Source organism: Lacticaseibacillus sp. 22 (assembly GCF_055413445.1).
This window is the reverse complement of the sequence record NZ_JBVAYD010000002.1, coordinates 1-57,671: the sequence shown is the minus strand read 5'-3', so window position 1 is coordinate 57,671 and position 57,671 is coordinate 1. Positions and strand designations below refer to the sequence as shown.

The following is a 57,671-nucleotide window of genomic DNA, read 5'->3' as shown; positions in this document are numbered from 1 at the left end:
AGCAGTTAAATATCGTCTCATTCATCAAGATAAGCATAGTGGTGCCCGGTTAGGTGAATTGATCACACCGCATGGAACTTTTCCAACGCCGATGTTTATGCCGGTGGGAACCCAAGCCAGTGTCAAAACAATGGCGCCAGAGGAATTGGACACAATGGGAGCAACGGTTATTTTAGCCAACACCTATCATTTGTGGTTGCGTCCCGGTCCGGATTTAATTGAAGAAGCCGGTGGATTGCACCGTTTCATGAATTGGCACAAGGGAATTTTGACGGACTCAGGCGGGTTTCAGGTCTTTTCGCTAGCAGATACCCGGCATATTACGGAAGACGGGGTCACCTTCAAGAATCATCTGAATGGCGCGAAAATGTTCCTATCACCAGAAAAGGCGATTGCGATCGAAAACGCGTTAGGGCCGGATATTATGATGAGTTTGGATGAGTGTCCGCCGTTTTTTGAGAGTTATGATTATGTCAAAAAAAGTGTTGCGCGAACCAGTCGCTGGGCTGAGCGGGGGTTAAAAGCGCATAAAAATCCGGATTGGCAAGCGCTGTTTGGTATTGTTCAAGGAGCCGGCTTCAAAGATCTTCGTGAACAAAGTGCCAAAGACTTGGTAAGCATGGATTTTCCGGGATATTCAATTGGCGGCCTGTCAGTTGGTGAGTCCAAAGATGAAATGAACCATGTTTTGGACTTCACCACACCTTTGCTGCCAGAGGATAAACCGCGGTATTTAATGGGTGTTGGTTCTGCTGATGCGCTGATTGACGGGGCATTGCGCGGGATTGATATGTTTGATTGCGTCTTGCCAACCCGAATCGCACGAAATGGGACGTGTATGACCAGTCGCGGGCGTCTTGTCATCAAGAATGCCAAGTATGCCCACGACTTTGGCCCGCTTGATCCTAATTGCGATTGCTATGCTTGCCGCAATTACAGTCGCGCCTACATTCGTCACTTGATCCATGTTGGCGAGGCATTCGGTATTCGGCTAACAACCTACCACAATCTTTATTTCCTTTTACACCTCATGCAGCAAGTACGTGAAGCCATTGCCAACGATGATCTGCTTGCCTTCCGCGAAGATTTTTTCGAAGCTTATGGTTATAACAAGGAAAAGGCGAAGAATTTCTAGATTGTTTGGAGCATGGTCCGAAATTCTGTTACACTGTTGAATGACAAACTAAAAAAACAAGAGGTGCCTAAATTGGGAAATGGTAATGTTTCAATGATCGTTCTGCTGGTGATCTTTGTAGCGTTCATGTACTTTGGCATGATTCGCCCACAAAAAAAGCAGCAACAAAAGCGTCAGGAAATGCTAAGTCAGTTAAAAAAAGGTGATCCGATCGTTACAATTGGCGGCCTGCATGGTGTGATTGATTCAATTGATCAGCAAGCAGGGACCGTTGTGATTGACTCAGACGGTATTTATCTGACATTCAATCTAAATGCGGTTCGCGGCGTTGCTTCACGTCCGGCAACCCCAACCCCGGCTCCAGCAGCAAAAGCCGAAGCCTCCAACACAGATGAACAGCGTGTGGCTAAGGAAGCATCTGATACTGCGGCCAAGTCCGATGATCAACCGGCTGCTGCTGACAGCGATGCCAAAGCAGACGATGACAAGCAGGCTTAAGGTTAAAGGTTAATGATGTTAACAGAGAGACCGGTTCTTGACTGGTCTTTTTTTTACGGCCATAAGTTCAAAAAAATACAAAGTGAAAAACGTTGAATTCCCCTGACAAATCAGCATTGACAGTGAACAAGCAAAATTTTCGTGAAAAAGTTCACTAAAATTGTTTACAAAATCACAATAGCAAGGTATGATGTTCTTGTGAAATGGTTAACAAAAATTCTGCGAATTGCTTGGAGGTAAGCTCATGCTTAAGAATACTGCGAAGGCTGCTACTGAAGTTGATGTGAAAGGCATGATTGATGAACTGGTTGCCAATGCGCACTCGGCTTTGAAGATCATGAAGACTTTTGATCAAGAAAAAATTGATCATATTGTTCATCGGATGGCAATTGCCGGGTTAGATCATCATATGGAATTAGCGAAACTCGCTGTTGACGAAACCGGCCGTGGTGTTTGGGAAGATAAAGCCATTAAAAATATGTTTGCCACTGAAGAAATCTGGCATTCGATTAAGAACAACAAGACCGTTGGCGTTATCAATGAAGATAAACAACGCGGCTTGGTATCCATCGCCGAACCAATCGGGGTTATTGCCGGGGTAACGCCGGTGACCAACCCGACATCAACCACGATCTTTAAATCCGAAATTTCCATCAAGACCCGTAATCCGATTATCTTTGCTTTCCACCCGGGTGCACAAAAGTCTTCAGCGCGTGCGTTGGAGGTCATTCGGGAGGAAGCTGAAAAGGCCGGATTGCCAAAAGGGGCCTTGCAGTATATTCCGGTTCCAAGCATGGAAGCAACTAAGACACTGATGGATCATCCCGGCATTGCCACGATCTTGGCAACCGGTGGCCCTGGCATGGTTAAGTCAGCTTATTCATCCGGCAAACCGGCCTTGGGTGTTGGCGCAGGGAATGCACCGGCATACATCGAAGCAAGTGCCAATATTAAGCAAGCCGTTAATGATTTGGTCTTGTCCAAGAGTTTTGATAACGGTATGATCTGTGCTTCCGAACAAGGGGCCATCGTTGATTCCAGCATTTACGATGCCGTGAAGAAAGAATTTGAAGCCCAAGGTGCCTATTTTGTCAAACCTAAGGACATGAAGAAGTTCGAGAGCACGGTTATTAACCTTGAGAAGCAAAGTGTTAATCCTCGAATTGTTGGCCAAAGTCCTAAGCAAATTGCTGAATGGGCAGGGATTCGAATTCCTGATGACACGACCATCCTGATTGCCGAACTAAAAGACGTTGGCAAGAAATATCCGCTTTCTCGGGAAAAACTGAGCCCGGTTTTGGCGATGGTTAAAGCCGATGGTCATGAAGATGCCTTCAAGAAATGTGAAACCATGTTGGATATCGGCGGCTTGGGACACACCGCGGTGATTCACACAGCTGACGACGAATTGGCATTGAAATTTGCTGATACCATGCAGGCTTGCCGAATCCTGATCAATACACCTTCTTCTGTTGGCGGTATCGGGGATCTCTACAACGAAATGATTCCTAGTTTGACGCTGGGCTGCGGCTCCTATGGCGGCAACTCGATTTCGCACAATGTGGGGACGGTTGACTTGTTGAATATCAAGACCATGGCAAAACGGCGCAACAACATGCAATGGATGAAATTGCCGCCAAAGATTTATTTCGAAAAAAACTCGGTTCGCTATCTGGAACACATGGAAGGCATCAAGCGCGCCTTCATCGTTGCTGATCGTTCAATGGAAAAGCTGGGTTTCGTCAAGATCATTGAAGACGTTTTGGCTCGGCGCGAGAATCCGGTACAGGTTCAGACGTTCGTGGATGTTGAACCTGATCCATCAACTGATACGGTCTTCAAGGGAACCGATATCATGCGGTCGTTTGGTCCGGATACCGTGATCGCGATTGGCGGTGGTTCTGTAATGGATGCAGCCAAGGGTATGTGCTTGTTCAACGATGCTGGCGATGCGGACTTCTTCGGTGCCAAACAGAAATTCCTGGATATTCGGAAACGGACCTACACTTTCCCGAAGCTGAATAAGACCAAACTGGTTTGCATTCCGACGACTTCCGGGACCGGTTCTGAAGTGACACCATTTGCGGTTATCACCGATTCCAAAGCAGGGATCAAATATCCGTTAGCTGATTATGCTTTGACGCCAGATATTGCGATTGTGGATAGTCAGTTTATTGAATCAGTACCGCCAGTAGTTGTGGCTGATTCCGGGATCGATGTTTTGTGCCATGCAACCGAAAGTTATGTATCAACCATGGCAACCCACTATACGAAGGGCCTGAGCCTTGAGGCAATCAAGCTAGTGTTTGAAAACCTCGAAAAGAGTTATCATGGCGACATTGCGGCTAAGTCAAAGATGCATGATGCTTCTACCATTGCAGGGATGGCGTTTGCCAATGCCTTGCTGGGAATTAACCACAGTATTGCCCATAAATTAGGTCAGGCGTTCCACTTGCCTCATGGTCGCTGCATCGCCATCACCATGCCACATGTTATCCGGTTCAATGCTAGTCAACCAAAGAAACGTGCAATCTGGGCCAAGTACAGTTACTTCCGTGCTAACGAAGACTATGCAGAAATTGCCCGCTATCTTGGGCTGCCAGGAAAGACCACCGATGAATTAGTGGAAAGCTATGTTCAAGCCTTCATTAAATTGGCACATAGCGTCGGGATCAAGTTAAGTCTGAAGGATCAGGGAGTTCAGAAAGCAGATCTGGACAAGCAAGTTGATCGCCTTGCTGAACTTGCTTATGAAGATAACTGCACGGTTACCAACCCGCAGGAACCATTGATCAGCGATTTGAAGCACATTATTCTCGATGAATATGAAGGAACGGATTCAACATTCTAAGTACGCACATGCTAATCATTTCACGATGATCGGCAATTGTTCATCAGATAAACCGTTTGCGTCGGTCGTCATTAAACACGTCAAGAAATTGACGTGTTTTTTTGTGCAAGTCATGGCATAATGTAGTACAGTGACTGCAAATTAAAAGTAAGGATGTAAAATGACACCGAATAAAGAGGATTATCTTAAGTTGATTTTTGAGATCGGCGGCGATACCGAACTGGTCTCTAATAAGCAAATTGTTGCGGGGATGCATGTCTCTGCTGCCTCGGTCAGTGAGATGATCAATAAACTGGGCGAAGAGAAGCTAGTAGCACACACGCCTTATCAAGGCATCCAGTTGACATCGGCTGGGCGAAAAAAGGCGGCTATCTTAGTGCGCAATCATCGTCTCTGGGAAGTCTTTTTAGTTAAGTGCTTGAAGTATCCTGCCGATGCAGTTCATCAGGAAGCTGAGAAATTGGAACACGCCTTGACGCCAGAAATGGCAAAACGTTTGGCGGCCATGTTAGGCAATCCTCAATATTGCCCTCATGGCGGTGTGATCCCTGATGCTGACGGCCACTATATTCAGCAGAGTCGCGTCACTTTGGGAGCGATGGAAGTCGGCCAAAAGGGTCATATTGAACGGTTGATCGATGAGGTTTCATTGATTGATTACACTGTCAAACTTGATTTACGCCTTGATGACGTCTTTACGGTAACCGCCAAAACGTTGGATGCAGTCGTCATCAAACTAGATCGAACTGGAAAAGAATTGGCAGTCGATGCTGATCGCGCTGCTCACATATTTGTTGAATTGTAATCAAGACTTGGGAAAGCAGGGTCATATACATGCCAGAAGAATCGCGCGCTGTGATCATTATTTTCGGTGGGTCAGGAGATTTAGCTTCACGAAAGCTTTATCCTGCATTGTTCAATCTTTATCGCCGCGGAGTGCTTGCTGAACACTTTGCAGTTATCGGAACTGCCCGCCGACCATGGAGCGACGAACATTATCACGAAGTCGTAGCAAATGCTGTTGCAGGTGCACACGCGGATGCTGAACAGGTGCACGCCTTTGCCCAGCACTTTTTCTATCAAAGTCATGATGTAACCGATGCAGATCATTACATCACCTTGAAAAATCTTGCGGCAAAGCTGGATGATCAGTTTGCAGTCGGCGGTAATCGCGTCTTTTATATGGCTATGGCACCGGACTTTTTCGAAACCATTGCCAGTCATCTTAAGTCAGAACATCTGTTGACGGATGCTGGATTCAATCGTTTGATTATTGAAAAACCGTTTGGACATGATTATGCTAGCGCCAAAGCATTGAACGATTCATTGACCGCAACGTTTGACGATGATCAGATTTTTCGAATTGACCATTATCTTGGCAAGGAAATGATCCAGAACCTACTGGCGTTTCGGTTTGATAATGCCATTTTTGAGGGCGTCTGGAACAAAGACTTTATCGACAACATTCAGATCACGTTATCTGAAGCTGTCGGAGTAGAGGAACGTGCCGGCTATTATGAAAAGGCGGGTGCGTTGCGCGACATGGTTCAAAATCACGTGATGCAAGTATTGTCTTACCTGACTATGCCCAAGCCTAAGTCGTTTACGGCAACCGATATTTTAACGGAAAAAGATAAGGTGTTTGCTGCGTTAAGGCCTTATGATCTGGCAGCAGCAAAGGCTAACTTTGTGCAGGCACAATATGTGGCGGCGCAAATAGATGGCAAAACGGTTCCGGGTTATCGCCAAGAGGAAGGGGTCGCACCGGATTCGCAAACGCCAACTTTTGTCGCAGGCAAGATTTTGTTGGATATGCCACAATGGCAAGGCGTACCGATTTATATTCGAACAGGCAAGCGGCTGACGCGTAAATCGACCCAAATCACATTAACGTTCAAACCGGTGACCGCGCCGTTATTTAGTCAAGCAGAAGCAAGCCGCCCGGATAGCCTGACGATTTACATTGAACCGAGCGAAGGCTATTCCCTGCAGCTTAACGGTAAAGCATTGGGAACGGGTTTTGACGTTGAACCGGATGAGTTGCGCTATCGCCACGACCCGACAGCGGCTGCAGCAGCTCCGGAGGCCTATGAACGTTTAATCAGCAATGTGCTGGAAGGCGATCAGACAAACTTCACGCATTGGTCTGAATTATCCGCTTCATGGCGATTTATTGATGCCATTCAAGCGGCATGGTCCCAGGAAACAACAATGCCAACTTATCCGGCGGCAACAATGGGACCAAAGGCGGCATTTGATTTACTTGAACGCGATGGCCGCGAATGGTTCTGGCAACCACGGCGCGTTCAGCTAGCCGATTGATGATGATACTGAACAAAGGGACGGAGACCAATAAAAGGTCAAAGCCTCTTTTTTAAGTGAGCGCGAGCCAGCGCGGTTAGGAGCCGGAGTGTAAGGACCTTGGGCGTGATGGCCGGGCTTTGGCCATTGCGACCAAGGTCCTTACACGCAGGCTCCTGCGCTGGCGAGCGCGTTATGGAGCGGAAAAGCCGACTTCTGCGCAGGAAAGCGTGTTATGGAGCGCAAGTCCGACTTCAAGAGTTGTTGAAACGTGTCAAGGTCCCGGGGAGGTGAGCAAACACATGGCGTTATTCGAATTACCCTTACAAAACGATACGTCACGTAAAATTATTCATCTAGACATGGATGCGTTCTACGCTTCGATTGAAATGCGGGATAATCCGCGACTACGCCATAAAGCATTGGTGATTGCTCGGGATCCGCGGACGACCGGGGGCAAAGGCGTGGTCACCACCGCAAATTATGTTGCCAGACGTTACGGTGTCCACTCCGCAATGCCAGCCAATGAGGCACTACAGTTAGTACCACGTAAGGAGCTCGTTTTTAAAACTCCGGACTTTCCCAAGTACAAAGCGGTGTCGGCACAGATTCACACTTTATTTCATCAGGTGACCGATTTAATCGAGCCGGTTGCGTTTGATGAAGCTTATCTTGATGTTTCGGCTAACCATGCTTTTCCCAGTACGATTGCGCTCGCATTGTGGCTACAGGATCAGATTAAACAAGCCACCCAGCTAACGAGTTCAATTGGCATTTCATATAATAAATTTATTGCTAAACAGGCGTCTGATTATAATAAGCCGGTGGGGCGGACCCTAGTGTTACCCGAACAGGCATTGCTGTTTTTGGATCGTTTGCCTATCAAGCAGTTTCGGGGCGTCGGCAAGAAGACACTACCAAAACTGACTGATCTTGGCGTCACAAACGGCAAAACGTTACGAGCATTGTCGCAGGATCAGTTATTAACCATGTTTGGAAAAATGGGGTTTATTTTATATCAACATGCGCGTGGTGTTGATAATCGACCAGTTGCCGTACACACCGCTAAATCGATTGGTAAGGAACGAACATATGGCACGCCATTAACGGATGCCACGGCAGTTGAGACCCAATTGCGGAAGCTGGCGGCGATGGTGGTAACTGCTTTGAATCAGAAGGGAATGCATGGCAAAACGTTGGTATTGAAAGTCAGAGACGTTGACTTTGTGACCCAGACGAAACGATTGACTCAGGACCATTATTTTGAGGGTGAACAAGCCATTTATACGGCAGCGTGGCAACTTTGGCAGGAAGTTAAACTGACCAAGCTAGCCATTCGACTTTTAGGGATTACGGTCACCGGACTTGACCCTAAGCAGTATGAAAATATTGATTTGCCGTTGTAGTAAAGCATGTGATATCTAAAAGTGGTTTCTAACCGGGCTGGCTCACGCTCTGCTGAAACGCGTTCGCCGGCGCAGGAGTCTGCGTGTAAGGACCTCGAACGCAATGGCCAAAGCCCGGCCATCACGCCCGAGGCCACTTACACTCCGACTCCTAAGCACGCCGGTTCACGCTCTGTATTAGTACACTCTCACCCTATGGTATACTAACGATAGATTGCAATGAGGTGATGGTATGGCGACAAAGCATGAGCAGATTTTGGATTATATTGCAAATTTGGCGGTTGGTAAGAAAATATCGGTGCGTTCAATTGCCAAGCATTTGAAGGTGAGTGAAGGTACTGCTTATCGTGCGATTAAGGAAGCGGAAAATACTGGTTTTGTTTCGACGATTGCACGGGTTGGTACCATTCGAATTGAGCAAAAACCATTAAATCCAATTGAATCCGTGACGTTTAAAACCTTGGTTGATTTGATTGACGCTAAAGTTTTAGGCGGGCAGGCTGGTATGGACAAAAAACTCGACAAGTTTGTGATCGGGGCCATGACACCGGCTGCTATGCGTCCATACATCACGCGTAATTCGTTATTAATCGTTGGTAACCGTGAAGACGCTCAGCGATTAGCACTTGAAGACGGAGCAGCGGTTCTGATTACCGGGGGCTTTGAAACAAGTTCCGCGATTATTGCGCTTGCTGATGATCAGCAATTGCCGGTTTTACAGACGGCTTATGATACATTTACAGTTGCAACCATGATTAACCGTGCGTTGTCTGATCAGGCGATTAAGCAAGACATCTTAACCGTTGCCGCTATTTATACGCCCCTTTCACAAATCGAAACGATTGGCGTGGAGGCAACCGTTGGCGATTATCTGGCAATGACAGATCCCCATTATCCGCTTCCGGTTGTAACGCGAAACGGACGCTTGGTCGGCTTAATGCGTCCGGCACTGGCAGCTGGCAAGAAACCGACTGTGCCAATCGAACGGCTAATGCAAAAAGATCCGCAAACTGTCAAACCATATTTAAGCGTGACGACTGTGGGCCACACAATGCAGGATAATGGCATGAACGCAATGCCGGTTGTTGATGACAGTTGGAATCTTTTAGGCATCGTCACGCGCAATGCTGTCTTTTCCAGCTTAACCGGGATTGCCCATAGTCGTGAACTGACCAATACGATTGCTGACCAGGTGAGTGCACAGTTAACGGCTATTACCCCGCAAAAGCCATATGGTGGTGGGTTTGAGCTCAAAACAGTGCCGGCGATGACCAATACGCTGGGGACGATGAGTTTTGGCGTCCTTGCTGAAGCCATTAATAGTTGCACGACTCGCTACTTGCATGATACCGGGCGCCGGAATGTTTTGGTTGAGGGCGTTAACCTGACCACTTTTCGACCGGTTCAGTTGGAGAGTATTGTGACTGTTTTATTGCGGGTGCTTGAGCTAACGAGACACGATGCAACTTTGGATGTGGACGTTCTCAGTGATGGCGTTCAGGTTGCTAAGGCAGTTGTGACTTGTCAGCTATTAGAAAGGAATTGATCAAAAATGATCCAGACCGATATTATTAACGCTATTAAAGCCAATAATCCAATTATTATTCATCGCCACATCAATCCTGATCCTGATGCGCTAGGGTCACAGGTGGGGCTGGCAGAAACCATTCGTGCCAGTTTTCCGGATAAACAGGTTTATCAAGTCGGCAGCGATACTGGCAATTTAAGTTGGTTGGCTGAAGAGCAAACAATTAAGGATGATGTTTATCAAAATGCGTTGGTGATTGTCACCGATACTGCTGATACGCCGCGCATTTCGGATAGTCGGTTTAATCAAGGTAAAATGCTCATTAAAATCGACCATCACCCCAACGATGATGCTTACGGCGATCTCGTCTGGGTCGACAATCAGGCGAGTTCAGCTTCTGAATTGATTTATGATCTCATTGCTGCCAGTGACGGAGCTTTAACGTTGTCCGACAAAGCAGCGCGGTTGCTTTATGCCGGAATTGTTGGCGATACCGGCAGATTTTTATTCAACAATACTACCCCGCATACACTGCAGGTTGCTGCTGAATTAATTAAAAAAGACTTCGATCCGACTGCCATTAACAATCGGATGAATACCGTGACGCTGGGGCAGGCGCGTTTACAGGGCTATGTCATTGATCATTTGAAAATCAGTCCGGCTGGTGCGGCTAGTGTGACGGTACCGCGCACGGCAATTAATGACCTGCATTTAGCCGATGATCAGGTAAGCGCGGTTGTCGGAACTCCCGGTCGGTTAGATACGGTGGTTGCGTGGGCTGAGTTCATTGAACAGGCAGAAGGCGGTTATCGGGTTCACTTACGGTCTAAGGGTCCGATTATTAACGGCCTAGCCAAGGAACATAATGGTGGCGGCCATCCACTGGCAAGCGGAGCCAAAGCGGCCAATTTTGACGAAATCATTCAAATCGAAACGCAACTTGATCAATTAGTTAAAGACTTTTCAACAACAAGAAAGTAGGCATTATGGACAATCAATTCAAACAATACCAACTCAAGCCTTTTGTGATTGCCGGCCTTGACGCCATGGGGATTACCCAGCCGACGCCGATTCAAAAAAAGGTGATCCCGGCGTTGCTGCGTGGCGAGAACCTGGTAGGTCAAAGCCAGACTGGTAGTGGTAAAACCCATGCCTTTTTGGTTCCATTGCTTAGCCTGGTAGATCCAAATGAAGACGCGACCCAAGTTGTGATTACGGCGCCATCGCGGGAACTTGCCAATCAGATTTACGCAGTTGCCCAACAGTTGACGCAAACCGAACCGGCCATTCGAATTAGTCGTTTAGTGGGCGGGATGGACAAGCAAAAGCAGATTGACAAATTGCAGGCCCATCAACCGCACGTTGCGATTGGCACGCCTGGCCGAATTCTGGATATGATCAAGCGCTATGATCTTGTTCCGGCATCGGTTCGTCATTTTGTCGTGGATGAAGCCGATATGACTTTAGACATGGGCTTTTTGGAAACCGTCGATGCCATTGCTTCAAGTTTTCCCGAACATTTGCAGATGGCCGTTTTTTCCGCGACGATTCCGCAAAAGCTCGAACCGTTTTTGCGCAAATATATGGATCATCCGACCGTGATTGAACTCAAGCCGCAATCGGTAATTGCCGATACCGTTGAGAATATTTTAATCGCAGTTAAGGGGCGCGACAAAAACGAGCTGATTTATCAGTTAGTGACGATGGGCCATCCGTTTTTGGTGTTGATTTTTGCTAATACGAAAACCAGTGTGGATGCCATTCATGATTATTTGAAACATCAGGGACTCAAGGTTGCCAAGATTCATGGCGGGATCCAGCCTCGAGAACGGCGGCGAATTATGAAGGAAGTCGCTGACCTTAAGTATCAGTATGTGGTTGCCACTGATTTGGCGGCGCGGGGGATTGATATCAAAGGGGTATCGATGGTGATTAATGCCGAGATTCCGCGCGATCAGGAGTTCTTCATTCACCGGGTCGGACGTACTGGCCGCAATGGTTTGCCAGGGACAGCGATTACGTTATATGAGCCCGGCCAGGAAGATCAGATTGCTGAATTGGAACATATGGGCATCAAATTTAAGCCTAAGACCATTCAAAAAGGTGAGCTGGTTGACACGTACGATCGTAATCGCCGGGTTCAGCGCAAGCCTAAGCAAGAGGACACGAGCCTTGCCATTCGCGGCTTGGTGAAAAAAGCGAAACAAAAGCACATGCCGAACTATCGTAAGAAGATCCGGACAGCAGTGTTATTGGAACGCAAGCGCAATGCCAAAGTTGCACGGCGTCAAGCCTTGCTAGCCGAGAAACGCAAGCACCGTAAACGAGGGTGAGAACATGGCCGTAAACGAGTTGACGTTACCGACATGGAATAGCTTGGATGAAAAAAGACAACGATTTATTTTCCAACAGTTGACCCGCTACTTTTTGAGTCCGTTACTGACAGTTGATGAGATTCGACCGGTGACTGCTACTTTTTATGGGCAGACGTTGCATACTTTTGAAGCCATGATCGGCGGCGAATGGGTGCGGTTGATTCCGGGGATGGCCCAAGTGAGCTTGGGGTTTCATGCGCAGCAGCAAGAACAACTGGCTTCCTACTTGCAACAAAGCGGTTTGACCGTAACGGACTTAACGCAGGCCTTGTCGCCGCAACGGGAAGTCGCTATGCCGCCTATGCTGGTTGCGACTAAAGCCACGCCAGCAAACGAGGAGATCTTAGGGCGCATTAGTTTGACAACTCGCATTTTCAAGGGTAATCACATGCGCTATGCTGCGATTCGCGCGCAAGTGTTGCACCTGTTGGATCGGCAAGGCAGCCTTGATCCTTTTGCCCAAAGCGGTTGGGCGGCGAGCTTGACCAGTGGCAACATTAAATTACGACTTGCCAGCGCTCATCATTATCAAGTGAGCATCGTCAAGTCCTGGCAAAAAGCGGATTTGATCAAGTCGCTGAGTTTTTTTGGCTTTCGATTGCCGACTCAGGATCAGTATGAATATCTGCAAAGCGGCGGCCGGCAAAGTCTGTTTGCGTTTGGCAATACCTTGCCGCCGCAGTTACCGCGTTATTTGCCGAATCCATTCGGTTTGACGATTCCGGTTGAACGTGCGGGTAGTGAACTGATTGCGGAAGATATTCAAAAAAGTACAGCGTTGCCCGCACAGCCATCAGCTAAAGCAGCGTTAGCATTGTCGCCTTTTTATCAGGCAGAAGGTGCCGATGACCTGACCGTTGCCAGTTATCGGCGGGTTGCAACAGTTACGGTTAATTGAGAAGCCAGACGTCGGGTGTCTTGAACCATGACGAATAGTCGGTTGTTTTTCAATAACGAGTTGACCCGGTTTTTTAGAAAAGCTATAATTGGGACTCGTTAGGATATGTGTCGACCCCTGAGTGAGACAGAAACAGCCGCATACGTTGAGAGCGGCTGCACCGGGCTAAGATATGCTCCCTAATATCAGGTGAACGAATATTAATGAAGTGGTAATGACTCGCATCATTGCAACCAAGGTGGTACCGCGTGCAAGCGCCCTTGGCAGCAATGGTGCTTTTTATGTTGATAAGGGTGTGCGGCCCACGTTAACGCGTTTGTTGGCGCAGGGATCTGCGTGTAAGGACCTTAGTCGCGATGGCCAAGCCCAGGCCATCCCGCCCGAGGCCGCTTACACTCCGACTTCTAACCGCGCCGGCTCGCGCTCACTTTCCATAACGCGCTCCCCAGCGCAGGGATCTGCGTATAAGGACCTTGGTCGCAATGGCCAAAACCCGGCCATCACGCCCAAGGCCACTTATACTCCGATCCCTACCCGCGCTGGCTCGCGCTCACCATAACGCGCTCCCCGGCGCAGAAGTCTGCGTGTAAGGACCTCAGCCGCAATGGCCAAAGCCCGGCCATCACGTCTGAGGCCACTTACACTCCGACTTCTACCCGCGCCGGCTCGCGCTCACTTTCTTTTAGGAGGAAATTTCATGAAAAAAATGTCAAGTGGCGAGATTCGCCAAATGTTTTTGGATTTTTTCAAGAGTAAAGGTCATGCAGTTGAACCTAGTGCTTCGTTGATTCCGGTTGATGATCCCACTTTGTTGTGGATTAACTCAGGCGTTGCAACTTTAAAGAAGTATTTTGACGGGTCGGTTATTCCAGACAACCCGCGTATTACCAATGCTCAAAAGTCGATTCGGACCAATGATATTGAAAATGTCGGGAAGACGGCTCGCCATCTGACATTTTTTGAAATGCTGGGCAATTTCTCGGTTGGCGATTATTTCAAAAAAGAAGTCATTCCGTGGGCGTGGGAGTTATTGACGAGCCCTAAGTGGTTTGATTTTGATCCTAAGCGTTTGTATGTCACAGTTTATCCTAAAGATAAAGTTACCAAAGAACTTTGGCGCAAAGTTGGGGTTGCGGACGATCATATCGTTGAGGCTGAGGATAATTTCTGGGATATCGGTGAAGGTCCATCTGGTCCGGATTCCGAAATCTTTTATGATCGTGGCCAGTCCTTTAACAATGTGGCTGAGGATGATCCGGAAAACTATCCTGGTGGCGAGAATTCACGTTATGTTGAAATTTGGAACATCGTCTTTTCCGAACTGAATCACTTACCGGATGGCCGGTTTGTTGAGCAGCCGCATAAGAACATTGATACTGGCATGGGGCTTGAACGTTTAGTCGCGGTTATCCAAGGCACGCCAACTATTTTTGAAACTGATTTATTCATGCCAATTATCAAGGCAACCGAAAAAATGAGTGCAGGCAAGCGTTACGGGGCCAATGCGCAAGATGATGTGTCCTTTAAGATTATTGCCGATCATGCGCGGACGGTAACCTTTGCGATTGGTGACGGTGCACTGCCAAGCAATGAAGGCCGCGGCTATGTTTTACGGCGGTTGATTCGGCGGGCGGTTTTAAACGGCAAGAAGCTCGGCATCAATCATGACTTTTTGTATCAACTCGTGCCGGTTGTCGGCGAGATTATGAAGAGCTATTATCCACAGATTCTGGCCAACCAGCCGTTTATTCAAAAAGTCATTGAATCCGAAGAAGCCCGCTTCCGGCAAACGCTTGACGCCGGGGTTAATCTGTTGAATCAAATTATTGCTGAACTGAAGCAAGACGGGAAAAAAGAAATTTCCGGTGCGGATGCATTTAAATTGTTTGATACGTATGGCTTCCCGGTTGAAATGACGAATGAATATGCTGAAGATGAAGGCTTGAAAGTCGACATGGCCGGCTTCAAAAAGAACATGGCTGCACAGCGCGATCGGGCTCGCAAAGCACGGGGTGATCGGCAGTCGATGGGCAGTCAAGATACCGTTTTGATGGACATTACCACGCCAAGTAAGTTCACCGGATGGACCGAGTTGGATCATAAACATGCCACGTTACAGGCGATTGTTGTGGATGATCAGCTTCAGGATGAAGTCAGCACCGGGCAAGCCCAACTGATTTTTGACGAAACGCCTTTTTATGCCGAAATGGGTGGTCAGGTCGCTGATCACGGGGTTATTAAAGCTCAGGATGGCACCGTATTGGCCGAAGTGACGGATGTTCAGCATGCACCCAATGGTCAAAACCTGCATACCGTTACCGTTAAAAGCAAATTGACGAAGGGACAGCCATATTGGCTCAGCGTTGATCGTTTGCGGCGTCAGAAAGTTTCACTTAACCATACGGCCACTCATTTGCTGGATCAGGCGTTGCGGGATGTTTTAGGTGAGCATACCCATCAAGCCGGTTCGTTAGTCGAGCCTGATTATTTGCGGTTTGACTTCACTAATTTCGGTCAGGTAACGCCAAAACAACTGCGCGAAGTTGAAACGATTGTTAATCAGAAGATCTGGGATGCTTTGCCGATTACGTGGAAAGAGATGCCAATTGCTGAAGCCAAGAAACTTGGTGCGATTGCGATGTTTGGGGATAAATACGGTGATGTCGTGCGGATTGTTTCCATCGGCGATTATAACAAGGAATTTGACGGCGGCACCCACCCAACCAATACCAATGCGCTAGGTCTGTTCAAGATCACCAGCGAATCCGGCATTGGCGCAGGGGTTCGCCGGGTTGAAGCAGTCACGTCCAAGGAAGCTTATGAATATCTGACCCAACAGCAGGACTGGCTTAAGGAAACGGCTGATCATTTGAAAATAGATCAAGTGAAGAATGTGCCAAGCAAGGTCACCCAACTCCAAGCTGATCTGAAAACCGAACAGAAAACGGTGGCAGGATTGCAAGCTAAGTTGGCAGCCCAAGCAGCAGCCGGCATTTTTGACCGCGCTGAAACAGTAGGCGGATTTAAGCTGATTGCCAAGCAGGTTCAGGTAGCCGGAATGAATGAATTACGACAACTTGCCGATGAGTGGAAAACAAAGCAGGCTTCGGACATATTAGTGTTAGGTACCGAAGCAAATGGCAAGGCAAACTTGTTAGTAGCGGCCAATGCCAATGCTAATCAAGCCGGTTTGAAAGCAGGTGACCTGATCAAGGCCATTGCGCCAAAAGTAGGCGGCGGTGGCGGTGGTCGTCCGGATATGGCCCAAGCAGGCGGTAAGAAGCCAGCTGGCATTCCGTCAGCACTGGCAGAAGCTAAAAACGTGATTAGCCAGCATGCATAAGCATTGAATGCAGTTTTTCTTAAATCAAACAATGGACATCAGGAGTTAGGATGGCGTTTTGCTGACTGACTTCTGGTGTTTTTGTTTTTGCTGCCATGAATACGGGAAGTCATGGTAGAATTAAGAAAACGATTTCAGCGAGGTGAGGGAGATGAAAGCGTTGCGGTTGGGAATGACGGATTTTTTGGGGTCGCGTGAACTGTATCGCGTTGTCCGTCAAGCCGATAGCGTTAAACTGACATATACGGTTGATCCATCAAGTACCGAGGGGACAATCGAAAATGAATTGACTGGCACAGATGCGGAGGCGTTTTTCAGCCGGTTAGCAACGTTTGACTTTGCGTCTTGGCGAGTACTTGGTGAACCGCAGCCGCCACTGCTTGCTGATACACGGTGGAACCTTGCGATAACGGAAGATGATGAACGGGTTTTGCGATATGAAGGCGGACAGCCATTTCCGGATAGGTTTAATGAGCTACTGAGTTTATTAAAATATACCGTGACGGTTCCGGGCGGCCATTTTTTACCGCCGATCGCATGGCAACTGGATTATGTGCGATTTGGTACGTTACAGTTACCAAAGTTTGAAGGCCCAAGACGATTCTTAAGCCGGCAGTTACGCTATCGGCGGACGTATTTGATTGAAGCCAACGAGAACCGGGTTGTGTTGCGCACCCAGTATGCTGAACCGCTTAGTGATCATGATGTGGTCTATCATGATCCCAAATTAGTCGCGGCACTCGCTTCAAAAGTGGCAGCTGCAGTTGCTGAATTGGGTGAAGTCGCTGACCTGTCAATTGATTCAACGTGGCAACCACGGTCTGTACTGGCTTTGACGATTCAATATCCCCACGGTGAGCCAACGCGTATTCAGGTGGATGCCGAGTTGAATCGGACCATGAAAATGCTATGGCAGACCGTCACAGAAGCAATTCAGGCATTTCAGCGCAGCAGTGAACACCGAGATCAGCAAGATGCCATTCAGCTTGGGCCGCAATTGATGCACTATATCAAGGTGAATTTCCGCCACGGGGTCAAAGACTATCTGTACAAAACGGATATCCCCAGTTTGCAGGAAGGCGATCTAGTTCTCGTTCCGGTGGGCAATGAAGGTCGCACGTTACATGCTGAAGTTACGAATCCGTATGTGATGCCGCCAATTCACTTTCCGGTACCCCCTGATAAAATCAAACAGGTGATCGGATTGGCTGACTTGGATGATGATGAAGACGAAGACGATTGGTGTTAAAGCGCATCGTCCAAAAACATCACTTACTTTTGCTCAGGAATTGTACATTTGCATTGATTTCAAGTAAAATGGTCTGTGAAGCGGATAGAATAGAGGTGTAAGAATGAGCACATTAGATCAAACCGTTCACTTTGATTTTCGCGATAACAATCCTAAAAATGTTCACGAGACGTTGGAAACTGTTTATAAAGCACTAGAGGAAAAAGGATATAATCCGATTAATCAGATCGTGGGGTATCTGATTTCCGGGGATCCAGCGTATATTCCGCGTTATAACGACGCGCGTAACCTGATCCGGAAACATGAGCGAGACGAGATCATTGAAGAGCTTGTTCGAAACTATCTTGGCAAGGAGCAAGCTTAATGCGCTTGATGGGGTTGGACGTCGGTTCCCGAACTGTGGGGGTTGCGGTCAGTGATCCTTTGGGGTGGACTGCTCAAGGATTAGAGATCATCCGAATCAATGAGGATAAGCAGCAGTTTGGACTCAAACGGCTCAAAGAATTGGTGACCCAATATGAGGTGACGGCATTTGTCTTGGGATTACCCAAGAATATGAACAATTCAATTGGACCGCGCGCAGAGAAATCACAAGCATATGGTGATTTACTTAAAGAGACGTTTGGGCTGCCAGTTGATTTCATCGATGAGCGATTGACAACGGTTGAAGCTTCGCGAATGTTAATTGAAGAAGCAGATGCCAGCCGTAAGCGGCAAAAACAAGTGATCGACAAACTGGCAGCGCAAATGATTTTGCAGAATTATCTGGATGCAAAAGGTCCCTTGACCAGGCAATAACTCTGGCTGCGGCCGTGCGCCCCTGCCAGAATTGAAGGAGAACAAGATGGCAAATAATGAACATGTCAAACCCGGTGACGACAATCAGCAGATTACCCTGATTGACGAAAAGGGTAATGAAGAGTTATATCAGGTTTTGTTTACATTTGATTCTGAAGATTATGGTAAGAGCTACGTACTGTTGTATCCTGCCAGTGAAGATGATGATCAGGAAGTCGAAATTCAGGCTTTCTCGTTCACACCTGATGCAAACGGTGATGCCAGTTCGGGGGATCTTTTCCCAATCGAAGATGATAAGGAATGGGACATGGTCGAAGAAGTGTTGAATACTTTTTTGGCTGATGACGATTCGAATCTACAAGATTAATGACGTCATGAACCCATCAGGCCACCAGTATTTTGGTGGCCTTTTTGTGGCAATGCCAAAATGCCCCAGTATGGGTGGTCCAAAGAAGGAACGAATAGAGTAGAAACGAAGGAAAGTTGGCGCATACCGAAGCACTTCTGCTCGCACTTTACCAGTTATGGTAGAATACACTTTGAAAGAGTGGAGGCATTCACGCCATGAGTGAAGAGAAGCGTCGTTTTAAGGCCGTTATCGGTGATAAAGCGTATACGATTATCGGTCCCGGATCCGAACAGCACTTTTTGACGGTCACGAAGCTGTTGAATGAACGGCTTGATCAAGTCAAAAAACTTGCGCCGGATCTGACTGCCGAGGAACAGGCGATTTTAGTTGCCTTCAATGCTGTTTCTGATCAAGTTAAATTGCTGGCAGCCCAGCAGGATCATTCTGATCAGAAAGCATAATGGGGGAACGTTTTGATTTCAATTACGATTATTTTAGTTTTGGCCTATTTCTATTATAGCGGGGCTCGCCGTGGTGCAGCCTTACAGTGGTTGCATGTGGGTGGTTATGCCTTGAGTTTTTTAGCCGCAACGGCACTAGCCCGACCTTTGGGAGAACACTTTACGTTGTTGATCCCTTACCCCTCTGCGACGAATGCAGGACAGTTTGCCTTTTATTCCGATAAAATCGGCTTGACGCTGGATGATGCATTTTATCGCGGATTTGCTTTTTTAGTGGTGCTCACGATCGGCTGGTTGTTGACGCGGATTGCGGCCTTGTGGTTCCACGACTTGACGTATAAAGCAATGGCGCACAAAAAGAGTGCATTAATAGGCGGCTGGGCCAATTTAGCGATAGGGTATATTTTTTTATTTCTCATTTTGTCATTATTGGCATTGATTCCCATCACCGGCATTCAACATGGGCTTGATCACTCGCTTGTTGCCAAAATGATGATTAAATACTCACCTGGGCTGACACAGTTTGTGAATGCCCTTTGGTTATGAACATGATGACGCTCAAGGACGGATAACTGACGTCTTTGGGCGCTTCTTGATTATGGGAGCAATTTAAATGAACACGAAGATTTTAAGAACACTTGAGTACGACAAAATTCAACAGGCCTTACTGCGCCAAGTGGTAACGGCAAATGGACAGAAAATGGTCCAAAACATGACCCCGCAAACAGATCCCGAAAAGGTTCAGCGAGCATTAGACGAAACCGCAGATGGAGCTTCGGCATTGCGACTTAAGGGCGGCATTCCGGTTCCACAGTTGGAAAATATTGACCCAGCGCTAAAACGGGTTGATATTGGCGCCGTGCTAAATGGTCAGGAGTTGGCCAGTATCAGTCGGGTTCTGCAAACAGTCAGTGCAATTGATAAATTCTTAACGGATTTGCAAGACCAGATTGACTTTCGCCAGTTGTATTCACTGCAGGCCGAGCTGACCGTGCTGCCACAACTATCAAGGCGGTTAAAGACAGCTGTGGATCCTGAAGGGACGCTAACGGATGAAGCTAGTCCGGAGCTGCATGGTATTCGCGAACAGATTAAGCGAATCGAAGGAGATATTCGCGGCAAAATGTCCGAATATACTCGCGGAGCGCAGTCCAAATATTTAAGCGATCCGATTGTGACCATTCGTGATGATCGCTACGTTATTCCGGTAAAAGCAGCTTATCGTGCCAAGTTTGGCGGGGTCGTTCACGATCAGAGTGCCACCGGACAGACGCTTTTTGTTGAGCCTCAGGCAATCGTTGCGCTGAATAATCGCCTACGTGAGGCACAAATGGCCGAAACAGCCGAAATTAATCGCGTTTTGGCTGAACTGTCGAATGAATTGGCGCCGTATACCGGCCAAATTAAGGCTAATGCGGCGGTTTTGGGACATTTTGATTTTATTAACGCCAAAGCCAAGCTGGCAAAAGCCCAAAAGGCAACCGAGCCACTCGTATCAGCTGAAAATGATGTCCTGCTGCGCCATGCCCGCCATCCGCTCATCGATCCCCATCAGGTGGTTGGCAATGACATCCCGCTTGGCGCTGATTATCAAGCCATGGTGATTACCGGCCCCAACACCGGCGGGAAGACGATCACGTTAAAAACGCTGGGATTGCTGCAGTTAATGGGGCAATCGGGCCTATTCATCCCGGCTGACGATGAGAGTCGGATCGGGATCTTTGATGAAGTTTTTGCTGATATTGGCGATGAGCAGTCGATTGAACAGAACTTATCGACGTTTTCTGCCCACATGGATAACATTGTCCATATTCTTAAGCAGCTTTCGCAAAACAGTCTCGTCTTGTTTGACGAACTAGGCGCCGGCACGGATCCGCAAGAAGGGGCAGCGTTGGCGATTGCGATTTTGGACGCGGTGGGTGAAGTCGGCGCGTATGTGGTGGCAACGACTCATTATCCGGAATTAAAGCTCTATGGTTACAACACTCCGAAGACCATCAATGCCTCAATGGAGTTTGACAGTCAAACCCTTCAACCGACTTATCGCCTGTTGGTAGGCGTTCCGGGGCGCTCGAACGCCTTTGACATTTCGTTACGGTTGGGGTTGCCCCACACAATTGTTGACCGTGCCAAGTCGATGATCGGATCCGATAGTCATGAACTTAACGACATGATTAGCGATTTGGAAAAACAGCGTAAGGCCGCCGAAACTGCTCGCGCTTCTGCACAGCGGCAATTAGCAGCAGCTCAGGCACTTCATGATGAATTGGCGAGCGCATATCACACGTTTACCACCGAGCGCGATGCTCAGCTACACCAGGCCAAAGAAAAGGCGAATGCGCTAGTTGACAAAGCACAGAAAAAAGCGGATAAAATTATTAAGCAGCTGCGGCAAATGCAACTGACCAATCCGGGTACCGTCAAAGAAAATCAGTTAATCGCAGCCAAAACCGATCTAAAACGGTTGCATCAAGATGAACCGCTGCAGAAGAACCGCGTGTTGCGGCGAGAACGCGAAAAGCAGGCGTTGCATGTTGGTGATGAGGTTAAAGTTGCCAGCTATGATCAAACCGGGACCTTGTTACAACAATTTGATGAGCATCATTGGCAGGTACAGTTGGGAATTTTGAAAATGAAAGTCCCGACAACCGAGCTTGAAAAGATCAAACCATCTAAGCAGGCAGCCAAGCAGCGGCCGGTCGTCAAAGTCAGTGGCGGTGGCATGAGCGGCCCTTCAACAACCTTGGATCTACGCGGCGAACGCTACGATCAGGCCATGGCTGACTTAGACCAGTATATTGACGCAGCACTGTTAGCCGGGTACCCATCCGTCACAATTATTCACGGTTTAGGCACCGGTGCGATCCGCAATGGGGTTACCCAATATCTGAAACGTCATCGCCAAGTCAAAAGCTTTGGATTTGCCCCGCAAAATGCTGGCGGCTCCGGAGCGACGATTGTTAATTTCAAGTAGTTGGCTAGTTTTTTGCCGGTAGATGTGCTATGATTTAGTTACAAAAAGTAAGAGGAGGAATCCGTTCATGGTTCAAGCAGTTACAGATTCAAACTACAAGACGGAGACCGACACTGGCGTCACCCTCACTGATTTTTGGGCGACTTGGTGCGGCCCTTGTCGGATGCAGAGTCCAGTGATCGACAAATTAGCCGAAAGTCGCGATGACGTCAAGTTTGTTAAGATGGATGTCGATGCTAATCCGGAGACACCTAAATCATTCGGGATTATGGCGATCCCAACGCTGGTCATCAAAAAAGATGGCAAGGTCGTTGAAAAGCTGGTCGGTTATCAAACCAAGGATCAATTAGAAGCAACCTTAAACAAGTACACCGCTTAATTGAATTTGTGATCCAGACACACTGATTGAATGGTCAGTGTGTTTTTTTGACCATTTTTTCGGGGACGCCAGAATCAAGAAAACAAAAAAATATCCCAAAATTCTGATTTCATCTAAAACGAGGGAAAACAATATCTTTTTTAGCTTTAAGCGGATATATTTAAGCTATTTCGATGGCCCGTCACCGAATTTTTCAGGCAAAAAGTACCGGCTGAATTTGCGCTGATTCGAGTCTGAAAAAATGCCGCCGATGCCTAGTGTTTCGGGACTTTGAACGGTTATCTAACTGGCCTGTTTGATTCACATTACGAAACTGTTAGGTGATTGTTACGCTTTTCGTTGGCGAGGCTTTTTCTGTAAAACTATAATGGATGTGTCAATAAGAACGTGGGGTGACAAGATGTTCACAAAATTAAAAGCGGTGTGGGAAAATCCCACATTTCGGTTCATCTTTTGGACCGTCACGTATTTCGTGATACTGCTGGTCCTGGTTTATCTATATGGTTACAGCGGTATTAACAACAGTAAATTCATTTATAACGAGTTTTAAAGGGGGAAACCGCGATGATCGATAATGTTATTACAGCGATTGATCGGGTCGCCGCAGAGCATCCAACGCGCGTGGCTTATGATTATGAAGGTACCCAATATACCTACGCGCAGTTGAAAGAAGGCAGTGACCGCCTAGCTGGATTCTTTGCGGAATCATTGCCGGCTGGTGAACCCATCATCGTCTATGGTGGTCAAACCTTTGACATGGTTGAGGTTTTCCTTGGACTTTCTAAATCAGGGCATGCCTACATTCCGATCGACACGCATAGTCCAAATGAACGGATTACCCAGGTGCAAGATGTTGCCCACGCGCCTGCTGTGATTGAGGTGGCACCGCTTCCGATTACGGTTCCGGATGTCAAGATTATTCAGGCGCCGGAGTTACATCAAGCTGAGCAGTCACACGCGCCAATTCATTCACTGCAGCATGCGGTTGCTGGCGATGATAATTACTACATCATCTTTACAAGCGGCACAACGGGGAAACCAAAAGGCGTTCAGATTAGTCACGATAACCTTTTGAGCTATGTGAATTGGAATATTTCCGACTTTGGGCTTGAAGAAGGCGTTGTCGCCATGTCTCAGCCGCCGTATTCCTTTGACCTAAGCGTGATGGATCTTTATCCGACCTTGGTTTTAGGTGGCACCTTGAAGGCTTTACCAAAAGAAGTCACCGATAACTTTAAAGAATTATTTGCGACGTTGCCAAAATTGGGCTTGAACGAATGGGTATCAACCCCTTCTTTTGTCGAAATTGCGTTACTTGATCCGAATTTCAAGCAGGAAAATTATCCGAACCTGACCCATTTTCTGTTTTGCGGTGAGGAGCTAGTTAACAAAACCGCCCAAGCGCTGATCACACGTTTCCCGAAAGCAACCGTCTATAACACGTATGGTCCGACCGAAGCCACCGTTGCGGTTACGGGAATGGCGATTACCCAGGCGATTGTTGATCAATATCCGCGGTTACCGATTGGCTATGCAAAGCCTGATACCAACGTTTATGTGGTTGATGAGCAAGGTGAACAGGTTTCCGCTGGCACGGAAGGCGAATTGATGATCGTGGGTCCAAGCGTGTCGAAAGGGTATCTCAATAATCCGGACAAAACAGCCGCGGCATTTTTCAAGGCTGGCAATCAACGCGGTTATCGGTCTGGTGACTTAGTGACCATGACCGCAGATGGGATGGTCTTTTATCGCGGTCGGACCGATTTCCAGGTTAAGTTGCATGGTTATCGCATTGAGCTAGAAGATGTTGATCACAATTTGAATCAGGTTTCTTATATTAAGCAGGCGTCAACGGTTCCGCGGTATGACAAGGATCATAAAGTTGCCCAGTTGATTGCCTTTGCGGTTGCCAAACCAAATGACTTTGATAGCGAAATGAAACTAACGCAGGCAATTAAAGCCGAACTAGGGAAAATGGTGATGGAATATATGATTCCCCAACGGATTATTTACCGGGATCAGTTACCATTAACGGCTAATGGCAAGGTTGATCGCAAAGCACTGATTGCAGAGGTAAATCATTAATGCTTAATTTACAACCGTATGAGAATCCACAGTATTTTGTCTATTTAATCATTGCCTTGCTTCCCGTCATCATCGGCATGTTCAAAGGCTTTCGGATGCATTGGTATGAAAGCATCTTTTCGTTGGTTTTCCTGGTACTGATTTTTGACGCCGATAAATGGCCTCAAGGAAAAGCATTATTGGGCTATGTGGTTTTCAACTTGTTACTGGTTTACGCGTATTTCAAATATCGAACGCGCGAAGGCTCAAAAAATTCCACGGCAGTCTTTTATCTGAGTGTCGCGTTGGGAATTGCGCAGCTGGCAGTTGTCAAGTTTACGCCGCTGTTTCAACATCATGGTTCCATTCTGGGCTTTCTCGGCATTAGTTATTTAACTTTCCGAGTGGTCGGCACGATTATGGAAATTCGTGATGGATCGATTAAAGACCTGAACATGTGGAAGTTTATCCAATTTCTGCTATTCTTCCCAACCATCTCAAGTGGCCCGATTGATCGGTATCGGCGATTTGTCAAAGATTACGATCGCGTTCCTGATCCCGAGCATTACGCCCAGTTGGTGACCAAAGCGATTCACTATCTGATGCTTGGTTTTCTGTACAAGTTTATTCTGGGGTATATCTTTGGAACCTTGTGGCTGCCTTCTGTTGAACACATGGCGATGGCCAGTCGCGGTGGGGCTTTCTTGGGACTCAGTTGGCCAGTCGTGGGCGTCATGTATGCTTACTCCGGTTATTTGTTCTTTGATTTTGCCGGTTACAGTTTGTTCGCGGTTGCCATTTCCTACTTGATGGGCATCGAAACACCGATGAACTTTAATAAGCCTTGGATGTCATATAACATCAAAGACTTCTGGAATCGTTGGCATATGAGTTTGAGCTTTTGGTTCCGTGATTATATCTATATGCGCTTTGTGTTCTTTATGATGAAACACAAGTGGATTAAATCGCGGGTCTGGACGGCATTTGTCGGTTACCTCGTTTTATTCCTGATTATGGGGATTTGGCATGGTGAGACCTGGTATTACATTGTCTATGGGCTGTTCCATGCGATGCTCATTAATCTGACGGATGCATGGCTGCGGTTCAAGAAAAAGCATAAGGACTTTTTCCCGCATAACCGCGCAACGCACTACTTCGCCATTTTCATGACCGCTAATGCTGTATGCTTCTCGTTTTTGATTTTCTCCGGTTTCTTAGACAAGCTGTGGTTCCACTAAAAGAATGTTGTTGTAGGCGGTCAATCGCTTGAAGATTGGCTAGGGTTTAAAAGAAAGAGGTAATTCATCATGGCAGACGAAGCAATTAAAAATGGTGTTTTGGATATTTTGGCAGATTTAACAGGTTCGGATGATGTGAAAAAGAACTTGGATCTGAACTTATTTGAAACCGGACTCCTTGATTCAATGGGAACGGTTCAGTTGCTATTGGAACTACAGAGTCAGTTTGGCGTTGACGCACCGGTTTCAGAATTTGATCGTAAAGAATGGGATACACCAAATAAAATCATTGCAAAGGTCGAACAAGCACAATGAAAAAACCGATCGGGAAGATCCTTTGGCGCGGACTTGGCCCGTTGCTGATCGCTATCATCCTGGTCGCTGCGTTGATGCTCGTGCCATTTAAGTTTGGCCGCAGCAGCCAAGCAACGATCAGGCAGGCGGCCAGCTCCATGTCGGCCAACGTGCTGAAAGGCGAAACTATAAAAAACGAGGCCATGGCCGAAAACTATGTCCCGTTCATTGGGTCATCCGAATTGTCGCGGATGGACGCATTTCACCCTTCCGTGTTGGCTCAGAAGTATCATCGTGATTATCGCCCATTTCTCATGGGAATGGCGGGAACGCAATCACTCACGCACTTCTTGTCCATCAATGCCTTGACGCATGTTGAAGGCAAGAAGGCAGTGATGGTGCTGTCCCCACAATGGTTTGTACCAGGCGGTGTTCGCAAAGCCCAGTTTGATTATTTCTATTCGCCGGCACAGATGACAACCTTCTTACTTCATGCTAACCCGAATTCGGAAGCGGATCGCTTTGCAGCCAGACGGTTACTTCAATTTCCGTCCACCGATTCTGATCGGACCGTCAATGAAGCACTGAAGAATATTGCTGCCGGTCAGAAACTGTCAGATGGCCAGTATTGGTATTTGAAGCAGGTCAAGGATCCAATGGCTGATCATCAGGATGCGTTGTTTTCACGGCTATTTTTAAATAATAACCAACCGCAACTTGATAAGGCTGCCAAGACATTGCCAAGTACTTACGATGTTGATGATCTAGATGGATTGGCAACGCGGATGGGGATGCAGGAGACGACCAATAACCCATTTGAATTGAAGAATGATTTCTACACAAAGCGGGTTAAGCGGAACATGCCGAAATTAAAGGGGTCGCAGGCAACTTGGAGTTATGTTAAGTCGCCTGAGTATTCAGACTTACAATTGGTGCTGAATACGTTCGCCAAGAAGCATATGGAAGTGCTCTTTGTTATCCCGCCGATCAATGCAAAATGGGCGGCCTTCACCGGGCTGGATCTAGGCATGATTCAAAACACGGTCACCAAAATGAAGTATCAGCTGCAAACACAAGGCTTTAATCACGTTTTGGATTTGAGTCAGGATGGGGCACAGCCTTACTTCATGGAAGATACCATTCATATTGGCTGGCGCGGCTGGCTGAAGATGGATCAAACGGTGCGGCCATTTTTGAAGACAACCAAAGCAGCTCCCGTTCATTACAAGCTCAATGATCAGTTTTATACCAAACACTGGCAACAGCAATCGGCCAATGGGTTAGATTAGAGGCCAGTCAGCTTTAGGTGTCCTAGCATTATGTAGTAAAAAGTGAACCAAGCATAAAAAACGAAGGGCAAACGAATTTCTCCCATGTCGGGAAAATCCATTTGCCCTTCGTTTATTTTCTGTATGCAAGTTGACTCAGCTTTGATCGCTTGCAAGATCAATTAAATGTTTGGCGGTGGGTTGCGCATCTTTATTGTCCATCACAACAGTCAGAACAACATTTTGCTCGCGGCGCTGAATGGCACTGCCTCCTTCGACTGCAAAGCCAAATACCTGCTGCAGCGCTTGCGCTAAAAAGCCGGCTTCGAGTTGAAAGTCGGGATCGTCATAGGTACGAATCCGAGTCGCGACAACATCTCCTGCAAGCAGATATTGGCGCTCTTGCCGTTTCTGTTTAAGTGGCGACAAAGTTCCCAGACCAACCTGGGTGAATAGCTGTGGTAAGGCAGATTCCGCGACAGGTAATTTGGTTGCCAAGTCACGTCCAGCCCAATAGAGAATATGGTGCTGTTCTTCACCAAGCATATTTGGCAGCATAAGATCGCGCATTGCCGTGATTGCAAAGAATGAAACCGAGCCGGGAAGGTTCAGCAGGGTGGTATAATCAGATTTTGCCATGTTGTGCCTCCTGTTTCTATTCGTCTAGTATAGCCGAAAAATGGATTGATAACATACTTTTCTGAGTGCTTGCATTTTTTTTGGATTAAACTCACAATAAAGACTCGGAGCTTTATAGCGGTGGCCAGCACGATAAGGGATCGACGGCTGCGTTCCTTTTCGAGGGACAGGGTTGATGTTGGAAATACCACGGGATGGGTTGGCGTGAAAGAAGGGGCCGGCAGCGGCTTTTCTGGACACGGCGACCACTAATCGGCGGTCTTGCCGTCATCAAGTGATTCAAAAGGAGAATTATGATGAACAAGCAACCAATCGGATTTATTGATTCAGGTGTCGGCGGCTTAACGGTTGTGAAAGAAGCGCTCCATCAGCTACCAGCCGAAAACACCATTTATTTAGGGGATCAGGCACGCTTGCCATATGGACCGCGGCCAGCTGAGCAGGTTCAGGCATTTACTTGGCAGATGGTCAACTTTTTACTCACCAAGCATATCAAAATGCTGGTAATTGCGTGCAATACGGCAACGGCGGCAGCATTACCGTTAATCAAGGCCAGATTGAAGATCCCGGTCATCGGGGTGATCAAGCCTGGTAGCCGAGCAGCGTTAAAGGCTACCCAGACCGGCCATATTGGTATTATTGCTACGGAAGGTACCGTCAAAAGCGGGGCGTATCCTAAAGCTTTACGAGCCAAAGCACCCGACATTCGCCTCACGAGTCTGGCCGCGCCCAAGTTTGTGTCGTTGGTGGAAAGTAACGAAGCGCACTCACCGATTGCCAAGCGTGTGGTAGCGGACACCTTGCAGCCGCTTTTACATCAAGATATTGATACACTGGTGTTAGGTTGTACGCATTATCCGATTTTGCGGCCGATTATTCAGAATGTGATGGGTGAAGACGTCACGTTAATTGATTCTGGTGCTGAAACCGTTAATGATGTTTCGATGTTGCTCGACTATTTTGACTTAGCCAACGATGGTAGCGAGGTGCCAACGCATACGTATTATACGACCGGCGCACCATCAATGTTTGACGAATTGGGGGAATCATGGTTGGAACTAAAAAAACCGATGCACGCACAGCATGTTGACATTGATACACAACCAACGCATTTTGTAGAGCCGACTTCTGAGGCGACTGATAAAACCATTGTCATTGCCAGCAAGAACCCCGGCAAGATAAAAGAATTTAAAGCGATGTTTGAGCCAGCAGGGGTAACCGTTAAAAGTTTGGCTGATTTTCCTACTGTGCCCACGGTGGATGAAACCGGGACCACTTTTGAAGCAAATGCCCGCCAAAAAGCTGATCAGTATGCACAGGATTTAAATTTGCCGGTGCTTGCCGATGACTCAGGGTTGATGGTTGATGCCTTGGACGGACAACCGGGAATCCGTTCGGCGCGCTATGCCGGTGACGGTCACAATGACGCGGCAAATAACGCCAAACTGCTGGCTGCTTTGGCCGATGTTCCTGAAGAAGCGCGAACGGCAACGTTTCATACGACGCTGGTATTAGCCAAGCCCAATCACCCTGAAGCCGATTTGGTGGTTCATGGCGATCTATCCGGACGCATCACGGCGATCCCCCGTGGAACAGACGGGTTTGGGTACGATCCTTTTTTCCTGGTGCCGGCGTTAGATAAAACGTTAGCCGAACTGACTGCAGATGAAAAGAATGAAATTAGTCATCGTGGTAATGCAATGCGCGCATTGGAGAAGGTTTGGCAGGCATGGTTGGAGGAAAATGTATGAAGATTTTGGCAGTGAGTGACGCACATGGCGACCGCGATATTTTGGCGGCTATTTTGAAGCAACAGCCGAATCTAGATGGTTATTTTTATGCGGGAGATTCGGAATTACCTGCAAACGATCCGCTTTTTAAAACTTATCGTGCAGTCGCAGGTAATATGGATTTTGATCCGGATTTTCCCATGACCGTCACAGCAACTATTGATAACACCACGATTTTTATGACACACGGACATCGTTTCGGGGTGAACTTTGGACTGGATAAGCTGGTGGCAGCGGGGGAAGCAGCCCACGCACGGCTTGTGATTTTTGGTCACACCCATCAGTTGGGTGTTGAAGAACATGCCGGGATGATTGTGTTGAATCCAGGCTCTATTAGCCAGCCGCGAGGGCAATTCGCCAATCTCGGCGGCACATATGCCACGGTTACTTTTACATCCGATCAGATTCACGTTGATTTCTTGAAGCGTGATGGCAGTATCGTTGCACCGTTAAGCCGTGATTTTTTGCAATCATCACACTGATTACGGAAACATTGTGGCAGCGGGATAGGCGAGTATAGAAAAACGGTCCCAATTACGGAACCGTTTTTTATATGGTCATCTTTAATTTGAGGTTAAAGAAATAAGAGCTTATACGTTAAAACAGCTAGGATAGCAGCGGCGATGGGTGCTACAACCGGGACCCAAGCGTAACCCCAATCGGAGCTGCCTTTGTGTTTTAGTGGCAACAGTGCATGCAAGATACGCGGTCCCAGATCACGGGCCGGGTTTAATGCCGGTCCGGTTGGGCCACCCAAAGATGCCACCAGCGTTGCCACGAGAAATCCTAAACCCATGTGTGCAGTGCCAAGGTTGTTCTGGAAGAAAGGTGCCTTAGTAATACCTAGAGCGCCAATGAAAAGAATGTAAGAACCGATAAATTCATTAACAAAACCATTCAGCTTACTCTTGGTGGCACTAATCGTACTGAAAGTTCCAAGAATATGCTGTGTATTGGTGGTGAGATCATAATGCGGTTTATACGCGGCAACGACAAGCAGCTGGCCTACCATTGCTCCTGCCATCTGAACGGCAATATATGGTAGCACCTCGGACCAAGGGAACATGCCTGATGCTGCTAATCCTAGGGTAAAGGCGGGGTTGATGTGGTTACCGGAGATGGCGCCAAACATCATGGCAGGGATCATCACCCCGGCACCATACCCAACGGCGATCAACAGCCAATCGGAGCCATTTCCTTTGGTACCTTTCAAATCAACGTTGGCAACGGAACCGTTCCCTAACAGAACCATAACGGCGGTCCCAATAAATTCAGCGGCTAACCGCACTCCTAAATCATATGTCATTTTTTTCCTCCAAATTAGTCAAAGATCATTAAAGTTTCAGTAGAGCTTATACAAGTATAATTATTGCTCAAGATAGTGTATCAATTTTTATAAATACCGTCCATTGAAATTCCCTTGGAGAGCGCGTTATAGACAGCTCATGGTAAAATAATATGAGGTGTTTATCCGTCTTTTGGCGGATGGCACTTACCTTAATGAGCGTTAAGATGCTTTAAAGAAGGTTACTTAGCTCAACATAATTTCGCTTTTTCAGCTAGAATAGCAATATCAAAAAGGAGCTAGTCATATGTTAAATCAGGTCATTGCCAACATGCTGGTTGAAAATCGGCATCACTTTATGATCGCTGCGGATATGGTGGCAACGGTTTCGGAGAATAATCCCTTGAGTCACGCCTTTCTTGTGCTTACAAAGGTTAGATATGCAAAGATTCCCGTGTTGGATCATGATTCGAAGTTCAAAGGACTCATCTCACTACCTATGATTACCGACACGATGCTGGGGCTGGACCATATCAGTTTTCAATCTTTGGACACCATGACGGTTAAAGACGTGATGCAAAAGGATGTCGCCACGATTAACGACCCATATGATTTGGAGACTGTGTTACATTTGCTGGTCGATAATCCGTTTATTCCAGTCGTTCAGGATGGCTACTTTACGGGAATTGTGACGCGACGTGAAGTGATGAAAGGCATCAATAACATTGGCCATAACATCGACAAACAGTTTCAATTGGAACCGGTCGCACCGGTAACGGAGAAAGAATCTTAATTGATTAAAACCAGCAAAGCAAATGAATGCGTGCTGGTTTTTTTGCTGTCATCAGGCATCCCGATCGCTTTCCGGTTTATCCAAAAAGACAGTTGCCAAAACCCCAATCGTGAGACTGACAAGAACGGCCAATACAGCAGCCAGCATACCTGTAGTTGGCCAATAAGGCGCAATCCCCGTTTCAATCAGGATCACCACCGCCGCGGCGACAATGCCACAAACCGCGTAATAAACCTCAACCTCAAAATGTTCTAGTAAATAACCCATTAGTTTGGCAATGGCAATGAGCCCGATCAACGCACCTACCATAAAAGGTACCAGTAAGGCGACAGATCCCATCGCGGACGTAAACCCGGCCCAATTACCGGCAACCAAGGCCCGAGCAGCATCACCTAACTGACTGACAGCATGGTAAACCGTGCCATATTGATCAATCACCATGAGCATGACCGATCCGGAAATCCCGGGAATCGCCATTAATGATACGGCAAAGATACCTGAAAAACCCATGATTGCGGCATCCCGCACGCTCGATAGTCGTTGAATGGCGATCAGGTTCTCCGGTTGGGTGCCGCCAAGCTTGGCTAATCCATAAATCGCAATAAATCCACCAAGCATCAACAAAAGATACCACCATGAAAACGGCTTAAGAACCAGCTTGCGATAAATGAACGGTCCGATCCCCAGTACCAAGCCGATGAAAAAACCGTAACTCGGTAATGGCCAGTGAGTCGTGATAACCAGAACCGCCTTAGTAGACAAAAGGATCCCGACAATTGCGCCTAAGCCAACCGGGGTCAGAAAGCGTAAATTTTTGCGCGGATTGGCGCGAAAGTGATTAAGTGCATTTAAGAGGCGATCATAAAGCCCAACCACAACCGCAAAGATACTGCCGGAAAGTCCGGGAATGACAAGTGCAATGCCGATAATGGCACCTTTGATAAAATTAAGCATGACATCTCCTTATAGATGGATTTATTAATAGACAAACACGGATAAGGTCGATCATGAACCTGCTTGCAGATTCAGCGGCGGTGTAATGACATGAATGCCGGCAGATTTCAATGCGGCAATGTAGGCAGCCAGGAAAGTTCGTTTGAGGCTGACTTGTTCACCATTTTCGGCGTAGAACAGAACCTGATAGGTAAAAGTTCCGTTTTTTTCTTCAGTCAGGCCAAGGATATCCGGCCCATCCGTAATAGTTGAGAATTTCGGTACCAGATTGTGATTGACATGTTCAATCGTGCGGCGGACCAAATCAAGATCGGTCGTTGGGGCTAACGGCAATTTGATAAGTACCTGCATGTTGCTGCGGGAAAGGTTGCTGACAATCGTAATGTTGCGATTAGGAATAAAGTTAACCGTACCATCGTAGCTTTTTACCACAGTTGTGCGTAATCCTAGGCTAGTGACGGTTCCGGAAATCGTTCCTAGTTTAACCACATCACCGACATCAAACTGGGCTTCTAACAAAATGAAGAAACCAGTTACGACATCATTGACGAAGCCCTGAGCGCCAAAGCCGATCGCCAACCCGGCAACACCAGCCCCAGCGAGCAACGTGCCCACAGGAACGCCTAATGTTGAGAGGATCGCGTAAAAATAAAAGAAGAGAACAAAGTAGAAAAAAAGATTTTTGGACAACGCGTGGATAGTTTTGACGCGTGTTCCTGATAACTTGGCGCGATGTTGGTAACTTTTAAAGGTGCGATTGATGGCAAATTGGCCTAAGCGGTAGAGCGCAAGAAACAGAATTGAGAAGAATAGCAACGAGAGCACTTTATCAATCAAAGTTCCGGCAATCTGGTCCCAATTAATTTTCGTAAAGTACCTTAACCAGACATTGGATTGTCCAGTCACGGTCGCGGTTGTGAAGATCATGCGAATCACGTGATGGCCTCCTTTGTATTAGCCTCATTTTATCAGAATCAGGGCTAGCTTGCTGGGGATTTGCCGCGTGTGAGGCAATTTTTAATGTTAGGTAGGGTTGTGAAGGAAGTGTGAGGACGGATGGTTTCAATATGTGGTTGTAAGTGCAGAAAGCTACGTCTGAAATCGGCTTAGGATCTGAAACGCGTTTACGGGATCGAAAATCTGGAAATCTGCATGTAAGGACCTTGGATGTATTGACCACAACCCAGTCACCACGCTCAAGGCCACTTATATTCTGGTTTACGCCCATAACGCGCTCCCCGGCGCAGAAGTCTGCGTGTAAGGACCTTAAGCGCAATGGCCAAGTGCGGGCCATCACGCTTAAGGCCACTTACACTCCGACTTCTAACCGCGCCGGTTCGCGCTCACGCTCTGAAACGCGTTCGCCAGCCCAGAAACCTGCGTGTAAGGACCTTGAGACTAAATGGCCATAGCCCAGCCATTTAGTCTCAAGGCCACTTATATTCTGGTTTACGCCCATAACGCGCTCCCCGGCGCAGAAGTCTGCGTGTAAGGACCTTAAGCGCAATGGCCAAAGCCCGGCCATCACGCTTAAGGCCACTTACACTCCGACTTCTAACCGCGCCGGCTCGCGCTCACGCTTTTTAAATCTTTTGCACGCGTGTTGTGACGATGTTATGATTAATGTAACCAACTGGTTTGAAATAGGAGGGTGTTGGATGTCAGGTGGAGAGATTGCTTGGATTATTGCGGCAACGGCTTTTTTGATTATTGCTTTGGCGATTGCCATCATTGCTGTTCGCGTTTCTGGCGTAACCAAAGAAGTTAAAGAAACCGTTGCTGAGACGAATAAGACGTTGGATACGATCAACGGGGAGCTTGGCATTTTGACGAAAGAAGTTGAAGGCCTACTTGCCAAGAGCAATACCCTTCTTGAAGATGTAAATGGCAAGGTGGCGGCGATTGATCCGGTCTTTACCGCGATTGGTGAACTTGGCGAAAGTGTTTCGGACTTGAACCAGTCAACGCGTCAGCTCACTCAGCGGGTCACGAATGGTGCAAAAAACGGGGCTAAGGCAACGGTTGCTGCACGAATGGGTGCCAAAGCATTTTCAATGTTGACCAAAAAGAAACATCAAAATGAATAGCAGGGGGAAACATAATGGCTAAAAAAGGACATTTTTTGCTTGGATTTGTATTTGGAGCTGCTAGCGCCTTGGCAACGACTTATTTATTGACACCGCAAACCAGTGATGAGTTGAAGCGGCGGGTTAAGCATGCGTCTGAGAACCTTGCTGATCGCGCGGTTGATTATTTCGATTACGCCAAAGAAGCAAGTGCTGATTGGAAACAGAGTGCAACGGATTTCGTAGATGAGATCAAGACGCGCGGTAACGATGCTGACGGGTCACAAGCCTTGGCTAATTATGATGCTGCAACCGAACAATTACGCGATCAGCTGAACACGGCTAATGATACCGATACTTCAGCAGATTTTGATGACATCGTTCTTGATGGTAAAAGTGCGTTTGCGCAGGCGAAAGACGATGATGAGGGTAGTGAAACCCGCACCGATGAAGTGCCTGAACCGACAAAACCGGTCACGATTAAAGAGGCACCAGCAGATTCGGCAGCGGCAGATTCTCAAGCAGCAGATAAGTAATTATCAGCTTTTTGATGATTAAAGATGGCGGCAAACGAAAGGTAACTCCGTGTGAGTACCCTTCGCTTGTCGCTTTTCACATCGTAACGGTCAAGGCGAGCCGAATTGGCTATTTTGGTTAGAAATTGAGGGAGTAACATGTTAAACAGTGAACGTCAGGCGCATATCAAGGCTGCATTGAGTACGGCAGCTGAACCGCTCAGTGCATCGAGTTTTGCACGCCGATTTACGGTCAGTCGCCAAACGATCGTCGGGGATATTGCACTATTACGGGCACAAGGCGAACCCATTATTGCCACCCCAAGAGGCTATACGTTATCGCAACCAGCTGCACTTGAATTTTTGGTTCCATGTAAGCATACCCCCGCCCAAACCGAGCAGGAGCTTCAATTGATTCTTGATAACGGTGGCTGGATTGAAGATGTGTTGGTTGAGCATCCGTTGTATGGCCAGTTACGCGGGCAATTGAATATTCGTACCGTTGCCGACATGAAACTGTTCTTGAGTCGGGTCGCGCGGTATCATGGCCATCTTTTATCAGAATTAACGGGCGGTATTCATTTGCACACCATTAGTGTCAAGCAGAAAAGCGACATTGCGAAGATTAAAATGGCGCTTCATCAGGCCGGCATCTTATATGAGCAGCTGGAGGAAGCAGCGGATCAGGGATAAATAGTTTAGTATCTGAGCTTTTAGGCTGAAAGAAATTGGTGAGTGAATCTAAAAAAGGTTCTAGCAATGACTGAGCTTGTCATTGTTAGAACCTTTTTTACTAGATTGACATGTAACCCACGATTTCAAAAGAGCAACAATTAACGTCACAAGTTAACCATTAATGACCGTGAATTCCTTTGATGTGTGCGTAAATGGTTCGCAGCCGGTTTCCGTGACGTGGACACAGTCTTCAATGCGGACCCCCGCCACTCCCGGAACATAGATACCGGGTTCGATGGAGAAGCACATGCCGGGCTGCAAGATCATATCATTGCCTTCCATGATGGACGGGAATTCGTGCGTCGACATACCGATGCCGTGGCCGAGCCGATGATTGAAGTACTCGCCATAGCCCGCTTTAGTAATGATATCACGCGCAATTTTGTCCAGTTCGGATGCTTTAAGTCCTGGCTTAACAGCGTCCATCGCGGTTAAGTTAGCCTCAAGACAGATGTCAAAAATTTCCCGTGGCTTACCAGTGACTTGACCAAAAGCAACTGTGCGGGTCGCATCGGACATATACCCATGATTGTCGGTGCCCAGATCGAACAAAACCAATTCGTTAGGTGCGAGTTTTGTTCCCATCGGTTCGCCATGCGGGTTGGCAGCATCGACACCAGCTTGGACAATGGTGCCGAAGCTCATGTGCATGACGCCTTCTTTCATCATGGCATAATCGATTTCAGCGGCGACTTCTTGTTCGGTTGCTCCGGCTTTAATGGCATTGAATCCTGCCTGAAATGCCCGGTCGGCTTGAGCACCAGCAGCTTCCATCTGTTTGATCTCTGAAGCGGTTTTGATCAGGCGCTGTTTTTCAATAAAACGAGAAGCATCAATCGGGAAGGTAGCGTCGGGGAACTGCTTCATGATCGCTTCAAATTTGAAAACGGCGAGATTATCTTTTTCGATTGCCCATTTTGTCGGATTGGGGTTGACGGCTTTAATATGACTCGCCAGTTTTGCAAACGGGTCCTCGTGATCAAGATAACCGAATACCGGGTAGGCCCAGCCGGCTTTTTTGACTTCTTCGATGGTCAGTTGCGGGGTAAACAAGAAGGGATCGTGATCTGGAGCGACAATTAAAGCCGTAATCCGTTCTTCTGGATCTTGGAAGAATCCGGTGTAGTAGTTGATGTTGATCGGGTCGCTAATGTAAGCAAGATCAAGGCCTTCTTCACCGATCCAAGTCTGTAATGCTGCTAAATGTTCGTTCATGATTTTCCTCCTCAAAGGACAAATGCAAAAGTAAACGTCAAAATGACATACCTGATTAAACAGCCACTGGGTAAGTCAATTTCTTGACGATTCATCATGTCCTGTGGTGTGTTGAAAACAGTTGGTTCAGGCTACTCCTTAAAACTCGCTGCTGGCGGCTTAGCAAGCAACATAAACGCAACTTTACCCATCAGTATAACACGGAGAAAATGCTAAAACTTTCTGAAAAGCCTATTTGTGAAAATTTCATGGAAAAATCAGTAAAACGCTTGCATTGCCGTTCTGGTTCTGTTATTTTGGAATGTAAATAGAGGTTTCGTGAATTTTCATTTTCACGACTAAGGAGAAAATAAAGTGGAAAAACAAACAATTACAATTTATGATGTTGCCCGCGAAGCAAATGTGTCCATGGCAACGGTGTCACGAGTCGTTAACGGCAATCCAAATGTTAAGCCGGCTACGCGTAAAAAGGTTTTGGAAGTCATTGAGCGCCTTGACTATCGACCAAATGCAGTTGCCCGCGGCTTGGCTAGTAAGAAAACCACCACTGTCGGCGTTATCATTCCCGATGTGACCAACATGTTCTTTTCGAGTCTGGCGCGGGGGATTGACGATGTTGCCACCATGTACAAATACAACATCATTCTGGCCAATTCGGATGAGAATAACCAAAAGGAAGTCTCGGTTCTGAACACCTTACTGGCGAAACAAGTCGATGGTTTGATCTTTATGGGGCACGAGTTGACAGATGCGATTCGCGCCGAGTTTTCACGCAGCAAAACACCGGTTGTTTTGGCCGGGTCAATTGATCCTGACGAACAGGTAGGCAGCGTCAATATTGATTACGTGGCTGCGGTTGAAGAGGCGACCAGACAGTTGATTGAAAGCGGCAATAAGCGCGTCGCCTTGGCAACCGGTTCATTGACACATCCGATCAATGGTCAATTTCGCTTGAAAGGCTACAAGCAGGCACTTGAAAAAGCGGGTGTTGCTTACGATGAAAGCCTGATTTTTGAAAATGAACCAAGTTATCAGGCTGGGTTGGCCTTATTCGGTAAGTTGCAAAAGGTTGGCGCAACAGCTGTCATTGCCGGCGATGACGAATTGGCGGTTGGCATTTTGGATGGTGCGCTGGACAAAGGCGTTAAGGTTCCAGAAGACTTCGAAATTATTTCCAGTAACAATACGAAGCTGACGGAAATGACACGGCCACAGTTGACCTCCATTGATCAACCATTGTATGACATTGGTGCGGTGGCGATGCGCTTGCTCACCAAGATGATGAATAAAGAAGAAATCGAAGAAAAGACCGTTATGCTAGGTTTTGATATTCTGAAGCGTGGTTCAACCAAGTAGACAGAAGTAACACGATATTCTGGCGGCATGCCAAGCAAGCATAGACGATAAAAAGCAGATGAATCAGCGCATATATGGCGCGGTTCATCTGCTTTTTGGTTTGTTGGTATGATAAAGATCAATGCTGCCATCCGCACATTGCTTAGACGGTAGTTAATCAGTTAATGGCCGGTACCTGTATTAGTTGACGGGGTTTGCGGAGTAGTCGTGGTACCGCCTGTTGTCGGTGCAGAACTGGTGGTGGCTGCTTCAGTGCCTGTACCGCCACCGGTTGTGCCATTGTTGCCGCCAGTACCGGTAGTTTGCGGCTCACTCGGTTGATTTTCCGAAGTGCCTTGTTGGTTTTGCTGACTTGATGGTACGGTCACGCTAGGTGTGCGACTGCTAGAAGCTGCTGCTGATGAAGGGGTTTCTGTCGTAATCGGCGTTTCCTGATGTTCTTTTTTAGCCTCGGTGGAGCGGCCGTTAGCATCTGACACTTGGCCATAACCATTGCTTTTACCATCAAGATAATCGTAGAACAGCTGATAATTATCTTTACTGCCGCCAATTGCAAACTCGGCCTTGGCAGTTGGCTCCCAGTCATTATAAAGGCTGGTCACAGTTGAGCCGCCAGTACGGTAGGTGTGTCCGTTAAACGAAAGACTTGCAGCCGGCTGACCGGTTTGTTTATCAACGGTGACGGATTTGACGGTGCTCGGTCGACTTAGTTTCTTATCCGCTTTGAATTTTTTAGGAATGGTATGATACACCGCATTGGCCAGTTTTGCCCAATATGCTTCGTTGGTCATCGAGCTATTTTCCGTGAGGGTATAGTTCGTGCCATTACTATTATCGTACCCCATCCAGCTGGCAATCGTGATGCCCGGGGTTGAGCCGATGAACCAAATATCGCGAAAATCGTTACTGGTCCCGGTTTTACCAATCAGATTATCGGTATTAAATCGCAACTGATAGTTCAGGCTTTCCGCAGTTCCGGATGCAACCACGTTTTTGAGCATCTGGTTCATAATGTAGTTGGTGCCTTTAGAGAAAACCTTGGTCTTTTTGACTTGATGACGATAAACGGCATGGCCTGAGGGATCGACAATTTCGGAAATGACGTAGGCGGGAACATGTTCACCTTGATTGGCGAATGTTGAAAAGGCGCTGGCTTGCTCCTTAACGTCGACCCCGTAATCAGTACCCCCAAGTGCCAGACCAAGTTGACTATAGTCATTGTCGGTCAGGGTGTTGATACCCATCTTTTCCATGTAGGCTTTGACGTTTACGGATGGCTTGATATGTTTATATAGATTAACAGCAGGAATGTTATAGGATTGTGCCAGTGCTTCAGTGGCAGGGATAAAGCGGTTTTGAATCTGGCCGCCATAGTCAGTGACGCTGTAATTGTTCCCGAGATTGGTTTTGAAATCAGCTAAGGCAGTTTGCGAGCCGATAATTTTTTGGTCAATCGCAGGGGCATAAACCAAAAGTGGCTTGATCGTCGAACCGGGGGAACGGAGGGTATAAATATGGTTGAGTTCGCCGGTCACGCCGCCAACAAAGCCGAGAACGGCCCCGGTTTGATTATCAAGGACAACCGATCCGTTTTGAACCGGATATTTAACGGTTTCCGTTTCACCGGTTTTCGGATTAATCTGACTACTGGTATAAGTTTGACCGAACGTATCACGGGTTGCGCGCATGACAAATTGCATGCGATCATAAACATCTTTGTCAATCGTGCTCTTAATGCGATAGTTTTTGGACGCAAAAAGATCGCCTGCCTGTCGAAGATAATCATTGTTTAAAGCGCTATCTTTTGCGAGTTCTGCTGCAGAATGGCCATCGCTTTTTGCTAATTTCTCGGCTAACAATGATTTGGCTTCACTTAGTACCATGTTATAGACATAACCATACTCATCGTCATCCTGGTCTGCTTTTTCTGGCTGGAGAAAGGCACCCTTTAAATCAAATGATTTGGCAGCAACATATTGACGATGGCTGATAACGCCAGCCCGGTACATGCGGAAGAGAACGGTTTGTTGGCGATTGATACCGGCTTTGAGACTGGTTTTCAATTTACCATCGGCTGTGTAAGGGGTATAGACAAATGGACTTTGCGGCAGGCCAGCGATGAAAGCCGCTTCCGGCAAGTTAACTTCCTTAGCCGAAACCCCAAACAGTCCTTGAGCCGCTGCTTCAACTCCGGCAATATTTTGGCCTTTGTTATTACGACCAAGCGTAGCAACATTGAGATAAGTTGCCAGAATGGTGTTTTTACTGAAGTGATTGTTCAAACGCCGGGCCAGCATAATTTCAGCAGCCTTACGTTTAAAGGTTGTCTCCGAATTTAAAAACATCATTTTGACCACTTGCTGCGTTAAAGTTGACCCACCTGTCTGACTCCCCATACCGGTTAAGTCGGAGAAGAACGCACGGATAACCGCCTTAGGAACGATGCCGTTGTGGCGATAGAAGTCTTCATCTTCAGTGGCGATAATCGCCTTGGTGAGCCATGGCGACATCTCATTGAGGTTGACTTTGGTTGAGTACAGGTCGCTTTTAACATCGCTAAGCTTGACGTTGTGGGCAAAATACATGCTGGAAGTGCGGCTGGTATTGGACAACGTTGCTTTCATAGCAGTTTCAGTTGGAATTGGCGTTGCGTCAATAATCGACACAAAATAGCCGCCAAACAAGCCGAGGCCAAACACGACAGCAATGCCTAAAACGCCTAATAAATAGTAAACAGTTGTTTTGATGCTTTGAAGTGTCACGTTGCCATAATAGACAACGGTAGCTTTACCTGTTAGTTGTTGATTGGTATCTGCTTTGGAATCGGGATGCCGGGTCACGAATTGCGTGAACCAGCGACAAAATCGAGTCCCAAGCGTCTTGACCCGATTGACGAACTTTTTCAAGTGCTTGTCCCACCTTAAATTTTGGTCTAGTACGCCTTAGTATACCTTAAAAACAGGGCGGATTCTAATGCTGTAAATGGGGAGTGCCAAGTGAGGTGTTTGGAGGTTTGAATGTAAGGATCGTTAGGCTTGGGGTGGTGGTTTTTTTAGGGGGGTTACGCGTGCGCGCCGGTTTACGTTCTGCTCTAAAACGCGTTCACAGTCGCAGAAATCTACGTGTAAGGACCTCAGACGCAATGGACAAAGCCCGGCCATCACGTCTGAGGCCACTTACACTCCGATTTCTAAGCGCTCCTGTTCACGCTCTGGTCTGAAACGCGTTCACCAGCCCAGAAACCTGCACATAAGGACCTTGAGCGCAATGGCCAAGCCCGGGCCATTGCGCTCAAGGCCACTTATGCTCCGGTTTCTAAGCGGGTTGGTTCACGCTCTGGTCTGAAACGCGTTCACCGGCGCAGGAGTCTGCGTGTAAGGACCTGGAACGCAATGGCCAAAACCCGGCCATCACGTCCCAGGCCGCTTACACTCCGACTCCTAAGCGCGCCGGTTCACGCTCTTGCGACTTAACTTTCATTGTGTAAGACTAATAGCATATGTCATGAATGAGAGAATGGAGCAGGTTATGTATCGAATTATTTTGTTTGATGTGGATGATACCTTGTTGGATTTTAAGGCAGGGGAATTAAAAAGCCTGGCAAAAATGTTTGCCAAGCTGAAATTAACGTACACACCGCGGATTGAAGCGAGTTATTTAAAGATAAATGCCAATTTGTGGCGCGATTACGAAGCAGGTCGTATCACTAGGCCGGAACTTTTTGAAGTGCGGTTTGCCAAGTTATTTCGGCATCATCGCATTGATGCTGATCCGCACTTGGCTGAACGCACTTATCACCACTTTTTGGACCAAGAAGCGATCTTATTGCCACATGTTATGGAAACCTTGGATGCATTAAAAGATTATCGACTCTTCATTGTTAGTAACGGTATTGAGCCGGTTCAGCGCCAGCGATTGGCCACCAGTGGCTTGATTGATTACTTTGAGGATATTTTTGTTTCTGATAGTGTGGGTAGTCCCAAACCGACTGTCGCGTTCTTTGATTATGTCGCTAAACGTATTCCGCGGTTTAATCGCAACGAGACGTTGATTATGGGCGACTCGTTAACCTCGGATATTCAAGGCGGGATTAACGGTAAGATTGATTCGATCTGGTTTAACCCGCATTTTCAGCCGAATCGCGATCAAATTACCCCGACTTACCAACTGAACGAATTTAGTGATCTAACTAAATTGCTCTTGGCTAATTAACGACTGCCTGAACTGATTAGTCGGCTAGGCGAATGGTGCCGCTCGTAACCACCATGGTACCTTGGGCCGTTTGTAACAGTAAGGCACCATTGTCATCAAACCCGCTGATGGTTCCGGTCAGCGGGTTTTGTGTGCCACTCACCGTAATTCGGCGGCCAACCCATGCAGCTTTTGCGCGATAAATCGGCATAATGGTTTCCGGATTGGCAAATAGACGCATCAGATTGGTTAAAAACCGCCCTGCCAGTTCTGGACGCGGATCGCTATCTGGTTGATTGGAAAGTAACGTGGTGATCGGCTGGTCGGTTGGCAGCACTGCTGATTGAGCCGGAAAAAGATCAACCCCGATGCCTAAGACCACAGCGTTGTGTTCAATGAGTGCTTCCGCTAAAATACCCGCAACCTTGCGACCACCTTTTTGCAGATCATTCACCCATTTGATCGCGGTTACAATGCCAAACTGGGTTTCAATTGCCTGCTGCAACGCAACCCCTGCAGCTGGTGTGATCAGGGACTGACTGATTTGCGGATGGAATGCGTAACTAAGATAAAGCCCCGCATCGGCAGGACTGGCGAAATGTTTGCCGTGACGGCCGACACCGGCAGTTTGTTCACCGGCAATAAGAATTTGTGGGACTGTGCTGTTATTTTGAACGGCGTGTTTTAAAACGGTGTTGGTAGAGGTCACTGTTGCCTGAGTAGCAACGGCTGCACGCAAATGAGGATCGTCTAACCATGGATCTAAAGCATGAGGTGTAAACATCATAAGCTTCCTTTCTGATTTGCATCGCACAAACGCCAGGAGTCACCGCAACATTGTGAGTTGCCGACTTCTGGCGCTTGGGTTGCATGATTAGTTTAAAGAGCGTCAAGGCGTTAGTGTTCGCAGCGCAATCAAGCGGGCAAAGTCACTTCACTAACCGGCTAATTGCATCGGCATAGATGGCGACTGCTGCCACAATGTCTTTGATCGGCATATATTCATTTGCCTGATGCATGACATTTTCCTGGCCTGGCATTTGGGCACCAAAGGCAACACCGCGTTTGATGATACGACCATAAGTGCCACCGCCAATGACTTGTTCATGACCGGGGATGCCTGTGTGATCGCTAAAAGTCTGAAGCAATGTCTTGACAAGCGGATCATCACCGGATACATAGTGTGGTTCCTGAGCGTGACCGCTGACTGCCACATTGTACTGATCTGCTCCTAGCGCCGTTTCAATCTGATCACGGATTTTGGCTGCATCGGTTCCTTGCGGGTAGCGGACATTGACCAGAACGCTTTGGGGACCGTCTTGCGTAAAGGTGAAGATATCCGGACTTGCTGTCAGGTCGCCCATTAGTTTATCGGTATAATTAATCCCTAAATTGTGACCACGTGAGTCTAGATGAAGGTGGTTGGCAATCATGGTCAGATAGGCTTTCCCGGCTGGATCAAATGGTAAGTCGGCCAAAAGCGTTGCTAAATAGGTTGCGGCGTTTTTGCCATCTTTTGGTTCTTGGGCATGGGCGCCTTTTCCAATCAATTCAATCGTTGTCGGGTTGCCTGGTGTCAGAGTGAAGGTGACTTCTTGCTCTGTTGTCCACTTCTCGGCTTGCGTCACAAATGCTTCCGGTAATGGCCCGCTGATGACAGCCTTTGCTTCTTGTGGCACCATGTTTGGCCGAATACCGGCGGAAAAATGATTCAACGTTAGATCAGCGGTTGCAGCGGCGATTGGTTTTTGAACGATTTCAAAACTGGCAATCCCTTTTTCGCCATTGATGATAGGAAATTCCGCGTCTGGTGAAAATCCGAAGTCGGGAGCAGGTTCAGTTTCGAGATAGCGGTGAATACCGACCCAGTCAGACTCTTCATCGGTACCAAGAATGAAGTGAATCTTTTTATTAATCGGCAACTTGAGATCGCGAATGAGCTTTAAGGCATAGTAAGCAGCGATACTTGGGCCTTTGTCATCGCTTGTTCCGCGCCCATAAATCTTGCCATCGCGAATAACGGGGTCAAATGGATCGGTTTGCCAGCCTGGTCCCGCGGGCACGACATCAACATGGCCAAAAAGCCCAAAGATTTCGTCGCCATCGCCTAATTCGATGCGGCCGGCAACATGGTCGACATTTAATGTTTTGAAACCGTCCCGCTGTGCAATCGTCAAAAATGCTTCAAGCGCTTTGGCCGGTCCCGGTCCGAGTGGATACTCATCGGTTTGATGGTCAGTATCACGTTCCGAATTGATCTTCAAAAGTGTGGTTAGATCTGAGAGAAGTTGGGGTTCCAATTTTTCAGCTTCTTGCTGCCAATTAATGGTCATAAGGTTAACCTACTTTCTTACTAGTGTTGCCTTAAGAATAGCATGTTTAAGGCATAGAAACGAATGAATGACTCGATCATTGATAATGCGTAGTGAAGACAGACACCGCGCCTATTGATAGGGCAACTGAAGTTTTTAACCGATGTTCAGGACACTGGCATTGAGAAGCGGTGTATCGAAGGCCGTGTCGCCAAGTGCCCAGTGAAGGAGCGGTTTTTGGTTTTCGGGGATGCTGCGATAGAGCGTGAGCCAGATATGCATATTCTCGGCGGTTGGCAGCACCTGTAAATCTTTGGCGTTTAACCAACCGATTTTTGTTTTTAAATACAGCTGGCCGCTTTGATAACGGGCTGCTAATACCCGGTAGCATTTGTGATTGCCAACATGGCCGGTAATGGCTTGCTGATGTAAGGGATTGGCGTGCACAGGTACCTTAAAGTGTCGGCTAGCAATGACGATGCGCTGATGGAGAAAAAGACTTGCCCAACCGGCTTCAGGGGCAAGGTTGATGGTTTCGGCCGGGACAAACGCATTATCGCCAATTTGATAGTACGTACTGCCAGCGAGTGAAACCATGCTGGAAATCATGATCGGAGTTTGCGGTGCCAGCCGTTCAGAGCGCAACAATGGCTGATAAGGATTTTCATAAACTGGCAGTGCAGCAAGGCTTGAGTTTGCCCCAAGATCATTGATGCTGGTGGTGACAGCAGCTGCCTTAAGCGTTTGAAACTCGTGGCCGAGGCTGGTGTAATTAGTGACGACGCCATCAATGTTGAGATTGACGAGCCAAGTCCATTTCGCCCGATCCTCGTTCATTTCATCCCAGACATAAACTTTCTTACCAAGATCATGCAGTTGGGTGACAAGTTGCGGCGTCACTAAATCGGAACTTAGATTAATACCGTCCACGTACGTCAAGACGTCAAAGTTGATCCGCTTAAGCGAGCCAACGATCAAAATTCGCGGAATATTTGGCAGAGCTGCCTGCAAGCGTTTGAGGCTAGCTGCTGAGAATGAATGAAACATCACGCGATTTTCCATGTGATACTGCTTGATCAGGGCCGCAACTTTGTCTTCTAGATGCGGATGCGGTTCACCTTTTACAATTTTAGTTTCAATCAGGAATTTATGCTTTGTTTGTTGCTCATGGGCGAAGAGTTCCTCTAGGCTGTGAATCGGTTCGCCATTTTTGGTATGATATTGCTGAAGTTGTGCGAAGTTTGTTTTCGCGATCGCCAAGTTGGCACCAGTCGTTCGCTGAATCGTGGTGTCATGTTGAATCACAATCACACCATCTGCACTTTCATGGACGTCAAGCTCAACGTAATCAGCTCCGTTGTTAAAAGCACTGTCGAAACTTTGAAAGGTCTCTTCCGGATAATTTAAAGGATCACCACGGTGGCCAACTAGCGTAAACCCCGAAAGCAGAAGAAATAATGGCACTAAAAAGACTATCAGTGTGAGTCGTTTGCCCATACAGGCTGCTCCTTTCCAGAAAAAAACATCATACCACAAAGATAGCACCGCAACGCGACTGGGACAATTTCCCATACTTCGTGAAATCAAATAAGGAGCCTTAATTGAAAATGGCAGAAAAATATCAGGTTTTCGATTTAATTCAGGAAATAACGCGTCTTGACGGGAGTCGTTATTTCGAGTTAGGGAACGTCATGATGAATGGACGTGCCGAAAAAGCCGCGATGAAGGGATTTATTAAGCGGGTCCGGATCGTTCAACTGAATATTGCCCATTCGACGGCCGTGACGACTTATGAAAAATATATTAATGAACATTACGAGTTTCCACCGGCCGATTTAACGAGTTGGGAAGAATGGGACAAGCCGGAGGGCCCAATTCGTGATGCTTATCATGAGATTCTCAAGCAAAATCACGTCGGTTAATGGGCTGCTGCATTCACTTGTCTCGGTGAAGGTACCTGTCAGCCGAATATTTTAATAAAAATATCAATTTTAAATGAAGTCCAGCATCATTACGGGTGTAGGCGCGCCATTTTAGAACTTCCGGTTTAAACCGGTCGGGGATTTTGCGTTGGATTGACGCCACTTATATAATGTAAGGCATATGAAAGCGAGGGGTCCGCGTGAAATACATAGGTAAATGGCTACTGCCGTTTATAGCGGCAATTGCGGTTTTTATCGGCATGCAGTTTGATAGCGGCCTTTATACCAAACCGATTGGGCGAGTCGAAGCCGTGAAAGTAGTCAAGACCGAGAGTCATCAGGATGAAGACCAGAATCACGATCGTCTGGTGAAGCAACAGGTGCAGGTTCGGCTGCTGAATACTGCTAACCGGGGGCGGCGGGTCACCATGCATAATACCTACTTGTTTAGCGGCGGCTTGGATAATCAGCTGCGGGTTGGTGAGCAGGTGTTTTTGGATGTCAATAAAGGCACCTATACATTGAACAACGTCAAACGAGACGCAATTCTGGCGGGACTTTTGGTGCTAACGTTTGGTTTGATTTTCCTTGTGATGGGACGGCGCGCTTGGTTAACGAGTATCAGTATTTTGCTGAATACGCTGATCTTCTTTGCGGCAGTTGAATGGGAAATTGGCAGTAAACAGTGGCAAGCCTGGTGGTTGTTTGTCGGGTTAGCGGTTGTCTTTACTGTTTTAACGGCTGTCTTCATTGTCGGATTTAAAGCGATTGCTGTTGCTATTTCTTTGGGATCCTTGGTGGCGACCGGACTGGCAGTGGCGCTTGGTTACGGGATTATGGCCATGACAAACTATAATGGGGTTCATTTTGAAGAGGTCAAATATGCTACCCAAACGCCGCAATTGCTGTTCTTTGCTCAAGTTGTTATCGGTTCTTTAGGAGCCGTGCTTGATGAAGCAAGTGATATTTCGGTCGCTATTTTCCAGCTTCACGAGACGGCTAAAGAACGATTTCGCGCCGGCATGGCCATTGGACGGAATGTGATGGGTCCCTTAATTTCCGTGCTTTTCATGATCTTCATCGCTGATACGTTTATGGAGTCGGTTTTGTGGATTCGCAATAATAATTCGATCGCGCAAACGGTTATCTGGGTGATGGGACTTGGTTTTGCCCAAAGTCTGATTAGCGCATTCGGTATTGTCCTGGCAGTACCGGTGACCAGCGGATTAGCGGCGTTAATGGCTAAGATTAAGAAGGTGACAGCATGAACGCGATTCTTGCACTAGCCTTGGTGTTAGTGGTCATGATGTTTATCGTTGGCGGCAAGCAAGGCTTAGCGAACTTCTTTGCCTTGGCTGCCAATGCCCTGCTTATGATTTTGGTCGTGATATTAATGGCCAGCGGGTTCAATCCGATTATTGTCGCGGTTATTTTTGGCTTAATCATTTTAGCGGCAACGATCTTTTTGAGCACCAATCAGCTTAATGTTGCTGGGCCTGCGTTTGTTTCTGCTTTATTGATCATGACGTTGCTGGTCGGTTTGATTTTGGTGGTCATGACCTTAAGCCAGACAGCCGGTTTCGGGCCGGAAGATTCCGAGAGCCTTGAAGGTTTCTCGGTGTATATTGGGGTTAGTTTTCCACATATTCTGATTGCAACAACTTTACTGGGCACGCTTGGCGCCATTGCTGAAGCGGCGATTGCGGTTGCAGCCGGGATGGACGAAATTAAGGACCAAGCGAGCAGCGCGGGCATTAAACAAATGGGTCATGAAATCATTGGAACGGCTTTAAACACGCTGTTCTTCGGTTTTTTTGGTGGTTTTTCTTCTTTGTTTATCTGGTTTGCTTCCCTTAGATATCCTTTTTCACAAGTGATTAATAACAAAATTTTCGTTGGCGAGTTATTGCAGGTCTTGATTTCGGTTATTGCGGTGATCTTAACGGTACCGATGACCACCTGGGTTGTGGCGACAAGACATGCACATCGTCGGAAGGAGTAACATGCAATACTTTATTGCGGACACCCACTTTTTTCACGCGGATCTTTTAGGTGATAATGACTTTGCACCGCGACTTTTTCCATCTGTAGAAGCAATGGACGATGCGATGATTCAAGCTTGGAATGCACGGGTTGACGATCGGGATGTGGTGTATCATTTGGGTGACATTGCCATGAATCCGGAGCATTTTCCTCAGCCGCCGGAAGTTTTGGCGATCTTGTTGCAGCTTCACGGTCGCATTGTTTTTATCAAGGGCAATCATGATTATGAATCGTTATTCAAATATCTGCACCGGCATGACCCGGGCGTAAATGGTTTGCCTAAGTTCACGTTTCATTCGGTTGGTACGATTATCAAAGACGATCACACGCAATTTATTATGACGCACTATCCGCTGATGATGGGGATTGTGAAGCAGACGCTGAATCTACATGGTCACATTCATCACAATAGTGTCAACATTGCGGAAAACATCAACGTCGGCGTGGATGCACCGGAGCGCGATTTACTGGTGCCGCATTTGCCTTTCGGGACGCCACTGACGGCAGCTGAAATACATGAGATTTATCGACTAAAGGTTGCAGTTTTGAGTAAGGAACGGTAGCAATCAGCAGTGGTTTGACCGGTCGCAATTTCGGGCATAGGATGAAATTAGAATGGATTGATAGCAATACCTTGAAAAGATGCTGGTTGCAAGGAGTCTAAGGAGGTGCCTTGTGGAGAAGTTGGTGATCCTGCACACGAATGACTTGCATTCCCACTTTGAAAATTGGCCAAAAATTCGGCGATTCATGTTAGGAACACGGGCGGCTGAGCAAGCGCAAGGAGCTAGTGTCTTAGCGTTTGACGATGGGGATGCCATGGATCGATCCGTGCCACTAACCGAGGCAACCGATGGCCAGATTAACATTCAATTGTTAAACGAAATCGGTTATGACGCAGTAACCATTGGCAATAATGAAGGCGTCGGTAATCCGCATGCAGTGCTGGAACATTTATATGATCATGCCAATTTTCCGGTTGCACTTGCCAATTTATTTGAGCCGGATGGGACCAGACCACGCTGGGCAAAACCGGTTGTTATGAAGCAGACACCAGCAGGAACCCGAGTGGCGATTGTGGGCTTTACGGCACCGTTTTTTCTCACGTATGAACCGAATGGCTGGCAGGTTAAGACGGTGGCGGATGTTTTCCCGGCAATACTTAAGCAGCTGGAGGGTTCGTATGACGTTTTGGTTGTTTTGTCGCATTTAGGCATTGAAGCCGACCGACATTTGGCGCAACATTATCCGCAAATAGACGTCATTATCGGTGGGCACACGCATCACTTGCTCCCTGAAGGCGAATTGCATGGCACCACTTTGTTAACTGCCGCTGAAAAATATGGTCATTATGTTGGAAAAATCACCTTAACCTTAAATGATGACCATCACATTCAAACGCGGCGAGCCGAAACTTTTCAAACGGCTTTGTTGCAAAGTGCCGCGGCGGATCCACGTGAAATTCAAGGCTATGAAAGTAAAGGAATCGCCTTATTAAAACAACAGCAAGTCGCACGTTTGCCTAAACAGCTAGCCATTAGCTACGATCGGCCATCGCCACTGCTTGATTTTGGTTTAGCCGCGGTGGCAGCAACCGCTCAGACTGATGCTGCAATTTTGAATGCCGGCTTGTTTTTGACCCCTCTTGGCCCCGGGGTTGTCACCCAAGCCGATTTGTTAGCTTGCTTACCGCATCCGATGCATTTACTGAAGGTGACTTTGAGTGGCAAGGAACTTTGGCGGCTGATCATGGAAATGGAAAAGAATCGGATGTTTTTACGACATTTTCACATGATCGGGATGAGTTTTCGCGGGAAAATTTTTGGCGATATCGGCTATCGCGGGATAACGGTGGATCGGGAGAAGCGGTGGGTTTTATGGCAAGGTGAGCCGCTGATTCCGGAGAAGCAATATACGTTTGCGACCGTCGACAACTTTTTATTCATTCCATTTTTCCCAACCATTGAGATTATGGGCAGTAATGAATTGCTTTTCCCTAAAATCTTGCGGCAGGTTATCGGTGACTACATGGCAAAAGTTTATCCAAGATAGTTTCGTGTTATACTTTTGGGAACACCCACGCAAGGACTGCTATGTACGTGCGGCGATGATAAGCCGCATGAAACGATTTTTAGATGAAAAAGGAGGTCATGACTTGGGTGAACGATCACCATTATCCGAACAAATCGATGATGCCTTGATACCGGCTTTAAAAAAAGATTTACGAATCGTCAAGGTCGGGCACGATTTGATCACGATCGATGGGCGCCGGTATCGGATTGTCGAGAATTATCGGGATGCCTGCGATCTTGAGCGATTAAATGAACGCTATAATGATATTCTTGATAAGTATGATTTCATTGTCGGCGACTGGGGATATGACCAGTTACGGCTTCGGGGCTTTTATAAAGACGATCGCCGTGGTGCCAGCAAAGATCAGCTTATCAGCACATTAGAAGATTACCTGTATGAATACTGTAATTTTGGCTGTGCTTACTTTGTGCTTGCGTGTCTAGACAAGCCCGCCCCTAAGTCGAGTCCCCGCCGGCAAGGACGCGATCAGCATTCGCAAACGACTAAGAATGCGCAGCGTAAACATGCCAATAAGCACCCATTCCATGGCAAACGTAAAGCAAACAAACCATACACGGAAAAGTCAGTTCGATCACCGCAATTTCGCGGCGAACAGGCTAAAACCGTACACCAAAACCAACCACGCAAATGGCATTTTACGATCCGTCAACGTGAGACTAACAAGAAGTAGGGACAGACTTGAAGTATAAAGGTTATATGATTGATCTGGATGGAACGATTTATCGGGGGAAAGAACGGATTCCGGCAGCAAAGGATTTTGTCGAACGGCTGCAAGCAGCGCGGATTCCGTTTTTATTTTTAACGAACAATACGACTAAAAGCCCTGAAGATGTCGTTGATAATTTAGCCAAAAATCACGATATTCATGTCACACCTGATCAGATTTACACGCCGTCATTGGCAACGGCGGCTTATTTGACGGATCTTAATCACGGCGATGTTTCAGGGAAATCCGTGTATATCATCGGTGAGCTGGGCTTGAAGCAAGCTCTTTTGGATACCGGATTACGGTTAAATGAAGTGGATCCGGACTATGTGGTAGTGGGCTTGGATTATGATGTCACCTATCATAAGTTTGAATTGGCGACTTTGGCCATTAAGCGTGGCGCCAAGTTTATCGGCACCAACGCGGATACCAACCTGCCCAATGAACGGGGATTAGTTCCAGGAGCTGGGTCACTGATTGCATTAGTAGAGCGTAGTACCCAGCAGCGCGCTTTTTACATTGGCAAACCGGAGCCGACGATTATGGAGAAAGCACTTAAAAAAATGGGCTTGCCTAAAGACTCGGTTGCCATGGTGGGTGATAATTACAACACCGATATTAAGGCGGGATTAAACGCGGGCATTGATACGATCCTGGTTTATACCGGAGTGTCAACGCGTGATTATGTGTCTAAACAAGTTCATCAGCCAACGCACCAAATTGACCAGTTAACGGACTGGGAGGTTTAGATGAAACGCGCTGGGCAGTGGGTGGTTCTTTGGCTGGCAATAATTAGTACCGTCATTTTGGTTACGATCCTGAGCACGCTGCTGACGTTTCCAATTTATGCACATATGGATGACTTACCGCAAATTGCCGCTATGTCATTAGGAAGGCTTTACCACAATTACTTACAATTGATGGCTTACCTGAATTTCCCTTGGATTGGGACACTTCGAATGCAGGATTTTCCAACTAGTCTGCATGGAGCGGTTCACTTTGCTGACGTGCGTCGTCTTTTTATTTTCGATATCCTCGTGGCCCTCGTAACGCTGCCTTTTGCTATTCGTTGGCTACATCGGCTCAAAATCACGAGTAAGCGTTACTTGTTGGTGCGACCGTTTATGATCGGGGCAGTCGTGCCAATCGGGTTAACGGCACTATTGGCAATGAACTTTGACCGGTTCTTTATTGTTTTTCATGAAATGCTTTTCCGGAATCAGGACTGGCTGTTTGATCCGGCAACCGATCCGATTATCAATGTTTTGCCGGAAGGATTCTTCATGCTTTGTTTCCTATTAGCATTTGGTTTGTTTGAAGCAGTGATGATATGGGGCATTTGGCGAGGACGGCAAGACGCACGGCTCGGGTCAAAGCAATAGAAAAGGCGCAGTACATGTTGTTTATAAACATGCGTTGCGCCTTTTTGTTATTTGATGATTAGCGATCAGCGACTTTGGCAGTCCGGGTTTTAACCGCGGCAATGACCATTGGTAGAAGTGAGATCAAGACGATGCCAAGCGCAACGAGTGAAAAGTGTTCTTTTACAAAGGTCACATTACCGAAATAGAAGCCGCCGAGCACGCATAAGGTGACCCATAAAAAACCGCCAAGTAAATTGTAGTGGATGAACTTACCGTAGTGCATACGGGAACCACCGGAAACAAATGGGGCAAAAGTACGGATAAGCGGCATGAAACGGGCAATTGCAATTGTTTTACCGCCATGCTTATCAAAGAAGGCCTCTGCTTGGCGCAACTTGTCACGATTGATCAAGCGCCCGAACCAGCCTTTACCGGTAGAAGCAGCAGAACCGACACGCTTACCGATTTCATAATTAACAGTATCGCCTAAAACCGCAGCAGCCAAGAAAACCGCGAAGAGAATCCAGACATTCAAGTTGTAAGCCGCGTTGGCAGCTAAAGCACTTGCGGCAAACAACAGTGAATCTCCGGGTAAGAACGGGAAGACAACGACCCCGGTTTCGATGAAGACCATCGCAAAGAGGATGACGTAGGTCCAGGGGCCGAAGCTATTGACGATGGTGATCAAATGTTCATCAATGTGTAAGATGAAATCAAACAACTGGGTCATTTTGTAAACTCCTTTAATGAATTATCTTTCATTATACGGGATAAGATGAAAGTTTCATGAAACATGCGAAAATTTTAGAAAAACATCAATAAATATCGTCTTCGATTTCCGGATGGGAGTGGGCAAGGCGACTGGCAGCAGCGGCAGCCATTGCCCCGACGATATCATCAAGAAAAGTGTGGATGATCCCCGGCTCGTGGGCATTGAGCTTGGCCAGAATTCCTGGCTTAATCCGATCAATATAGCCGTAATTAGTAAAACCAATTGATCCATAAACATTGACGATTGAAAAGGCCAACACCTCATCGACCCCATAAAGTCCTTCATCTTCTGCAATGATCTTCTGTAAAGGCTCCTCAAGACTGTTTGCTTCAGCAGCCTTATCTAAAGCGATACCAGTCATCACGGCATTTTGAACCTCCCGTTTACGCAAAACAATGCGAACGTTTTGGGTGGCTTCTTCGATCGTCAATTTAGGAATGAACCGTTCCTGTAAGAACATGACAAGTTCACCAATATCACTGAGTTGCACACCGCGCTCGTGTAATAACTGGATCGTGCGTTCATACAATTTCTCTTCATTTGTCATTTTTCGCTTCTCCGTTCAAAGTGGGCGTTGGCCAGTGTGCTTAGCAGTCGGTACTGGCGAACACATTAGCGGCATTAGGTTGAGTTGGCTGGTTTTATCGATAAAGTTGGGTACTGTGCAAAGCTTGACGGCGTTCCGGGTAAAGCCGACTGAGCGCTTCGTTAATGGCAGTCGGTGCCTCACCAAAGCCGCTGGCAATCAATGGCAACTTTCCGGCATAACTGACGGCATCACCAATCGCAAAAATTCCGGGTCGGCTGGTTTGCATCTGTGAATCAACCAGGATGCCATTACGATCGGTTTTGAACTGCCATGCTTGAAGATGCCGTTTGTCAGTAACAAAGCCATAATTAACCAGCAATTTGTCGACTGTTAAGGTGGGCTGGTCCTCACCACGAACTTCTTTTAAGCGTACAGCCAGGCGCTTATTTTCGTGCGTGACGGCTTCGATTAAATACGGGGTTTCGATCGTCACACTACTCTTTTCAAGTGCAGCCACACTCGCCTCAAGTCCGCGAAATTTGGAGCGGCGATGAATTAAAGTAACATGCCGGGCAATCGGCTCTAGCGCCAAAGCCCAATCAATGGCAGAATCGCCGCCGCCAGCGATGGCAACTTCCTGATCGCGAAAAGTCTCCAGATCTTGAACAAAATAAAAAAGTTGCTGACCTTCTAAAGCGGGGTCATAATCAACGGCTAATTTACGCGGCGTGAAGGCACCGCCACCAGTCGCAACAATGACCGTTTTAGTGTGGAAATCTCCTTGGCTCGTATGCAGAATAAAAGTGCCATCATCAGCCTCGTCAATTGTCTGAACTTCAGTAGCTGTTTTGACGTCCGGTTTAAAATGCATCAGCTGAGTCTTCAGTTGAGCGACCAAATCCTTACCGCTGACATGAGGGAAGCCGCCGATATCATAAAGAATTTTGGCCGGATATAAATTTCCGGTTTGACCACCGAGTTCATCAAGACTTTCTAATAATAAGACATCCGCTTGACGTAGCCCGGCATAAAAAGCGGCGAACATGCCGACCGGGCCGCCGCCAATCACAGTGATTTCATATACATGCTGCACTGACATTTGCAATGCTCCGTTTCTATAAATAATATGACGTTCATACCCTACCATATTTTGCTAATGGTTACCAAGGTGACAGTAGTCTGGCAAGCCTGTTTAACCAGATATCACCATTGAAGGGTTCATTGACTAAGGGAGTGCGCAAAGCAAATGACATTTACTTTGCCCATATTGATGATGCTGGTATACTACGCCTAGTGTTAGAAATACGAATGAGACAAATGAAGGAGACTGATTATGGACTATCCACAACTAGAACTTGCAGAATTCAAGGGACCAAAAGCAATTTTTGAAACCAGCGAAGGACATTTTGAGATTGCACTATTTCCAAAACAGGCTCCTAAAACCGTTGAGAACTTCATCGGTTTAACTAAAAAAGGGTACTACGATGGCCTGATTTTTCACCGCATTATTGCCGATTTTATGATTCAAGGCGGCGACCCGACAGGCACGGGAATGGGCGGTGAAAGCCTGTGGGGCAAACCCTTTGAAGATGAATTTTCAAATCAACTATTTAATCTAAAAGGTGCTTTGTCAATGGCCAACGCGGGTCCTAACACCAACGGCAGTCAATTTTTCATCGTCACGAATAGGCATCTGGATCCGAGCATGAAGGCACAATTAAGCGAAGCCGGATTTCCCGAACCGATTATCAAAGCCTATGAACAAGGCGGCACACCGTGGTTAGATCATCGCCACACCGTTTTTGGTCAAGTGTTATCAGGACTATCGATTGTGGAGAAAATCGGTCAAGTCAAAACCGGTGCCAATGATAAGCCAGTTGAGCCGGTGACGATCGATCGGTTGACAATTCAAGACTAATATTGGTTGCCGCTGATTTTTAGGGTATACTCAAAGAGAAATCCAATGAAATGAAGTGTCAGAATGGAATATCGCATAGGAGATATCTTGACTGGCAAAGTGACAGGGGTCCAACCATATGGGGCGTTTGTCATGCTGGATGAGCACACACAAGGTTTAGTGCACATTTCAGAATGCCAGCACGGTTATGTCAAGGACACCAGCGATATTTTTAACGTCGGCCAGCGAGTTGAAGTTGTGATTTTGGACATCGACGAATATACCCAAAAAATTAGTTTATCCTTGCGTGCGTTGCAAGCGCCGCCTCGGTTAGGTAAGAAGCGGCGTCGCAAACATTACTGGACCAGTCGTAAATTTCACACCGGCTTTGCACCGATTGCCGCTCATTTAGATGGGTGGGTCGCTGAAGCACTTGAACACTTAGATGGAGAAACCACTCATAAATGAGCGGTTTTTTCTTTACGCTTCATCAGCAATGCAGGCAAATGAGGCGGGCATAGATTGTTCTAGTTTAATTAAATGGCATTAGGCTGTTCATGATAATGAAGTTAGGGTATTGCGAGAATGTGGTCAGCCAGTTTGCAAGGTTGATGCAGCGAATTTTTAGAATTTGACATTAACGTGGCAATTTTGGGTTCACGATACGATCTTTAGCATTTTGAGGAGATGCACGCTGCCTTAGAGCTTAGTGTAAGGAGATCATGGATTGATGCAGGACACTAATTGTCGTTGTGGCAAATGGAAAACGGAATGCCCCACAGTCGTTCGCAAGTGTCATCAAACGTTTTAGTGAACTTTTAACACGTTCTCCCACCAATTGTTCGCAAAATATGCGAATTTTTATGCATTTTAATTGCTAACGTTCGTTGTTTTTCGGAATTGGAATTTATTTTGATTTATGTCAATTTTTTGTTGACTAGTTCGCGCAAGTGCTGGTATGATACTTGTTGTTGTCAAAACAAAGACGTCGTTCCTTGACGGATGAACTGATGAGATAAAGTTGATGAATCAGCAAGATGTGCATCATTTTCAATAAATTGAATAAATATTCAATTTAAAAAGT

Annotated in this window: 54 protein-coding genes (1 of these 54 running past the window's edge); 42 read left to right on the top strand and 12 right to left on the bottom strand. The window is 47.1% G+C overall.

Annotated features, from left to right (window positions below; translation table 11 throughout):
- The 24 genes from tgt to dltD all read left to right on the top strand — a co-directional run.
- A protein-coding gene (gene tgt / locus ACWP87_RS01560; protein ID WP_005685506.1) for a tRNA guanosine(34) transglycosylase Tgt crosses the window boundary here: on the top strand, window positions 1–1,135 show its 3' portion. 8 nt of this gene lie to the left of the window's left edge; only the last 1,135 of its 1,143 coding nucleotides appear in the window; the start codon falls outside the window, past its left edge; its stop codon occupies window positions 1,133–1,135.
- A gap of 93 nt (window positions 1,136–1,228) precedes the next feature.
- Window positions 1,229–1,633, top strand: a complete 405-nt coding sequence (yajC, locus tag ACWP87_RS01555; protein WP_029943890.1) for a preprotein translocase subunit YajC — start codon at window positions 1,229–1,231, stop codon at window positions 1,631–1,633.
- Between the two features lie 244 nt (window positions 1,634–1,877).
- Window positions 1,878–4,484 carry a bifunctional acetaldehyde-CoA/alcohol dehydrogenase gene (gene adhE / locus ACWP87_RS01550; RefSeq protein WP_005685508.1) on the top strand — a complete coding sequence of 869 codons (2,607 nt, stop codon included), beginning with the start codon at window positions 1,878–1,880 and terminating at the stop codon, window positions 4,482–4,484.
- A 160-nt stretch (window positions 4,485–4,644) separates the two neighbouring features.
- Window positions 4,645–5,289: a metal-dependent transcriptional regulator gene (locus ACWP87_RS01545; RefSeq protein WP_005685509.1), complete on the top strand. Its 645-nt coding sequence runs from the start codon at window positions 4,645–4,647 to the stop codon at window positions 5,287–5,289.
- 29 nt (window positions 5,290–5,318) lie between these two features.
- Entirely contained in the window at window positions 5,319–6,806 is a 1,488-nt protein-coding gene (zwf, locus tag ACWP87_RS01540) for a glucose-6-phosphate dehydrogenase (protein ID WP_005685510.1), read from the top strand.
- Window positions 6,807–7,087: 281 nt separating this feature from the next.
- On the top strand, window positions 7,088–8,191 hold the full coding sequence (dinB, locus tag ACWP87_RS01535; protein WP_005685511.1) for a DNA polymerase IV: 1,104 nt from the start codon (window positions 7,088–7,090) through the stop codon (window positions 8,189–8,191).
- A 232-nt stretch (window positions 8,192–8,423) separates the two neighbouring features.
- On the top strand, window positions 8,424–9,737 hold the full coding sequence (locus ACWP87_RS01530) for a DRTGG domain-containing protein (protein ID WP_005685512.1): 1,314 nt from the start codon (window positions 8,424–8,426) through the stop codon (window positions 9,735–9,737).
- A gap of 6 nt (window positions 9,738–9,743) precedes the next feature.
- On the top strand, window positions 9,744–10,700 hold the full coding sequence (locus ACWP87_RS01525) for a DHH family phosphoesterase (protein ID WP_005685513.1): 957 nt from the start codon (window positions 9,744–9,746) through the stop codon (window positions 10,698–10,700).
- Between the two features lie 5 nt (window positions 10,701–10,705).
- Window positions 10,706–12,052 carry a DEAD/DEAH box helicase gene (locus ACWP87_RS01520; protein ID WP_005685514.1) on the top strand — a complete coding sequence of 449 codons (1,347 nt, stop codon included), beginning with the start codon at window positions 10,706–10,708 and terminating at the stop codon, window positions 12,050–12,052.
- A gap of 4 nt (window positions 12,053–12,056) precedes the next feature.
- Window positions 12,057–12,992 carry a hypothetical protein gene (locus ACWP87_RS01515; protein ID WP_005685515.1) on the top strand — a complete coding sequence of 312 codons (936 nt, stop codon included), beginning with the start codon at window positions 12,057–12,059 and terminating at the stop codon, window positions 12,990–12,992.
- A 697-nt stretch (window positions 12,993–13,689) separates the two neighbouring features.
- Entirely contained in the window at window positions 13,690–16,335 is a 2,646-nt protein-coding gene (gene alaS / locus ACWP87_RS01510) for an alanine--tRNA ligase (RefSeq protein ID WP_005685518.1), read from the top strand.
- 151 nt (window positions 16,336–16,486) lie between these two features.
- Entirely contained in the window at window positions 16,487–17,584 is a 1,098-nt protein-coding gene (locus tag ACWP87_RS01505) for a hypothetical protein (RefSeq protein ID WP_014569306.1), read from the top strand.
- A 103-nt stretch (window positions 17,585–17,687) separates the two neighbouring features.
- Entirely contained in the window at window positions 17,688–17,948 is a 261-nt protein-coding gene (locus tag ACWP87_RS01500) for an IreB family regulatory phosphoprotein (RefSeq protein ID WP_003564007.1), read from the top strand.
- A complete protein-coding gene (gene ruvX, locus ACWP87_RS01495) occupies window positions 17,948–18,382 on the top strand; it encodes a Holliday junction resolvase RuvX (RefSeq protein WP_005685521.1) in 435 nt (144 codons plus the stop codon). Before ACWP87_RS01500 ends, ruvX begins: the two co-directional genes overlap by 1 nt.
- 46 nt (window positions 18,383–18,428) lie before the next feature.
- On the top strand, window positions 18,429–18,749 hold the full coding sequence (locus ACWP87_RS01490) for a DUF1292 domain-containing protein (protein WP_005685522.1): 321 nt from the start codon (window positions 18,429–18,431) through the stop codon (window positions 18,747–18,749).
- A 197-nt stretch (window positions 18,750–18,946) separates the two neighbouring features.
- A complete protein-coding gene (locus ACWP87_RS01485; RefSeq protein WP_005685523.1) occupies window positions 18,947–19,192 on the top strand; it encodes a cell division protein ZapA in 246 nt (81 codons plus the stop codon).
- Window positions 19,193–19,204: 12 nt separating this feature from the next.
- Window positions 19,205–19,738, top strand: a complete 534-nt coding sequence (locus tag ACWP87_RS01480) for a CvpA family protein (protein ID WP_005685524.1) — start codon at window positions 19,205–19,207, stop codon at window positions 19,736–19,738.
- Window positions 19,739–19,805: 67 nt separating this feature from the next.
- The gene (locus tag ACWP87_RS01475) at window positions 19,806–22,166 is read left to right on the top strand and encodes an endonuclease MutS2 (RefSeq protein WP_005685525.1); all 2,361 of its coding nucleotides are present in this window, start codon (window positions 19,806–19,808) and stop codon (window positions 22,164–22,166) included.
- A gap of 67 nt (window positions 22,167–22,233) precedes the next feature.
- On the top strand, window positions 22,234–22,545 hold the full coding sequence (trxA, locus tag ACWP87_RS01470; protein ID WP_005685527.1) for a thioredoxin: 312 nt from the start codon (window positions 22,234–22,236) through the stop codon (window positions 22,543–22,545).
- Window positions 22,546–22,945: 400 nt separating this feature from the next.
- Window positions 22,946–23,095 (top strand): teichoic acid D-Ala incorporation-associated protein DltX, encoded by a 150-nt coding sequence (locus ACWP87_RS01465; RefSeq protein ID WP_005685528.1) that lies wholly within the window; start codon window positions 22,946–22,948, stop codon window positions 23,093–23,095.
- Between the two features lie 14 nt (window positions 23,096–23,109).
- Window positions 23,110–24,630, top strand: coding sequence for a D-alanine--poly(phosphoribitol) ligase subunit DltA (gene dltA, locus ACWP87_RS01460; RefSeq protein WP_014569307.1), 1,521 nt, complete (start codon window positions 23,110–23,112; stop codon window positions 24,628–24,630).
- On the top strand, window positions 24,630–25,847 hold the full coding sequence (gene dltB / locus ACWP87_RS01455; RefSeq protein WP_005685530.1) for a D-alanyl-lipoteichoic acid biosynthesis protein DltB: 1,218 nt from the start codon (window positions 24,630–24,632) through the stop codon (window positions 25,845–25,847). Before dltA ends, dltB begins: the two co-directional genes overlap by 1 nt.
- A 69-nt stretch (window positions 25,848–25,916) precedes the next feature.
- On the top strand, window positions 25,917–26,162 hold the full coding sequence (dltC, locus tag ACWP87_RS01450) for a D-alanine--poly(phosphoribitol) ligase subunit 2 (protein ID WP_005685531.1): 246 nt from the start codon (window positions 25,917–25,919) through the stop codon (window positions 26,160–26,162).
- Window positions 26,159–27,430, top strand: coding sequence for a D-alanyl-lipoteichoic acid biosynthesis protein DltD (dltD, locus tag ACWP87_RS01445; RefSeq protein WP_014569308.1), 1,272 nt, complete (start codon window positions 26,159–26,161; stop codon window positions 27,428–27,430). The genes dltC and dltD overlap by 4 nt, the downstream gene beginning before the upstream one ends.
- Before the next feature lie 135 nt (window positions 27,431–27,565).
- Here the strand turns inward: dltD and ACWP87_RS01440 are convergent, their stop codons facing one another.
- Window positions 27,566–28,048 carry a DUF2507 domain-containing protein gene (locus ACWP87_RS01440; RefSeq protein ID WP_005692013.1) on the bottom strand — a complete coding sequence of 161 codons (483 nt, stop codon included), beginning with the start codon at window positions 28,046–28,048 and terminating at the stop codon, window positions 27,566–27,568.
- A gap of 296 nt (window positions 28,049–28,344) precedes the next feature.
- On the opposite strand from ACWP87_RS01440, the gene racE reads away from it, so the two are divergent.
- Both racE and ACWP87_RS01430 read left to right on the top strand, forming a co-directional pair.
- Window positions 28,345–29,799, top strand: coding sequence for a glutamate racemase (racE, locus tag ACWP87_RS01435; protein ID WP_005685534.1), 1,455 nt, complete (start codon window positions 28,345–28,347; stop codon window positions 29,797–29,799).
- Window positions 29,796–30,320 (top strand): YfcE family phosphodiesterase, encoded by a 525-nt coding sequence (locus ACWP87_RS01430; RefSeq protein ID WP_014569309.1) that lies wholly within the window; start codon window positions 29,796–29,798, stop codon window positions 30,318–30,320. The genes racE and ACWP87_RS01430 overlap by 4 nt, the downstream gene beginning before the upstream one ends.
- A gap of 92 nt (window positions 30,321–30,412) precedes the next feature.
- Here ACWP87_RS01430 and ACWP87_RS01425 read toward each other — a convergent pair whose 3' ends face one another.
- Window positions 30,413–31,144: an MIP/aquaporin family protein gene (locus ACWP87_RS01425; RefSeq protein ID WP_005685537.1), complete on the bottom strand. Its 732-nt coding sequence runs from the start codon at window positions 31,142–31,144 to the stop codon at window positions 30,413–30,415.
- Window positions 31,145–31,430: 286 nt separating this feature from the next.
- On the opposite strand from ACWP87_RS01425, the gene cbpB reads away from it, so the two are divergent.
- Complete coding sequence (gene cbpB / locus ACWP87_RS01420) at window positions 31,431–31,916, top strand: cyclic-di-AMP-binding protein CbpB (protein WP_014569310.1); 486 nt, start codon at window positions 31,431–31,433, stop codon at window positions 31,914–31,916.
- Between the two features lie 51 nt (window positions 31,917–31,967).
- On the opposite strand, the gene ACWP87_RS01415 is transcribed toward cbpB, so the two are convergent.
- Both ACWP87_RS01415 and ACWP87_RS01410 read right to left on the bottom strand, forming a co-directional pair.
- Window positions 31,968–32,870, bottom strand: a complete 903-nt coding sequence (locus tag ACWP87_RS01415) for a DUF368 domain-containing protein (RefSeq protein WP_014569311.1) — start codon at window positions 32,868–32,870, stop codon at window positions 31,968–31,970.
- Window positions 32,871–32,921: 51 nt separating this feature from the next.
- Window positions 32,922–33,806: a mechanosensitive ion channel family protein gene (locus ACWP87_RS01410; RefSeq protein ID WP_014569312.1), complete on the bottom strand. Its 885-nt coding sequence runs from the start codon at window positions 33,804–33,806 to the stop codon at window positions 32,922–32,924.
- Between the two features lie 722 nt (window positions 33,807–34,528).
- Here ACWP87_RS01410 and ACWP87_RS01405 point away from each other — a divergent pair.
- The 3 genes from ACWP87_RS01405 (at window position 34,529) to ACWP87_RS01395 (ending at window position 36,144) form a co-directional block, all read left to right on the top strand.
- Window positions 34,529–34,957 carry a DUF948 domain-containing protein gene (locus ACWP87_RS01405; protein WP_005714494.1) on the top strand — a complete coding sequence of 143 codons (429 nt, stop codon included), beginning with the start codon at window positions 34,529–34,531 and terminating at the stop codon, window positions 34,955–34,957.
- Window positions 34,958–34,971: 14 nt separating this feature from the next.
- Window positions 34,972–35,472: a YtxH domain-containing protein gene (locus ACWP87_RS01400; protein WP_005685544.1), complete on the top strand. Its 501-nt coding sequence runs from the start codon at window positions 34,972–34,974 to the stop codon at window positions 35,470–35,472.
- A gap of 138 nt (window positions 35,473–35,610) precedes the next feature.
- Window positions 35,611–36,144, top strand: a complete 534-nt coding sequence (locus ACWP87_RS01395) for a transcription repressor NadR (RefSeq protein WP_005685545.1) — start codon at window positions 35,611–35,613, stop codon at window positions 36,142–36,144.
- A 153-nt stretch (window positions 36,145–36,297) separates the two neighbouring features.
- Here the strand turns inward: ACWP87_RS01395 and ACWP87_RS01390 are convergent, their stop codons facing one another.
- Window positions 36,298–37,401, bottom strand: coding sequence for a M24 family metallopeptidase (locus ACWP87_RS01390; RefSeq protein WP_005712651.1), 1,104 nt, complete (start codon window positions 37,399–37,401; stop codon window positions 36,298–36,300).
- Window positions 37,402–37,755: 354 nt separating this feature from the next.
- On the opposite strand from ACWP87_RS01390, the gene ccpA reads away from it, so the two are divergent.
- Complete coding sequence (gene ccpA / locus ACWP87_RS01385) at window positions 37,756–38,757, top strand: catabolite control protein A (RefSeq protein ID WP_005685547.1); 1,002 nt, start codon at window positions 37,756–37,758, stop codon at window positions 38,755–38,757.
- Between the two features lie 161 nt (window positions 38,758–38,918).
- Here ccpA and ACWP87_RS01380 read toward each other — a convergent pair whose 3' ends face one another.
- A complete protein-coding gene (locus ACWP87_RS01380; RefSeq protein WP_014569314.1) occupies window positions 38,919–41,663 on the bottom strand; it encodes a transglycosylase domain-containing protein in 2,745 nt (914 codons plus the stop codon).
- Window positions 41,664–42,285: 622 nt separating this feature from the next.
- On the opposite strand from ACWP87_RS01380, the gene ACWP87_RS01375 reads away from it, so the two are divergent.
- Entirely contained in the window at window positions 42,286–42,969 is a 684-nt protein-coding gene (locus ACWP87_RS01375; protein WP_005685552.1) for a YjjG family noncanonical pyrimidine nucleotidase, read from the top strand.
- Between the two features lie 16 nt (window positions 42,970–42,985).
- On the opposite strand, the gene ACWP87_RS01370 is transcribed toward ACWP87_RS01375, so the two are convergent.
- The 3 genes from ACWP87_RS01370 to ACWP87_RS01360 all read right to left on the bottom strand — a co-directional run bounded on the left by ACWP87_RS01370 (window position 42,986) and on the right by ACWP87_RS01360 (window position 46,757).
- Window positions 42,986–43,732, bottom strand: a complete 747-nt coding sequence (locus ACWP87_RS01370; protein WP_014569315.1) for a biotin--[acetyl-CoA-carboxylase] ligase — start codon at window positions 43,730–43,732, stop codon at window positions 42,986–42,988.
- A 145-nt stretch (window positions 43,733–43,877) separates the two neighbouring features.
- Window positions 43,878–45,281, bottom strand: a complete 1,404-nt coding sequence (pepV, locus tag ACWP87_RS01365; RefSeq protein WP_014569316.1) for a dipeptidase PepV — start codon at window positions 45,279–45,281, stop codon at window positions 43,878–43,880.
- Between the two features lie 135 nt (window positions 45,282–45,416).
- Window positions 45,417–46,757 carry a glycerophosphodiester phosphodiesterase gene (locus ACWP87_RS01360; RefSeq protein WP_014569317.1) on the bottom strand — a complete coding sequence of 447 codons (1,341 nt, stop codon included), beginning with the start codon at window positions 46,755–46,757 and terminating at the stop codon, window positions 45,417–45,419.
- Between the two features lie 110 nt (window positions 46,758–46,867).
- Between ACWP87_RS01360 and ACWP87_RS01355 the strand changes: the two genes are divergently transcribed.
- From ACWP87_RS01355 to ACWP87_RS01320, 8 genes are all read left to right on the top strand, one after another.
- On the top strand, window positions 46,868–47,182 hold the full coding sequence (locus ACWP87_RS01355; protein ID WP_005685557.1) for a hypothetical protein: 315 nt from the start codon (window positions 46,868–46,870) through the stop codon (window positions 47,180–47,182).
- A gap of 200 nt (window positions 47,183–47,382) precedes the next feature.
- Window positions 47,383–48,450, top strand: coding sequence for a YibE/F family protein (locus ACWP87_RS01350; RefSeq protein WP_014569318.1), 1,068 nt, complete (start codon window positions 47,383–47,385; stop codon window positions 48,448–48,450).
- Window positions 48,447–49,184 (top strand): YibE/F family protein, encoded by a 738-nt coding sequence (locus ACWP87_RS01345; RefSeq protein WP_005685559.1) that lies wholly within the window; start codon window positions 48,447–48,449, stop codon window positions 49,182–49,184. The genes ACWP87_RS01350 and ACWP87_RS01345 overlap by 4 nt, the downstream gene beginning before the upstream one ends.
- 1 nt (window position 49,185) lies before the next feature.
- The gene (locus ACWP87_RS01340) at window positions 49,186–49,788 is read left to right on the top strand and encodes a metallophosphoesterase (protein WP_005685560.1); all 603 of its coding nucleotides are present in this window, start codon (window positions 49,186–49,188) and stop codon (window positions 49,786–49,788) included.
- A 112-nt stretch (window positions 49,789–49,900) separates the two neighbouring features.
- Window positions 49,901–51,277, top strand: a complete 1,377-nt coding sequence (locus ACWP87_RS01335; protein WP_014569319.1) for a bifunctional metallophosphatase/5'-nucleotidase — start codon at window positions 49,901–49,903, stop codon at window positions 51,275–51,277.
- 103 nt (window positions 51,278–51,380) lie between these two features.
- A complete protein-coding gene (locus ACWP87_RS01330) occupies window positions 51,381–51,989 on the top strand; it encodes a YutD family protein (protein ID WP_014569320.1) in 609 nt (202 codons plus the stop codon).
- 8 nt (window positions 51,990–51,997) lie between these two features.
- The gene (locus ACWP87_RS01325; RefSeq protein WP_005714507.1) at window positions 51,998–52,774 is read left to right on the top strand and encodes a TIGR01457 family HAD-type hydrolase; all 777 of its coding nucleotides are present in this window, start codon (window positions 51,998–52,000) and stop codon (window positions 52,772–52,774) included.
- Entirely contained in the window at window positions 52,775–53,407 is a 633-nt protein-coding gene (locus ACWP87_RS01320; RefSeq protein ID WP_014569321.1) for a TIGR01906 family membrane protein, read from the top strand. It begins immediately after the preceding gene.
- 58 nt (window positions 53,408–53,465) lie between these two features.
- Here the strand turns inward: ACWP87_RS01320 and ACWP87_RS01315 are convergent, their stop codons facing one another.
- The 3 genes from ACWP87_RS01315 to ACWP87_RS01305 form a co-directional block, all read right to left on the bottom strand.
- Entirely contained in the window at window positions 53,466–54,119 is a 654-nt protein-coding gene (locus ACWP87_RS01315) for a VTT domain-containing protein (RefSeq protein ID WP_005685565.1), read from the bottom strand.
- An 85-nt stretch (window positions 54,120–54,204) separates the two neighbouring features.
- Window positions 54,205–54,708 (bottom strand): phosphatidylglycerophosphatase A family protein, encoded by a 504-nt coding sequence (locus ACWP87_RS01310; RefSeq protein ID WP_005685566.1) that lies wholly within the window; start codon window positions 54,706–54,708, stop codon window positions 54,205–54,207.
- 94 nt (window positions 54,709–54,802) lie between these two features.
- Window positions 54,803–55,789, bottom strand: coding sequence for an NAD(P)/FAD-dependent oxidoreductase (locus ACWP87_RS01305; protein WP_005685567.1), 987 nt, complete (start codon window positions 55,787–55,789; stop codon window positions 54,803–54,805).
- 234 nt (window positions 55,790–56,023) lie between these two features.
- Here ACWP87_RS01305 and ACWP87_RS01300 point away from each other — a divergent pair, with 234 nt between their 5' ends.
- Both ACWP87_RS01300 and ACWP87_RS01295 read left to right on the top strand, forming a co-directional pair.
- A complete protein-coding gene (locus ACWP87_RS01300) occupies window positions 56,024–56,608 on the top strand; it encodes a peptidylprolyl isomerase (RefSeq protein WP_005685568.1) in 585 nt (194 codons plus the stop codon).
- Window positions 56,609–56,671: 63 nt separating this feature from the next.
- Window positions 56,672–57,055, top strand: coding sequence for a CvfD/Ygs/GSP13 family RNA-binding post-transcriptional regulator (locus ACWP87_RS01295; protein ID WP_005692061.1), 384 nt, complete (start codon window positions 56,672–56,674; stop codon window positions 57,053–57,055).
- Window positions 57,056–57,671 lie beyond the last annotated feature (616 nt).

Bases quoted from the DNA above. Each gene is read 5' to 3' on its own strand.
- trxA (WP_005685527.1), top strand. From the start codon at position 22,234: ATGGTTCAAGCAGTTACAGATTCAAACTACAAGACGGAGACCGACACT.
- ACWP87_RS01295 (WP_005692061.1), top strand. From the start codon at position 56,672: ATGGAATATCGCATAGGAGATATCTTGACTGGCAAAGTGACAGGGGTC.
- ACWP87_RS01370 (WP_014569315.1), bottom strand. From the start codon at position 43,732: ATGTTTACACCTCATGCTTTAGATCCATGGTTAGACGATCCTCATTTG.
- ACWP87_RS01520 (WP_005685514.1), top strand. From the start codon at position 10,706: ATGGACAATCAATTCAAACAATACCAACTCAAGCCTTTTGTGATTGCC.
- ACWP87_RS01390 (WP_005712651.1), bottom strand. From the start codon at position 37,401: ATGAACGAACATTTAGCAGCATTACAGACTTGGATCGGTGAAGAAGGC.
- alaS (WP_005685518.1), top strand. From the start codon at position 13,690: ATGAAAAAAATGTCAAGTGGCGAGATTCGCCAAATGTTTTTGGATTTT.
- ACWP87_RS01315 (WP_005685565.1), bottom strand. From the start codon at position 54,119: ATGACCCAGTTGTTTGATTTCATCTTACACATTGATGAACATTTGATC.
- yajC (WP_029943890.1), top strand. From the start codon at position 1,229: ATGATCGTTCTGCTGGTGATCTTTGTAGCGTTCATGTACTTTGGCATG.
- ACWP87_RS01530 (WP_005685512.1), top strand. From the start codon at position 8,424: ATGGCGACAAAGCATGAGCAGATTTTGGATTATATTGCAAATTTGGCG.
- ACWP87_RS01475 (WP_005685525.1), top strand. From the start codon at position 19,806: ATGAACACGAAGATTTTAAGAACACTTGAGTACGACAAAATTCAACAG.
- ACWP87_RS01300 (WP_005685568.1), top strand. From the start codon at position 56,024: ATGGACTATCCACAACTAGAACTTGCAGAATTCAAGGGACCAAAAGCA.
- dltA (WP_014569307.1), top strand. From the start codon at position 23,110: ATGATCGATAATGTTATTACAGCGATTGATCGGGTCGCCGCAGAGCAT.
- ACWP87_RS01395 (WP_005685545.1), top strand. From the start codon at position 35,611: ATGTTAAACAGTGAACGTCAGGCGCATATCAAGGCTGCATTGAGTACG.
- ACWP87_RS01345 (WP_005685559.1), top strand. From the start codon at position 48,447: ATGAACGCGATTCTTGCACTAGCCTTGGTGTTAGTGGTCATGATGTTT.
- ACWP87_RS01505 (WP_014569306.1), top strand. From the start codon at position 16,487: ATGAAAGCGTTGCGGTTGGGAATGACGGATTTTTTGGGGTCGCGTGAA.
- ruvX (WP_005685521.1), top strand. From the start codon at position 17,948: ATGCGCTTGATGGGGTTGGACGTCGGTTCCCGAACTGTGGGGGTTGCG.
- ACWP87_RS01440 (WP_005692013.1), bottom strand. From the start codon at position 28,048: ATGGCAAAATCTGATTATACCACCCTGCTGAACCTTCCCGGCTCGGTT.
- ACWP87_RS01500 (WP_003564007.1), top strand. From the start codon at position 17,688: ATGAGCACATTAGATCAAACCGTTCACTTTGATTTTCGCGATAACAAT.
- ACWP87_RS01545 (WP_005685509.1), top strand. From the start codon at position 4,645: ATGACACCGAATAAAGAGGATTATCTTAAGTTGATTTTTGAGATCGGC.
- ACWP87_RS01355 (WP_005685557.1), top strand. From the start codon at position 46,868: ATGGCAGAAAAATATCAGGTTTTCGATTTAATTCAGGAAATAACGCGT.
- dltD (WP_014569308.1), top strand. From the start codon at position 26,159: ATGAAAAAACCGATCGGGAAGATCCTTTGGCGCGGACTTGGCCCGTTG.
- ACWP87_RS01425 (WP_005685537.1), bottom strand. From the start codon at position 31,144: ATGACATATGATTTAGGAGTGCGGTTAGCCGCTGAATTTATTGGGACC.
- zwf (WP_005685510.1), top strand. From the start codon at position 5,319: ATGCCAGAAGAATCGCGCGCTGTGATCATTATTTTCGGTGGGTCAGGA.
- ACWP87_RS01490 (WP_005685522.1), top strand. From the start codon at position 18,429: ATGGCAAATAATGAACATGTCAAACCCGGTGACGACAATCAGCAGATT.
- dltB (WP_005685530.1), top strand. From the start codon at position 24,630: ATGCTTAATTTACAACCGTATGAGAATCCACAGTATTTTGTCTATTTA.
- ACWP87_RS01360 (WP_014569317.1), bottom strand. From the start codon at position 46,757: ATGGGCAAACGACTCACACTGATAGTCTTTTTAGTGCCATTATTTCTT.
- cbpB (WP_014569310.1), top strand. From the start codon at position 31,431: ATGTTAAATCAGGTCATTGCCAACATGCTGGTTGAAAATCGGCATCAC.
- pepV (WP_014569316.1), bottom strand. From the start codon at position 45,281: ATGACCATTAATTGGCAGCAAGAAGCTGAAAAATTGGAACCCCAACTT.
- ACWP87_RS01320 (WP_014569321.1), top strand. From the start codon at position 52,775: ATGAAACGCGCTGGGCAGTGGGTGGTTCTTTGGCTGGCAATAATTAGT.
- ACWP87_RS01405 (WP_005714494.1), top strand. From the start codon at position 34,529: ATGTCAGGTGGAGAGATTGCTTGGATTATTGCGGCAACGGCTTTTTTG.
- adhE (WP_005685508.1), top strand. From the start codon at position 1,878: ATGCTTAAGAATACTGCGAAGGCTGCTACTGAAGTTGATGTGAAAGGC.
- ACWP87_RS01305 (WP_005685567.1), bottom strand. From the start codon at position 55,789: ATGTCAGTGCAGCATGTATATGAAATCACTGTGATTGGCGGCGGCCCG.
- ACWP87_RS01465 (WP_005685528.1), top strand. From the start codon at position 22,946: ATGTTCACAAAATTAAAAGCGGTGTGGGAAAATCCCACATTTCGGTTC.
- dinB (WP_005685511.1), top strand. From the start codon at position 7,088: ATGGCGTTATTCGAATTACCCTTACAAAACGATACGTCACGTAAAATT.
- ACWP87_RS01400 (WP_005685544.1), top strand. From the start codon at position 34,972: ATGGCTAAAAAAGGACATTTTTTGCTTGGATTTGTATTTGGAGCTGCT.
- ACWP87_RS01430 (WP_014569309.1), top strand. From the start codon at position 29,796: ATGAAGATTTTGGCAGTGAGTGACGCACATGGCGACCGCGATATTTTG.
- ACWP87_RS01515 (WP_005685515.1), top strand. From the start codon at position 12,057: ATGGCCGTAAACGAGTTGACGTTACCGACATGGAATAGCTTGGATGAA.
- ACWP87_RS01340 (WP_005685560.1), top strand. From the start codon at position 49,186: ATGCAATACTTTATTGCGGACACCCACTTTTTTCACGCGGATCTTTTA.
- ACWP87_RS01485 (WP_005685523.1), top strand. From the start codon at position 18,947: ATGAGTGAAGAGAAGCGTCGTTTTAAGGCCGTTATCGGTGATAAAGCG.
- ACWP87_RS01415 (WP_014569311.1), bottom strand. From the start codon at position 32,870: ATGCTTAATTTTATCAAAGGTGCCATTATCGGCATTGCACTTGTCATT.
- ACWP87_RS01310 (WP_005685566.1), bottom strand. From the start codon at position 54,708: ATGACAAATGAAGAGAAATTGTATGAACGCACGATCCAGTTATTACAC.
- ACWP87_RS01525 (WP_005685513.1), top strand. From the start codon at position 9,744: ATGATCCAGACCGATATTATTAACGCTATTAAAGCCAATAATCCAATT.
- racE (WP_005685534.1), top strand. From the start codon at position 28,345: ATGAACAAGCAACCAATCGGATTTATTGATTCAGGTGTCGGCGGCTTA.
- dltC (WP_005685531.1), top strand. From the start codon at position 25,917: ATGGCAGACGAAGCAATTAAAAATGGTGTTTTGGATATTTTGGCAGAT.
- ACWP87_RS01375 (WP_005685552.1), top strand. From the start codon at position 42,286: ATGTATCGAATTATTTTGTTTGATGTGGATGATACCTTGTTGGATTTT.